The sequence below is a fragment of the Streptomyces sp. NPDC035033 genome (assembly GCF_040636735.1).
In the GTDB taxonomy this organism is placed as follows: Bacteria; Actinomycetota; Actinomycetes; order Streptomycetales; family Streptomycetaceae; genus Streptomyces.
Genome location: NZ_JBEZUZ010000009.1, coordinates 1 through 56,456, shown reverse-complemented (window position 1 = coordinate 56,456; position 56,456 = coordinate 1). Strand labels below are relative to the sequence as shown.

Below are 56,456 nucleotides of genomic sequence, written 5' to 3'. Positions count from 1 at the left end.
CCCGGCAGGACGGAGCCGGTCAGGTCGGGGTGGGTCGCGTCCACGCCGGTGTCGAGGACGGCGACGGTGACGCCCTCGCCCTTGGTGGTGCGCCACGCCTCGGCGGTCCGGAGGGTGTCGAGGCCCCACTGGCGGTCGCGGATGGCGTCGGCGTGGGCGGGCGCGGCGGCGGGCAGCACGGAGAAGGCGGCGGCGAGGAGCACGGCGGGCGCGGTGACCGCCGCGCGGACGCGGGCGCGGGCGGGGACGCGGGGGTGTGCGCGGGTACGGGGCCGGGTCACCGCTGTGCCTCTTCCTTCGCCGCGTTCCGGGCGGTGGTGCGGAGCTGCTTCTCCAGCCGCTCGGCGATGCCGAGGGCCTCGTGGCCCAGGCCGGACTGGGCGACGGCGTCGGTGCGGCCCTTCGTCATCGCCTGGTCGGCGCGGACCGGGCGGTCGACGGCGCGGCCGTCGGCGAAGCCGGAGACGGCGGTGACGACGACGGGCAGGTCGGCGGGGGCGGTCACCCACCAGCCGGCCCGCTGGGCCGGGCCGAACCCGGCGGCGACGGTGCCGGCCCCGGACAGCGCGGGCGGCACGTCCTGGCCGAGGCGGGCGGCGAGCTTCCGGCCGTCCAGGGCGCGCTGGGCGGGGACGTCGGCGCGGGTGAAGACGAGGCCGACGGTGAGGACGCTGCTGGCGGTGGCGTCGGTGTACGTGGCGCGCAGCACGCGCTCGCAGCCGAGGGGCCGCAGGGTGGTGAGGAGCCGGGGGGCGAGGGAGCCGGCGGCGCAGGGCGCGTCCGGGGCGACGACCACCCGGGTCCAGGTGCGGGCGGAGGGGCCGGGTCCCGCCTGGGGGGCGGTGAGGGTGCGGGGGAAGAGGGTGTCGACGGGCGCGTTGTGCCACAGCTCCTTGGCCGCGGCGTACCCGGCCGGCTCGGCGGGCTTCCCGCCCCCGGAGGCGGCGAGCCACACCCCGGCGAGGGCCCCGCCGATGAGTCCGAGCCCGAGCACGACGCAGGCGCCGACGGCGAGCGACCTCCCTCGCCGCCGCTCCCGTATCGGCCGCAGCCGCGTGGTCGTCTCCACCGGCGTCTCGGCTCCCCCGTACGCCGGCACCCGCACGGGCCGCAGCCGCGTGGTCGTCTCCACCGGAGCGGCCGCGGGCGGCACGCCGACCGGCCGGCGCGGCACGCCGGGCGCCCCCTGCGGGACCCGGGCGGGCGGCAGCGGGGCAGTGCCGGACGACGGGCGCGGGGCGGTGGGCGCCGACGGGGCGGCCGGAGCGGCAGCGGGGGGCTGCGGGGCGCGGGCCGGCGGGAGGGGAGCCGCACCGGAGGACGGGCGGGGGGCGGCGGACGCCGACGGCGCGGTGGCCGGGCGCCGCGGAGCGCGGACCGGCGAGGGCGGGGCCGTACCGGCAGGCGGGCGGGGGGCGGCGGACTCCGGCGGCACGGCGGGGGCGGCAGCGGGGGGCCGCGGGGCGTGGGCCGGCGGGAGCGGGGCCGTGGCGGACGACGGCGCGGCAGCGGGGGGCTGTGGGGCGCGGGCCGGCGGGAGGGGGGCCGTGCCGGAGGCCGGCGGTGCGGCGGTGGGGGGCTGTGAGGGGCGGGCCGGCGGGAGCGGGGGCGTACCGGACGGCGGGCGCGGGGCGGCGGGGGGCGGGGTGAGGTCGGTGGTGAGGGAGGAGAGGGCGCTCGTGGGAGGCGGGGGGCTTCCGGCGGCCGTCGGCTTCGCGGGCGCCGGGTGCGCGGTCCTCGGCTTCGCGGGGGCCTGGGCCGCGGGTGCCGGGTTCGCAGGGGCCTGGGGGGCGGGGGCCGGGTTCGGGGCCTCCGGGAGGCGCGGGGAGGAGGGAGGGGGGAGGGTCTCGGTGACGCGGGACGTGCGGGGGTTCTGCTCGCTGCTCATCCCGTCCCCTGCTCCTGCCGACAATGCCCGTCACTCTACGGGCTGTTCCCCGCCGGGCGGGAACCCAGGGGTACCCACCCCCCTGACGGTCTGGCAAGCTCGGGCCATGACTCCCCGTGCCGCCGACCGGGCCCGGTACGACCGGGCCACCGCCGCTCTGGACGCGCCGCTGGCGATCGTCGATCTGGAGGCGTTCGACGCCAACGCGGACGATCTGGTGCGGAGGGCCGCGGGGAAGCCGGTCCGGGTGGCGAGCAAGTCGGTGCGGTGCCGGGCGCTGCTCGAACGGGTGCTGGCCCGGGACGGCTTCGCCGGGGTCATGGCGTTCACGCTCGCCGAGTCGCTGTGGCTGGCGCGGGCCGGGTTCGAGGACGTCCTGCTCGCCTATCCGTCGGCCGACCGGGCCGGTTTCGCCGAGCTCGCCCGGGACCCGAAGCTCGCCGCCGCCGTGACCGTGACGGTCGACGACGTGGCGCAGCTCGATCTGGTGGACGCGGCCCGGGCCGGCGGCACCGAGGAGGTGCGGGTCTGCCTGGAGATGGACACGGCGCTGCGGCTGCTGGGCGGCCGGGTGCGGATCGGGGCCCTGCGCTCGCCGCTGCGGACCCCGGCGCAGCTGGCCGAGCTGGCCCGGTCGGTGGTCCGGCGGCCGGGGTTCCGGCTGGTCGGGCTGATGGCGTACGAGGGGCACGTGGCGGGGGTCGGGGACGCGGTGCGCGGCCGGCCGCTGCGGTCGCGGGCGGTCCGGGCGATGCAGGCGGTGGCGCGGCGGGAGCTGGCCGAGCGGCGGGCGGCGGTGGTCGCGGCCGTCCGGGCGGTGGCGCCGGACCTGGAGTTCGTCAACGGCGGCGGCACCGGGAGCGTGCAGCACACGGCGGCCGAGGCGGCGGTCACGGAGATCGCCGCCGGGTCGGGGCTCTACGTGCCGCGGCTCTTCGACGACTACGCGTCCTTCAGCGGCCGGCCGGCGGCGCTCTTCGCGCAGCCGGTGGTCCGCCGGCCCGGCGTCGGGGTCGTCACCGTGCTCGGCGGCGGCTATCCGGCGTCCGGCGCGGCCGGGCGGGACCGGCTGCCCGTCCCGTACCTGCCGGAGGGGCTGCGCTACGACCCGCGGGAGGGGCCCGGCGAGGTGCAGACCCCGCTGCTCGGCTCGCCGGCCGACGACCTGCGGATCGGCGACAAGGTGTGGTTCCGGCACGCGAAGGCCGGCGAGCTGTGCGAGCGGTTCGAGGCGCTGCACCTGGTGGCGGGCGACCGCGTGGTGGAGACGGTGCCCACCTACCGGGGCGAGGGCCGGACCTTCCTCTGACCGCTACAGCGGGGTGACGTAGGCGCCCGAGATGCCGCCGTCGACCAGGAAGTCGCTGGCGTTGACGAACGAGGAGTCGTCGCTGGCGAGGAAGGCGACGGCGGCGGCGATCTCGTCCGCCTCGGCGAAGCGGCCCACCGGGATGTGGACGAGCCGGCGGGCGGCCCGCTCGGGGTCCTTGGCGAACAGCTCCTGGAGGAGCGGGGTGTTGACGGGGCCGGGGCAGAGGGCGTTGACGCGGATGCCCTCGCGGGCGAACTGGACGCCGAGCTCGCGGGACATGGCGAGGACGCCGCCCTTGGAGGCGGTGTACGAGATCTGGCTGGTGGCCGCGCCCATGACCGCCACGAACGAGGCCGTGTTGATGATGGAGCCCTTGCCCTGGCGGCGCATGTACGGGAGGGCGGCCTTGCAGCAGAGGTAGACGGAGGTGAGGTTGACGTCCTGGACGCGCTTCCACGCCTCCAGGCCGGTCTCCAGGATGGAGTCGTCGTCGGGCGGGGAGATGCCCGCGTTGTTGAAGGCGACGTCGACGGAGCCGTAGGTCTCGAAGGCGGTGCGGAAGAGCGCCTCGACCTCCTCGGGGTCGGTGACGTCGACCTTGACGAAGGTGCCGCCGACGGCCTCGGCCGCCGCCTTCCCGGCCCGCTCGTCGATGTCGCCGCAGACGACGTTCGCCCCCTCGGAGGCGAGGCGGCGGGCGGTGGCGAGGCCGATGCCGCTGCCGGCGCCGGTGATGACGGCGGTGCGGCCGACGAGCCGGCGGCAGATGATCTCTTCGGTGCGCGTGGTCACAGTGCGGGGCCCTCCGTGCTGATGAAGACGTTCTTGGTCTCGGTGAAGGCGGTCAGGGCGTCGGGGCCGAGTTCGCGGCCGAGGCCGGACTGGCCGAAGCCGCCGAAGGGGGTCCAGTAGCGGACGCTGGAGTGGGAGTTGACGGAGAGGTTGCCGGCCCGGACGGCGCGCGCGGCGCGCAGGGCGCGGCCGACGTCGCGGGTCCAGATCGAGCCGGACAGGCCGTACTCGGTGGCGTTGGCGAGCCGGATCGCGTCGGCCTCGTCCTCGAAGGGGAGGACGACGGCGACGGGGCCGAAGACCTCCTCGACGGCGCAGGGCGCGTCCTCGGGGACGCCGGTGAGGACGGTCGGCGGGTACCAGAAGCCGGGGCCCTCGGGGGCCTTGCCGCGGATGGCCTCCGCGTCCTCGGGGACGTAGGAGCGGACCCGGTCGAGCTGGGCGCGGGAGATCAGCGGCCCCATCCGCGTGCGTTCGTCCATCGGGTCGCCGACGGTGATCTCCTCGATCGCGGGGGCGAGCAGCTCCAGGAAGCGGTCGTACGCGCTCCGCTGCACGAGGATCCGGGTGCGGGCGCAGCAGTCCTGGCCGCTGTTGTCGAGGAAGGCCAGGGGGGCGGCGGCCGCGGCGGCCTCCAGGTCGGCGTCGGCGAAGACGATGTTGGGGCTCTTGCCGCCGAGTTCGAGGGTGAGCCGCTTCACCCGGTCGGCGGCCCTGGCCATGATCCGCCTGCCGGTGCGGGTGGAGCCGGTGAAGACGATCTTGGCGATGCCGGGGTGGGTGACGAGGGCGTCGCCGGCGACGGGGCCCTCGCCGGGGAGGACCTGGAAGAGGTGCTCGGGGAGGCCGGCCTCCAGGGCGAGTTCGGCGAGGCGGAGCGCGGTGAGGGGGGTGGTCTCGGCCGGTTTGAGGACGACGGCGTTGCCCGCGGCGAGGGCGGGGGCGGTGGCCCAGGCGGCGATGGGCAGGGGGAAGTTCCAGGGGGCGATGACGCCGACGGTCCCGAGGGGTTCGAGGATCGTGAGGTCGAGGCCGCCGGGGACGGGGATCTGGCGCCCGTTGAGGCGCTCGACCCCGCCGGCCGCGTAGTCGAGGAGGTCACGGACGTTGCCCGCCTCCCAGCGGGCGTTGCCGATCGTGTGGCCGGCCTCGCGGACCTCCAGGAGGGCCAGTTCCTCGGTGTGGGCGTCGACGACGGAGGCGAAGCGGCGGAGCAGCCGGGCGCGGTCGGCGGGGGCCGCGGCGGCCCAGCCGCGCTGCGCGGCGGCGGCCCGGGTGACGGCCGCGTCCACGTCGGCGGCGGTGGCGGCGGGGACGGTGGCGACGAGTTCCTCGGTCGCCGGGTTCAGTACCTGGAGCAACTTCCGTTCCTCTCGGGGGGTTTCAGAGGCGTTCGAAGGAGCGGCGCAGTTCCCAGTCGGTGACGGCCGCGTCGAAGGCGGCCAGTTCGACGCGGGCCATGTTGTGGTAGTGGGCGACGACCTCGGCGCCGAAGGCCTCCTTGGCGATCTCGCTGGTCTCCCAGAGTTCGGCGGCCTCGCGCAGGGTGGTGGGGACGTGGGCGTGGTCGGCGGTGTAGGCGTTGCCGGTGCAGGGGGGCGGGAGTTCGAGGTCCCGCTCGATGCCGTGGAGGCCGGCGGCGATCATCGCGGCGACGGCGAGGTAGGGGTTGGCGTCGCCGCCGGGGACGCGGTTCTCGAAGCGGGTGGAGGGGCCGTGGCCGACGACGCGGAAGGCGCAGGTGCGGTTGTCGTGGCCCCAGGCGACGGCGGTGGGGGCGAAGGAGCCGGGCTGGAAGCGCTTGTAGGAGTTGACGGCGGGGGCGAGGAGGAGGGTGAGGTCGCGGAGGGCGGCGAGCTGTCCGGCGAGGAAGCGGCGCATGACCGGCGACATGCCGTGCGGGTCGTCGCCGGCCATCACGTTGGTCCCGGTCCCGTCCTGGAGGGAGAGGTGGATGTGGCAGGAGTTGCCCTCGCGCTCGTCGTACTTGGCCATGAAGGTGAGGGAGCAGCCCTCCTGGGAGGCGATCTCCTTGGCGCCGGTCTTGTAGACGGCGTGCTGGTCGCAGGTGACCAGGGCCTCGTCGTAGCGGAAGGCGATCTCGTGCTGGCCGGGGTTGCACTCGCCCTTGGCGGACTCGACGGTGAGGCCGGCGGCGGCCATCTCGTTGCGGATGCGGCGCAGCAGGGGTTCGACGCGGCCGCCGCCGAGGATCGAGTAGTCGACGTTGTACCGGTTGGCCGGGGTGAGGCCCCGGTAGCCGGCGTCCCAGGCCTGTTCGTAGGTGTCCTTGAAGACGATGAACTCCAGCTCGGTGCCGACGTGGGCGGTGAGGCCGTGGGCGGCGAGGCGGTCGAGCTGGTGGCGGAGGATCTGCCGGGGCGCGGCGACGACGGGGCCGCCGTCGGCCCAGGCCAGGTCGGCGAGGGCCAGGGCGGTGGCCTCGTTCCAGGGGGTGCGGCGCAGGGTGGCGAGGTCGGGGCGCATGGCGAAGTCGCCGTAGCCGCGCTCCCAGGAGGACATCGCGTAGCCGTCGACGGTGTTCATCTCGGTGTCGACGGCGAGGAGGTAGTTGCAGCCCTCGGTGCCGTGGGCGAGGACCTCGTCGAGGAAGAAGGGGGCGGCGAACCGCTTGCCCTGGAGCCGGCCCTGCATGTCCGGGAAGGCCAGGACGACGGTGTCGATCTCGCCGGCCGTGACGAGGGAGCGCAGTTCCTCGACGGTCAGCGGGGGTGTGCGGTCTGCCACGGGACGACTCTCCTCGTTCGGCCTGCCGGGAGTCATAAGGTATGGGGAAGAACCATTGCTTGGGAAGTGTGCGGGGAAGGGGCGGCGCGAAGGTGATCCGTACGAGTGAACCGGCCGGTCCGGCCGACCGGCTGGCGCCGGTGCTGCGGCCGGTGCGGGCCGGGAACGGCTTCGAGGAGGCCCTGGAGCAGGTCCTCCAGGTGGTCCGGCTCGGCCTGGTCCCGGCGGGCGAACGGCTGCCCGCCGAGCGGGAGCTGGCCGAGCGGATGGGGATCAGCCGGGTGACGCTGCGTGAGGTCCTGAAGGTGCTCCAGGAGCAGGGCCTGGTGGAGAGCCGGCGCGGCCGGTACGGCGGCACGTTCGTGCTGCCCCGCCCGCAGGGGGCCGACGAGGCGGAGCTGCGCCGCCGGATCGCCGCCGTCGACATGGAGGACACGCTGCGCTTCCGGGAGGTCCTGGAGGCGGGCGCCGCCGGGCTGTGCGCCGCGCACGGCCTGGACGCGGCGGGCGCGGAGCGGCTGCGGGCGGCGCTGGCGGCCACCCGTGACGCGCCGCTGTCCGACTACCGGCGCCAGGACACGCTGCTCCACCTCACGCTGGCCGAGCTCTCCGGCTCCCCCAGCCTGACGGGCCAGTACGCGGCGGTCCGCGCGACCGTCAACGACCTGCTGGACTGCATCCCCCTGCTGGTCCGCAACCTGGAGCACTCGCAGCGCCAGCACGCCGCGCTGGTGGAGGCGGTCCTGGAGGGGGACGCGGACGCGGCGCGCGAGGTGATGCGGGAGCACTGTGCGGGGACGGCGGCGCTGCTGCGCGGCTTCCTGGCCTGAAAGGTATGTCGCGGGTCCATTGGGCCCCGGCGGCGCTCCGCGCGTTCTACAGTCGGCGCACGTCCCGCGTACCCCAGGAGGCAGTCCCGTGACCCAGCCGGCCAAGCCGCTCATCGGCGTGACGACCTATCTCGACCGGGCGCGCTGGGGGGTGTGGGACCTGCCGGCGGCGCTGCTGCCCGAGCGGTACCCCCGGTACGTGCGGGAGGGCGGCGGGCTCGTGGCGATGCTGCCGCCGGACGAGCCGGCCGCGGCGGCCGCGGTGGTGGCCCGGCTGGACGGCCTGGTGGTGGCGGGCGGGGCGGACGTGGAGCCCGCGCGGTACGGGGCCGAGCCCGATCCGCGGACCGGTCCGCCGGCGCGGGAGCGGGACGCCTGGGAGCTGGCGCTGATCGAGGCGGCGCTCGCCTCCGGCACGCCGCTGCTCGGCGTCTGCCGGGGGATGCAGCTGCTCAACGTGGCGCTGGGCGGGACGCTGACGCAGCATCTGGAGGGGCACATGGGGGCGGTGGGGGTGATGGGGCGGCATCCGGTGAAGCCGGTGCCGGGGACGCTCTACGCCTCCCTGGTCCCCGAGCTCGCCGAGGTGCCGGCCTATCACCACCAGGCGGTGGACCGGCTCGGCGCGGGGCTCGTGGCGTCGGCGCACGCGGAGGACGGCACCGTGGAGGCGGTGGAGCTGGCGGGGCCGGCCTGGGTCCTCGGGGTGCAGTGGCACCCGGAGATGGGCGAGGACCCGCGGCTGGCGCGCGGCCTGGTGGCGGCGGCCGTACGGCGGTGAGCGGGGGGCGCGGGGCGGCCGGGGTGGGCGGTCCGGCCGCCCCGCGGTTCGGGGGCCGCGCTCAGGCGGCGGGGAGGGTGGCGGCGACCGTCCGGCGGCCGAGGACCGCGTAGAGGAGGGTGGCGACGGCCATGCCGACGGGCAGCGAGAGGTCCATGCCGACGGCGGTGGCGACCGGGCCGGTGTAGACGCTGTCGACGCACAGGGCGCCGGCGGCGACGCCGCCGAGCAGGGCGACCGCGCCGGCCGGGTTGACGCCGCCGGTGTACCAGAAGGGGCTGCCGGGGGTCTCGTCGGAGAGCGCGGCGACGTCGTAGCGGTTGCGGCGCAGCACGATGTCCGTGGCGTAGACGCACATCAGCGGGGCGGTGAGGACCGTGATCGCCTGGAGGGCGTTGCTGACGGTGTCCAGGAGGTTGGAGGCCAGCAGGCCGTAGAGGGTGAGGGCGACGGCGACGGCGCCGTCGAGGAGGACGCTGACCGTGCGGCGGACGCGCAGGCCGACGGCCTGGAGGGCGAGGCCGGCGCTGTAGGCGGTGAGGGCGTTGATGGCGATGGTGCCGAGGACCAGCGCGAGCAGGAAGACCGGCACGAACCAGCCCGGCAGGATCGCCTGGAGCGCGGTCTGGGGGTCCGTCATGTCGACGGCGGTGGCCGCGAGGGCGCCGAGCGAGCAGACCACCACGCTCGGGACGAAGGCGCCGAGCGCCGTCCACAGGGCGATGGCGCGCGGGGAGCTGGTGCGGGGCAGGTAGCGGGAGAAGTCGGCGCTCGTCGTGTACGAGAGCGGACCCGAGGCGATCATCGTGGTGCCCGCCAGGAGCACGGCCCACAGGGCGGCGCCGGAGAGCGGCTCGGCGGGGGTGTAGGAGAAGTCGGCGTGCCGGAACACGGCGAGGGCGACGACGGCGAACGCCCCGCTCAGGGCCAGCGTGATCGGCAGGTACAGCGCGACGATCAGGGCGTGTCCGTAGACGCTGATCGCCAGCGTGAGGGCGGCGATGACCACGACGACCGCGATCCGCACGGGGGTGTTCACCGGGACGCCGGTCTTCTCGACGAGCGCGAAGGCGGCGGTCGCGGCGGCGGCCAGGTTGAGGGCGAAGTAGCAGACGGAGACCAGCCAGCCGCCGACCGCGTTGTTCACGCGGTTGCCGAGGACGCCGTAGAGGGTGCGGGTGACGACCTCGCTGGGCGCGCCCGCGGCCGGGCCCGAGGTGGCGAGGACGCCGGTGAGGACCCAGAAGAGGTTGCCGACGACGATCACGCCGATCGCCTGCCCGAGCGTGAGGCCCATGAGCACCAGGGCGCCGCCGATGACCAGGCTGAGGTAGTTGACGTTCGCCGCCGCCCAGACGGAGAAGAGCTCGCGGGGGCGGCCGTGGCGCTCGCTGTCGGGGATGTGGTCGATGCCGTGGGCCTCGATGCGGCCGGGCCGGTCGCCGGCCGGCAGGGGTGCCCGCTCGCGCTCTGTCCCGGGGCGCGGGTCGGGGATCGTGGAAGCCATGCGGCCCTCCGGTGCGTGATTGCCCACCTGGTTGCTTATTGGTCGCACACTCAATAGCATCCCCGGTATGTCGTCAAGCGTCCAGCGCAAGCGAATCCGTAAATCACCCGAGGCCCGGCGGGCGGAGATCGTGGCGACCGCCGCCCGGGTCGCCCTCACCGAGGGACTGGAGTGCGTCACCCTGCGGCGGGTGGCCGAGGAACTGGCGGTCCGGCCGGGGCTGATCAGCCACTACTTCCCCTCGGCGGAGGACCTGGTGGCCGAGGCGTTCTCGGCCGCGGCCCTCGGCGAGCTCGACGCCCTGCTGCCCGCCGAACGCCCGGACGGCACCCCGGCGCAGTACCTGGCCCGCTACTTCGCGCTCTCCTCCGGCGAGGCCTACGACGACATCAGCCGGCTGTGGATCAACGCCCGGCACCTGAGCCGCTACCGGCCCGTCCTCGGGGCCGTCGTCCGGCGGATGGAGCTCGCCTCCGACGACCGGCTGGAGGAGCTGATCCGGGACGGCGTCGCCCGCGGCGAGTTCCGCACCGACGACCCCCGGGCCGCCGCCATCCAGGTGCTGGTCGTCCTCGACGGCCTCGGCTCCCACGCCAACACCGACCGCTCCGACCGCCCCGCGGCCGTCACCCGGATGGCCCTCACCACGGCGGAGCGCGTCCTCGACCTCCCGTACGGCGCCCTCGACGCCCCCGGCGCCACCGGCACCCTGCCCCTCGCCTTCTCCCCGACGGAGGCGGCGGAGGCGGCGGTCCCCCGCGCGGCGGCCGCGGCCGTCGCGACCGCCCCGGCCGCCGACGCCTGACGGATCCCCGCCGCCGACGCCTGACGACCGCCCCGCCACCGGCGCCTGACGAACGCCCGCCGCCGGCGCCCGACGGACGTCCCGGCGCCGGCGCCCGACGGACGTCCCGCGGGTCACCGGCGTCCGACGGACCCCCGGCCACCGGCGCCCGGCGGGCCACCCCGCCGCCGGCGCCCGGCGGGCCCCCGCGGGTCGCGGGTGCCGGGGAGGCGCCCCCGCCCGTGACCGCCCCGCCCCGCCCGTACCACCACCGCAAGGAGCCCCATCGTGTCCACCCGACTCGTCCTCCACTCCGCCCGCCTGCTCGACCCCGGGACCGGGGCCTTCCTCCCGGCGAGCGCGCTCGCCGTGGGCGGGGACGGGCGGATCGCCGCGCTCGGCGACGACCGCGAGGTGCGGGAGCTCGCCGGGGCCGGCACCACCGTCGTCGACCTGAAGGGCGCCGTCGTCACCCCCGGTCTCGTCGACGGGCACGTCCACCCCGTCACCGGCGCCGAGCTGACCGGCGGCCTCGACCTCTCCGGCTGCACCGACCTCGCGGACGTCCGCGAGGCGCTCGGGCGCGAGGTCCGCGGCCTGCGCCGGGGCGAGTGGCTCTTCGCCTGGGGGCTCGACCCGAACGTCTTCGGCGACCGGCCGGTCGGCATCGCGCCCTTCGACACCGTCCTCCACGGCGTCCCCGCCTTCCTGCTCCTCTTCGACGCGCACTCCGCGCTCGCCTCCCGCCGCGCCCTCGAACTCGCCGGCGTCGACGGCCCGCGCACCTTCGCCCAGGCCTCCGCCGAGGTCGTCTGCGACGCCGACGGCCGCCCGACCGGCCTCCTCCAGGAGGACGCCGCCTGCGAGCTGGTCGAGCGGGTCGCGCCCCGGCCGACCCGTGCCGAGCGCCTGGAGCGGCTGGCCTCCGCCCTGGACGCGATGGCGGCCGCCGGGCTCACCGGCGGGCACGTGATGGACGCCAACGGCGACAGCCTCGACCTGTACGCCGAGCTGGACGCCGCCGGACGGCTGCCGCTGCGGCTCCGCGTGGCCCCCTGGTGCCAGCCCGGCACCGACGAGGACGGCGTCCGGGAGCTGATCGCGCTCCAGGGCCGGGGCGGCGCCCTGTGGCAGGTCGCCGGCGTGAAGCTCTTCATGGACGGCACCATCGACAACGGCACCGCCTGGCTGGAGAAGCCCGACTGCCACGGCGAGTCCACGCACGCCTTCTGGCCGGACCCGGCGGCGTACACGGAGATCATCGGCGCGCTCCACCGCGCCGGGGTGCCGACCGCGACCCACGCCATCGGCGACGCGGCCGTCCGCCACGTCCTCGACGCCGTCGAGAAGGCGCGCGCGACCGGCGGCGGTACGGCGGTGCGGCACCGGGTCGAGCACATCGAGACCGTGCCGGACGACACCCTGGGCCGCTTCGCCGAGCTGGGCGTGATCGCCTCCATGCAGCCCACCCACTGCTGCGACTTCACCCGCGCCGACCACACCGACAACTGGTCGCGCCGGCTCGGCGAGGAGCGCGCCGGGCGCGCCTGGCGCTGCCGCGACCTGGTGGACTCCGGGGCGACCGTCGTCCTGGGCTCGGACTGGCCGATCGCGCCGTTCCCGCCGCTCGGCGTGCTCGCCGGCGCCGTGCACCGCCGCCCCACCCGCGACCTGACGCAGCCGCCGCACGGCCCCGGGCAGGCGCTGACCGCCCTGGAGGCGCTGCGCGGCCTGACGGCCGGCGCGGCGTACGCGGCGGGCGAGGAGCGGATCGCCGGCCGGCTCGCGCCCGGGTACCGCGCCGACCTCACGGTCCTGGCCGCCGACCCCCTCACCACGCCGGCCGCGGAGCTCCCGGACGTCCCGGTGCTCCTCACCGCCGTCGACGGCCGCGTCACCCACCGGGCGCCGCGGCTGTAGCCCCGGCGGAAGCCCGGCCGGTCCTCAGCCCGTCGGCCGGGCCCGCGTCAGGGAGAGCAGGTCGCGGGCCGGGCCCGTGGGGCGGTGGCCCGTCGGCCAGACGGCGCGCAGGTCGCGGCTGAGCCGCACCCCCTCGACCGGCACGGCGACCAGCCGGCGGGACGACAGCTCCTCGGCGATCGCCAGCTCGCTGAGGACCGCCGGGCCCGCGCCGCTGACCGCCGCCGCCTTCACGGCGGTGGTGGAGGCCAGTTCGAGCAGCGGACGGGCGAGGCCGCCGTGGGCGGCGAGGGCCGCGTCGAGGACCTGCCGGGTGCCCGAGCCGTGCTCCCGCAGCACCAGCGGGGTCGCCGCCAGCTCGCCCGGCTCGACCGGGGCGCGCCGGCGGGCCCACGGGTGGGAGGGCGCGGTGACCACCGCGAGCCGGTCGTGGGCCACGACCGTGCCGTCGAGCCCGTCCGGCACGGCCAGGCCCTCGACGAACCCGAGGTCCGCCTCCCCCGCGAGCAGCCGCTCCGCGACCACCGCCGAGTTCCCCGCCTGGAGCGACACCGCGGTGTCCGGGCGCTCGGCGCGCAGCGCGATCAGCCACCCCGGCAGCAGGTACTCGGCGATCGTCATCGAGGCGACCACCCGCAGCCGCGAGTCCCGCCGCCCGCGCAGCGCCTGCACCCCCGCGTCGAAGGCCTCGGCGGACTCCACGATCCGGCGCGCCCAGTCGGTGACCAGCGCGCCCGCGTCGGTGAGCCGGGAGCCGCGCGGGGAGCGGTCCACGAGCGCCACGCCGAGCTGCCGCTCCATGGAGCGGATCCGGCTGCTCGCGGCCGGCTGGGTGATGCCGACGTCGCGGGCGGCGGCGCCGAGGCTGCCGTGCCGGGCGACGGCGAGGAGGAGTTCGAGGGCGCCGAGGTCGGGGACGCGGTGGGAGAGGTGGGCCGCCCCGGGCTCCCGCGCCGGAGCCGTGCCGCCGCCCCCGGCGGCCGCGATCGCGGCCGCGGCCGTCCGGCCCCCGCCCGGGCCGCCGCCCGCGCCCCGCCCCGTACCCGCGTCGCCGCCATGCTCCCTGCTCATAAGGCCAGCTTATGACGTCATAGCCGCATGATCCCTGGTGGGGGCGGGCCGGAACGACGACGGTGGGGCCATGGCAAGCCTCGCACCCTCCCGCCCCCGCCTCGGCGCCACCACCCCGCGCGCCCGCGTCCCCCGGTCGGTCCGTCACCTCGGACCGAACTGGTACGCCTCCGTGATGGGCACCTCCGTCGTCGGCACCGCGGGCGCCGCGCTCCCCGTCACCGTGCCCGGTCTCCGTACCGCCTGCACCGCCGTCTGGGCGCTCTCCCTCGCGATGCTGCTGACCCTGCTCACGGCCCGGGCCGCGCACTGGCACCGCCACCGCGACCAGGCCCGCGCCCATCTCCTCGACCCGGCCGTGGCCCCCTTCTACGGCTGCCTGGCGATGGCGCTGCTCGCCGTCGGCGGCGGCACGCTGACCCTCGGCGGGGAGTGGCTCGGCGCCCCCGCGTCCGTCGCCCTCGGCGCCGTCCTGCTCACCGCCGGCACGGCGGTGGGGCTGGCCGCCGCCGTGGCCGTGCCGTACCTGATGGTGGTCCGGCACCGGATCGAACGGGCCTCCCCGGTCTGGCTGCTGCCCGTCGTCGCCCCCATGGTCTCCGCCGCGCTCGGCCCGCTGCTCCTCCCCCACCTGCCCGGGGGTCAGGCCCGGCAGACCCTCCTCCTCGGCTGCCACGCGATGTTCGGCGTCAGCCTGCTCGCCACCCTGGTGATGCTGCCGCTGGTCTTCGGCCGGCTGGTCCTGGACGGGCCGCTGCCGCTCGCCCTCACCCCCACGCTCTTCCTCGTCCTCGGCCCGCTCGGCCAGTCCACCACCGCCGCGAACGCCTTCGCCGACTCCGCCGCCGGGGTGCTCCCCGACGCCTACGCGCACGGCTTCGCCGCCTTCGCCGTCCTCTACGGCGTGCCGGTCATGGGCTTCGCGCTGCTGTGGCTGGCGCTCGCGGGGGCGATGGTGGTGCGGGCCCGGCGCGCGGGCATGGGCTTCGCCATGACCTGGTGGGCCTTCACCTTCCCCGTCGGCACCTGCGTCACCGGCGCCGAGGGGCTCGCCCGCCACACCGGCCTGGCCGCCTTCCGCTGGCTCGCGATCGTCCTGTACGCGTTCCTCGCCGCGGCCTGGCTGGTGGCCGCCGTCCGCACCGTGCGCGGCCTGGTCAGCGGAGCGCTGCTCGCAGGGCCCGTCCGAGCAGCCGGGGTGCCCGCGCCAGCGACGGCCCGTACCAGGTGAGCATCCGCCCGTCGACGAGCGCGGCCGCGGCCCCGGGGAACGCCTCGGGGCCGTCGTCGGCGGTGAAGCGGTACGGCTCGTCCGGGAGGACCACCAGGCGCGGCCGGGCCGCGGTCAGCTCGTCGAGCGGGACCTTCGGATAGCGCTCGGGGTGGTCCGCGTAGAGGTTGCGGACGCCGAGGCGGGCGAGGAGGTCGCCGGCGAAGGTGTCCCGGCCGAGCACCATCCAGGGCCGCCGCCAGATCGGTACGACGGCGGTGATCCCCTCCCCCACCGGCTCCGCGCCGGCCCACGCCTCCTCCGCCTCCGCCAGCCAGCGGGGGCGGCGGGGCGCGCCGCAGGCGGCGAGGACGTCGCCGAGGGCGGTCAGCCCCTGGTCGAGGGTGCGGACCTCGGTGACGAGGACCTCGGCGCCGCCGTCCCGCAGGGCGGCGAGGTCGGGGGCGCGGTTCTCCTCCTCGTTGGCGAGGACCAGGTCGGGGCGGAGCGCCAGGACCGCGGGCACGTCGGGGTTCTTGGTGCCGCCGATCCGGGCGACGCCGAGCCCGGCGGGGTGGGCGCACCAGTCGGTGGCGCCGACGAGCGCTCCGGGCGCGGTGACGGCGACCGCCTCGGTGAGCGAGGGGACGAGGGAGACGACCCGCGGGGCCCGGCCCCTGACGTGGATCACTCCTCCTCGACCTCGACGTGGTCGGCGACGGCGACGACGAGGAGGCGGGTGCCGGGTTCGGTGGCGCGCCAGCGGTGCCGGACGCCGCCGGAGAGGTAGAGGGTGTCGCCGCGGCCGAGCCGGTGGGCGCGGCCCTCCGCCTCGACCTCGGCGGCGCCGTCGGCGACGTACAGCAACTCGTCGTTGCGGTGCTGGAATTCGCGGCCGGCGTCCTGTTCGCCGGTGAACTCCAGGGCGTGCAGCTGGTGCCGGCCGCGGACCAGGCGCCGGACGCCCTCCGGCATGGCCTCGGTGCCCTCGCCGTCCCGGACGACGTCGACGGTGCGGGCGGCCTCGGCGATGGCGAGCAGCTCCGCGGCGGTGGTCTGGAGGGCTTCGGCGACCAGTTCGAGGGAGCGGCGGCTGGGGCGGGCCCGTTCGTTCTCGATCTGGCTGAGGAAGGGCACGGAGAGGCCGCTGCGGGAGGCGACGACGGCCAGGGTGAGCTTCAGGGCCCGGCGGCGCCTCTTGACGGCCGCGCCCACGCGGGGTGCTTCCTTCTCGTCCATGGCGGCTCCCTCCCTCTGCTGGCTGCCTCGTCGCGTACCGGCCGGTTACCTGAACCTTACGCAGCTTTGGGCCGGGGTTTCGCGTCGTGGCGGAAAGGAGGCCGGGAAGGGGCGGCCGCCGGTCACGGCCGGCGACCGCCCCTTCCCGGTGGGTGAGGATTCCGCGTCACGGCGGAGCGCGCGTCACGGGGGATTCCGCGTCACCGCGGGGTCCGCGCCACGGCGGGTCCCGCGTCACCGCGGATTCCGCGTCACCGCGGATTCCGCGCCACCGCGGAGCGCACGTCACCGCGGAGCGCGCGCGTCACTGCGGGGCGAGGCGCTCCGCGAGTCCGGGCTGTCCGTCGAGCCAGGCGCGGACGGCCTGCTGCTCCTTGCCCTTGCCGGACTCCTGGATCTCCTTCTCCAGGCCGGTGAGCTGCTCCTCGGTGAGCTCGAACTCCTTCAGCCAGGCGCCCACCTCGGGGTTCTCCTCGGTGAAGCCCTTGCGGGCGAGGGTGTGGACGCCGTCGCCCTTCCCCCAGACGCCCTTGGGGTCGGCGAGCTTGGTCAGCTCGTGGGCGGAGTAGGCCCAGTGCGGCGACCAGAGGGTGACGACGACCGGTTCCCGGCGGTCGTGGGCGCGCTTCAGCTCGGCGAGCATGCCGGGCGTGGAGCCGTCGACGACCTCGTACTCGCCCTCCAGACCGTACTCCTTCAGCACCTTGTCCTTGAGGATGCCCATCATCCCGGCGCTGGGCTCGATGCCGACGATGCGGCCCTTGAAGCGGTCGCCCTTGCCCTTGAGGTCGGCGAGGGACTTCACGTCCTTCACGTACGAGGGGACGGACAGCTCCAGGGAGGTCGGGCCGTACCAGGAGCCGAGGTCCTCCAGCTTGTTCCCGTACTTCTCCAGGTACGAGGCGTGGGTGACGGGCAGCCAGGCGTCGGTCTGGAAGTCGAGCTGCCCGCCGGCCAGGCCGGTGTAGAGCGCGCCGGCCTCCAGCTGCTTGGTCTCGACCTCGTAGCCCCGGCGCTCCAGGAGCTCCTTCCACAGGTAGGTGGAGGCGATGCCCTCGTCCCACGGGATGTAGCCGATGCTGATCTTCTTGCCGTGGCCGGCGCCCTGCCCGGCGGCGGTGGTGGAGGTGGCGCCGGAGCCGCCGAGGAAGCCGGAGCCGCCCGCGACGAGCGCGAGGACGACGATGCCGACGAGGGCGGTGACGGGCTGCGGGCGGTGCGCCCACAGCTGCGCGGTGCGGCGGCGGGCGGTGGCGGCGCGGGCCTTGGCGAGGGCGCGGCGGCCCAGCGGGGAGACCTGGCGGCCGAGCGCGCCGGTCATCCGGTCGAGGTACATGGCGAGGACGACGATGGAGACGCCGGCCTCGAAGCCGAGCCCGATGTCGACGTTGCCGATGGCCCGGTAGACGGCGCCGCCGAGTCCGCCGCCGCCGACCATGCCGGCGATGACGACCATGGACAGGCCGAGCATGATGACCTGGTTGACGCCGGCCATGATCGTCGGGACGGCGAGCGGCAGCTGCACGCGCAGCAGGGTGTCGCGCGGGGTGGTGCCGAACGCCTCGGCGGCCTCGACGAGTTCGGCGTCGACCTGGCGGATGCCGAGCTCGGTCATGCGGACGCCGGGCGGCAGCGCGAAGACGATGGTGGCGATGATGCCGGGGACGACGCCGACGCCGAAGAAGATGATGCCGGGGATGAGGTAGACCATCGCCGGCATGGTCTGCATGAAGTCGAGGACGGGCCGCAGCACGGCGCTGACCGTCTTCGACCGGGCCGCCCAGATGCCGAGCGGAACGGCGATCACCAGGGTGACGAGGGTGGCGACGAGGACCAGCGAGAGCGTCGCCATCGCCTCGTCCCACAGCTGCACCGAGTCGACGAGCACGAGGCCGGCGAAGGAGAGCAGCCCGGCGGCGAGGCCGCGCAGCCACCAGGCGACGACGGCGAGGATGCCGGCGAGCAGCAGCGGATGCGGGGCGGACAGGACGGCGTCGATGCCGTCGTACAGGCCGGTGATGCCGGAGCTGACGGCGTCGAACAGCCAGGAGAGCCGCGCCTGGAGCCAGTCGACGGAGCTGTCGACCCAGGAGCCGAGGGGAAGCCTAGGCACCGGCGGTCACCTCCTCGGCCGCGAGCCCGCCCATCACGGCGAGCAGTTCTTCCTTCCGTACGACTCCGAGGGCGGAGCCGCCGGCGTCCTGGACGGTCACCGGGTGCGGGCCCGCCGCGGCGAGGGCGCACAGGTCGGCGAGGAGCGTGTCGGGGCCGGCGACCGGGGCGTCCGGGTCGACGGGGCCGTCGGCCGCGGTCATGACGGCGGAGGCGGTGAGCACCCGGGAGCGGTCGACGTCCTGGATGAAGGAGGCGACGTAGTCGTCGGCGGGCCGGACGAGGATGTCCTCGGCGGTGCCGAGCTGCACGATCCGGCCGCCGCGCATGACGGCGATGCGGTCGCCGAGGCGCATGGCCTCGTTGAGGTCGTGGGTGATGAAGACGATGGTCTTCTTCAGCTTCTTCTGGAGCACCAGGAGCTGGTCCTGCATGTCGCGGCGGATCAGCGGGTCGAGGGCGCTGAAGGACTCGTCCATGAGCAGCAGGTCGGCGTCGGTGGCGAGCGCCCGGGCGAGGCCCACGCGCTGCTGCATGCCGCCGGAGAGCTCGTCCGGCCAGGACGTCTCCCAGCCGGCCAGGCCGCACAGCTCCAGTGCCTCGGCGGCGCGCTTCTCGCGCTCGGCGCGCGGGACGCCCTGGACCTCCAGGCCGTAGCCGGCGTTCTCCAGGACGGTGCGGTGCGGGAAGAGCGCGAAGTGCTGGAAGACCATGCTGATCCGGCGGGAGCGGACCTCGCGCAGGGCGCGGGGGGAGAGCGCGGTGAGGTCGTCGCCGTCGAAGAGGACGCGGCCCGCGGTCGGTTCGAGCAGGCCGTTGAGCATGCGCAGGAGGGTCGACTTCCCGGATCCGGAGAGGCCCATGACCACGAAGATCTGGCCCGGCTCGACCACGAACGACGCGTCGACGACGGCGGCGGTGACGCCGTCCTCGCGCAGCGCGTCGCGGTCGGCGCCGTCCACGAGGGCACGGACGGCGGCGGATTCCTCGGCGGGTCGTCTGCCGAACACCTTGAACAGGTGGTCGGCCTGGAGCCTGGACACATTCACCTCACGGGTAGCAGGGAAAACGGCCCGCCACCCCCGCGCGCGGGCCGTGGAGCGGGGCGGGATCTGCCCGCGACACCCGCCATGTACGGGGCCCACTGCTCAGGGCCCCTTACCGGGTCCGCTCCGGGCACGCGCCTGCCCCCCGCCCCCGGGGGCAAACGCAAAGGTGACAGGGGTCACGACGACCCCCGGAGCGGACGGCTGCGCCCCGCTGTCGGTGGGGTGCGGCATGATCGGGGGGTGACGCGACGCCTGATGCTCCTGGACACCGCCAGCCTCTACTTCCGCGCGTACTTCGGCGTGCCGGACTCCGTCCGCGCCCCGGACGGGACGCCGATGAACGCCGTGCGGGGGCTGCTCGACTTCATCGGCCGGCTGGTGCAGGACCACCGGCCGGACGAGCTGGTCGCCTGCTGGGACGACGACTGGCGGCCGCGGTGGCGGGTGGACCTCATCCCCTCGTACAAGGCGCACCGGGTGGCCGAGGAGACGGAGACCGGGCCGGACAGGGAGGAGATCCCGGGGTTCCTGGCCCCGCAGGTACCGGTGATCGAGTCCGTCCTCGCGGCGCTCGGCATCGCCCGGATCGGGGCGGCCGGGTACGAGGCGGACGACGTCATCGGCACCCTGGCGGAGCGGGCGAAGGGCCCGGTGGACATCGTCACCGGCGACCGGGACCTCTTCCAGCTGGTCGACGACGAGCGGGCGGTCCGGGTGCTGTACCCGCGCAAGGGCGTCGGCGACTGCGACCTGGTGGACGCGGAGCTGATCCGTACGAAGTACGGGGTGCGCCCCGACCAGTACGCGGACTTCGCCGCCCTGCGCGGCGACGCCAGCGACGGCCTGCCCGGCGTCAAGGGCATCGGCGAGAAGACGGCCGCGCAGCTGATCACCGAGTACGGCGACCTGGCGGGCGTGCGGGCGGCGGCCAAAGACCCCGCCTCGAAGCTCACCCCGGCCAAGCGGCGCGGGATCGTGGAGGCGGCGGCCTATCTGGACGTGGCGCCGGCGGTGGTCCGGGTGGCGCGGGACGTGGCGCTGCCGGAGTTCGACCCGGCCCTCCCGGCGGCCCCGCGCGACCCCGCGGCGCTGGAGGCGCTGGTGGCCCGCTGGGGTCTCGGCGGGGCGGTCGGCCGGCTGCTGCCGGTGCTCGCGGGCGCGCACGCCGGGACATGACCGCCCCGGGGGTGTTAACTTAGGCATGCCTAAGTCCTGGCCGCGGCCGGGGCTCGGGCGCCTCACCGCATCGCCCCCTCAGGCAGTCAGGAGAGTCCGCCGTGGCAGAGCAGCCGGCCCGCAAGGCCCCCAGGGCCACCGAAGCGCGCGTGGTGCGCACGGAGCGGATCACCCCGCACATGGTGCGGGTCGTCCTCGGCGGCCCGGGGCTGGACGGCTTCGACGCCGGCGAGTTCACCGACCACTACGTGAAGCTGCTCTTCGCCCCCGAGGGCGTGACCTACCCGGAGCCCTTCGACATGGAGCGGATCCGGGCCGCGTACCCGCGCGAGCAGTGGCCGACCACCCGCACCTACACCGTGCGCGCCTGGGACCCGGCCCTGCGCGAGCTCACCGTGGACTTCGTGGTCCACGGCGACGAGGGCCTGGCGGGCCCGTGGGCGGCCCGCGCCCAGATCGGCGAGACCGTCCGGTTCCTCGGCCCCGGCGGCGGCTACGCCCCGGACCCGGCGGCGGACTGGCACCTCCTCGTCGGCGACGAGAGCGCGCTGCCGGCGATCGCGGTGGCCCTGGAGCGGCTGCCGGCCGGCGCGCGGGTGCACGCCTTCGTCGAGGTCGAGGACGCGGCCGACGAGCAGAAGTTCGCGACCGCGGCGGGCGTCGAGGTGACCTGGCTGCACCGGTCCGGCCGCCCGGTCGGCGAGGCCCTGGTCGAGGCCGTGCGCGCCCTGGACTTCCCGGCGGGCGACGTGCACGCCTTCGTCCACGGCGAGGCCGGCTTCGTGAAGGAGCTCCGCCGCCACCTGCGCATGGAGCGCCAGGTGCCGCGCGAGCGGCTGTCCATCTCGGGCTACTGGCGCCTGGGCAAGACGGACGAGGGGTGGCGCGCGATCAAGCGCGAGTGGAACGAGCAGGTGGAGCGGGAGCAGGAGGCCCCGCAGGCCGCCTGACCGGTCCGTGGACATGAGGGAGGGGTGGGGGGGGGGGGCGGGGGCCCCCCCCCACCCCGCGCCGGCCCCGCGTCCGGGGCGCGCGGGGCGCGGGCGACCGCCGCCCCCGGCCCTCCACCCCTCCCCGTCTCACCCCCTTCCGCCCTTCTCGCCCTCCTCGTCCTTCTCGCCCCGGCCGAAGAGGCGGTACGAGGCGTCGGTGTGGGCGAGGCGGCGGAGCGCGGCGAAGACGGCGTCGCCGAGGGCGGTGCCGACGGCGACGCTCTCGACGAGTTCCTCGCGGGCCACGTGGTGCGCGACGTACTCCAGGTCGACCCGGGCGATCCGCTCGGCCGCGTCCGCGTAGACGTCGAGCACCTCGGCGAACCGCCCGTGACCGACGGAGTCGAGGGCGGTGAGAGCGACCGCCAGGGACCGCCCCGCCGGGCTGTCCGGACGGGAGCTCCAGCCCCTGGCGTCGATCAGCGCCTCGACCCGCTCGCGCGCCTCGGCCGATCCGGGCCCCTCGCTCCCGTCCTCGCACTCCTCGTCGCCGACGGGCTCGTCGCCGTAGCGGGGCACCATGCGGTGGGCGGCCTCGCCGAGCAGCTCGTGGACGGGCCGGTCGGGGTCGTCGACGGCCGCGATCACCTCGCGGACGGCCGCCACGGACATCCCGCCGACGTCGATCAGGGCGCGGATCAGGCGGAGCCGCCGCACGTGCGTCTCTTCGTACGCGGCCTGGTTCGGGCTCGTCAGCCGCCCGGCCGGGAGCAGTCCCTCCCGTACGTAGAACTTGATCGTGGGCACCGAGACCCCGGTTCTGCGGCTCAACTCACCGATGCGCACCGCGCGTTCACCTTTCCCCTGCACTTCCGGCCTTGCCGGGCTCCCCTCCATCATAGATAGTGGCACTATCAGATAGTGGCGAGTGCCACTATCCATGCTGACTACGGGGGGATCCGTATGTCCACGCGCACACCCATGCCCGCCTCCGCCCCGACGCTCCCCGCACCCCCGCCCCCGCCCCCGTCCCCCTCCCCGGACGGCCGCCTGCACCGGCCCCTCCTCTGGTTCGCCGCGGCGATGGCCGTCTTCGCGGTGATCAGCGCCGGCGGGATCGTCTTCGACGACCGGACCCTCGTCGGCGTCCCGATCTGGTCGAAGCCCTTCAAGTTCGCCGTCTCGTTCGTCGCCTACGCGCTGTCGCTCGCCTGGATGCTGAGCCTCCTGCCGCGCGGCCGGCGAGTGGGCTGGTGGGCCGGCACGGTCGTCACGGCGACCAGCGCCCTGGAGATGGCGCTGATCACCCTCCAGGTGATCCGCGGCCGGCAGAGCCACTTCAACCTGGAGACGCCCTTCGACGCCGCCGTCTTCCAGGCCATGGGCCTCACCGTGGTGATCCTCTGGCTGAGCGCCCTGACCATCGCCGTCCTCCTGCTGCGCGCCCGCTTCCTCGACCGCGCCACCGCCTGGGCCGTCCGCCTCTCCTCCCTGATCGCCCTCGCGGGCGCCGCCGTCGGCTTCCTGATGACCCGGCCCACCCCCGCTCAGCGCGCCGCCGGCGACCCGCCGATCGTCGGCGCCCACAGCGTCGGCGTCCCCGACGGCGGCCCCGCGCTCCCGGTCACCGGCTGGGCCGCCACCGGCGGCGACCTGCGCGTCGCCCACTTCTTCGGCATGCACGCCCTCCAGCTCGTACCGCTCCTCCTCCTCGTCCTGACCGCCCTGGCCCCCCGCCTCCCCCGCCTCGCCGACCCCCGGGTCCGGCTCCGCCTGGTCCTCACCGCCTCCGCCGCCTACGCGGCGACCTTCGCCCTCCTCACCTGGCAGGCCCTCCGCGGCCTGCCCCTCCTCCACCCCGACGCCACCGTCCTCACGGCAGCGGCCGTCCTCGCCTGCCTCACCGTGACAGCCGCCCTCCTCTCCCTCCGGGCCCCCCCACCCCTCCCTCTCCCTCTCCCCACGCCCCCGCCCCCGCCCCCGCCCCCGAGGCGCCTACGCTGGCGCCATGACCTCCCCCGACCGCGCCGCGGGCGCCGTCCTCGGCTCCGCCGTCGGCGACGCCCTGGGCGCCCCCTTCGAGTTCGGCCTCCCCGGCGCCTTCCGTGCCCGATTCCCGGACGGCTCCGGGGAGTTGTGCGGAGGCGGCGGCTGGGATCCGGGGGAGGCCACGGACGACACCCAGATGGCCGTGCTCGTCGGGGAGTCGCTGCTCGACCGGGGCGGACTCGACCTCCCCGACGTGTTCGACCGCTTCCGCCGCTGGGCGGCGGCCGACCCCAAGGACATCGGCCTCCTGACGGAGCGGGTGCTGCTGGGCGGCGAGCCGTGGGACCTGGCCGCCGCCCTGGACTTCCAGGTGGAAGGCCGCGGGGCGGGCAACGGCTGCCTCATGCGGGCCTCCACCTCCGCCGTCCACTTCGCCTCCCGGGGGCGGAGGGCCACCATGGACGCCGGACGCCGGCTCGCCGCCCTCACCCACGGGGACCGGGCCGCGTGGGAGGGCACGGCCCTCCTGCACGAGCTGGTCCGCGTCGCCCTGCTCGGCGAGGACCCGCTGACCGCGCTTCCGGACGCCCTGGCGGAGGTGGATCCGCCCCACCGGGAACGCTGGGCCACCGTCCTGGATCCCGGTTGGCGGCCGAAGGACGCGACGGAGTTCAACGGGGCGGTGTGGCCCTGCCTCGGGTCGGCGGTGTGGGCGCTGCGCACCACCGCCTCCTTCGAGGAAGCGGTGGCCGCCGCCGTCGACCTCGGCGGGGACACCGACACGGTGGCGGCCGTCACCGGCATGCTGGCCGGCGCCGCCCACGGCGCCGGGGCGATCCCGGGCCGCTGGACGGCCGCCCTGCATGTCCCCCTCCCCGGCTTCGGCGGCCGTGTCCTGCGCGCGGACGAGCTGCGGGCGCTGGCGGTCGCCCTGGTGTGAGCCCTCCGCCTGTCACCGCGCCCGGACCCGGGCCGTCACCTCGCGGTCCGGCTGGAGGGTGAGGCTCGGGGCCGGGCGTATCTCGTCGGCCTCCACGTCCAGGTCGTAACGGCGGGCCAGGGTGGCGAGGACGAGGACCGCTTCGACGAGGGCGAAGCGGGTGCCGAGGCAGACGCGGGGGCCGCCGCCGAAGGGGTACCAGGCGTATTCGGGGATCTCCTCCGCCGGGCGGCCCTCGGCGTCGGTGAGCCAGCGCTCGGGGCGGAAGGCCTCCGGGTCGCCGTACCAGCGGGGGTCGCGGTGGGTGGACCACTGGCTGGACCAGACGCGGGTGCCGGGCGGGATCGGGGTGCCGCCGAGGGTGGCGCCCTCCTTGGCGATGCCGGTGAGGAGCCAGATGGTGGGGTAGAGCCGCAGGGTCTCCTTGACCACGGCCTGGGTGTAGGCGAGCGAGGTGTAGTCGTCGTGGCCGGGCTCGTGGTCGGCGAGGACCCGGTCCAGTTCCTCGGTCAGCGTCCGCCGGACCTTCTCGTGGCGGGAGAGCAGGTACCAGGCCCAGACGAGGGTGGAGCTGGTGGTCTCGTGGCCGCCGACGTAGAGCGTGACCGTCTCGTCGCGGATCTCCCGGTCGGAGAGCGGGGCGCCGGTCTCGTCGCGGGCGGTGAGGAGCCGGCTGAGGAGGTCGGGCCGGTCCTCGCCGCCGTCGCGGTGGCGGGAGACCAGCCGGGAGACCTCGGCGTCGATGACGGCGGTGGCCTTCCTGATGCGGGCGCGGCCCGGGGTGGGGACCCAGTCGGGCAGGAGGGCCCCGATGCCGCTGAGTTCCGCCCCGATCTCCCGCTGCGCGACATCCATGGCCCGGCCGATCGCCTCGGCGTCGGCCGCGGTGTCCGTCCCGAAGATGGTGCGGACGGCGATGAGCTGGGTGAGGGCGGCCATCTCCTTCTTGATGTCGACCCGCTGTCCGTCGCTCCAGCGGTCGGCCAGGGCGACGGCGCACTCCGCCATGGTGGCCGCGTAGGAGCGGACCTGCTTGGGGCGGACGGACGGCTGGACCAGGGAGCGCTTGCGGCGCCAGTCGCGGCCCTTGGCGACGACGACGCCGTGACCGAGGAGGGTGCGGATGGCGATGCCCAGGTCGGGCTGGTCGAAGGTGTGCTCGATCCCGGTGAGCAGTTCGCCGATGTCGTCCGGGTGGGCGATGAAGAGGGCGGGGCGGGGGCCGAACCGCCAGCGGACGAAGTCGCCGCGCTCCCGCAGCCGTTCGAAGAAGGCGAGGGGGTCCTTGCCGAAGGCCGGCAGGTTGCCGAGCAGCGGCACCCCGCGCGGTCCTTCGACGACGGCGGTGCCGGCCCCGGCCCCCTCCGGCCGCGTGCCGCTGTCGGATCCGGTCCCGGTGCCGGCGCGTGTGGTCACGTACGTCCCCTCCCCCAACTCGCTCTCCCTGTGTGCGAGTCCATGCAAGCGGAAGGCTCCGGTGCCGCGCCACCCCTGTGGACAACCCCCTGTGGACAACCGGTCCCGATCATGCGGAGGGGCCCGTGATGTCCTCCATCACGGGCCCCTCGCAAGGGATATGACGAGGCGTCAGCCGACCGAGCTGTACGCCACCACGCCGCGCAGCAGCGCGTCCACGGCCTTGCGCGCGTTCTTCGCGACCGTGCTGTTCTCCTTCGGCGCCGCGGCGGCGATCTGTCCGAGGACGTCGATGACCTGCTTGCACCAGCGGACGAAGTCGCCCGCGGGCATCTCGGCCTCGCGCAGCACCTCGTCGAGGCTCTTGTCGGAGGCCCACTGGTGGACGGCCCAGGCGAAGCCGAGGTCCGGCTCGCGCTGGCCCACGCCCTCCGCCTGGTTGATCTTGAACTCCTCCTCCAGGGCGTCGAGCCGGCCCCAGATGCGGACCATCTCGCCGAGCGCCGCCTTGGCCCGGCCGCCGGGCACCTTGGGCGCCACGGCGTCGTCGGCCTGCCGGGCCTCGTAGACGAGGGCGGAGACGCAGGCGGCGAGCTCGGCGGGGTCGAGCCCCTCCCAGACGCCTTCGCGCAGGCACTCGCTGGCGAGCAGGTCGAGCTCGCCGTAGAGCCGGGCGAGCCGCTTGCCGTTGCCGGTGACCTCGTCGTCGCGGAGGTAGTCGAGTTCGGTGAGGAGCGCGACGATCCGGTCGAAGGTGCGGGCGATGGTGTTCGTCCGGCCCTCGATGCGCCGCTCCAGCTGCTTGGTGTCGCGCTGGAGGCGGTAGTAGCGCTCGGCCCAGCGGGCGTGGTCCTCGCGCTCGTCGCAGCCGTGGCAGGGGTGGGCGCGGATGGCCGTGCGCAGCCGGGCGATCTCGCGGTCGTCGGCGGCGCCGGAGCGCTGCTTGCGGTGCCGCTCGGGGTTGATGTGCCCGGCCTTGGAGCGCAGCGCGGAGGCGAGGTCCCGGCGGGACTGCGGGGAGCGCGGGTTGAAGGTCCTGGGGATGCGCATCCGCTCCAGGGCCTCCACCGGCACGGGGAAGTCGATGGAGGCGAGCCGCTTGACCTGCCGCTCGGCGGTGAGGACGAGGGGCCGGGGACCGTCGTGGTACTCGAAGCCGCGGTGGCCGTCGGTCCGGCCGGCGGGGAGGCCGGGGTCGAGGACGAGGGCGAGGCCGGCGAACTTGCCCGTCGGCACGTGGATGACGTCGCCGGGCTTCAGCCGCTCCAGGGAGGCGGCGGCCTGGGCGCGCCGCTGGGCGGCGCCCTGCTTGGCCAGTTCCGTCTCGCGGTCCTTGAGGTCGCGGCGGAGCCGCGCGTACTCCTCGAAGTCGCCGAGGTGGCAGGTCATGCCCTCGCGGTAGCCCGCGAGGCCCTCCTCGTTGCGCTGGACCTGGCGGGAGATGCCGACGACGGAGCGGTCCGCCTGGAACTGGGCGAAGGAGGTCTCCAGGAGTTCCCGGGAGCGGTGCCGGCCGAACTGCTCGACCAGGTTGACGGCCATGTTGTAGGAGGGCCGGAAGCTGGAGCGCAGCGGGTAGGTGCGGGTGCCGGCGAGACCGGCGAGGTGGTCCGGGTCGAGGCCGCGCTGCCAGAGCACGACGGCGTGGCCCTCGATGTCGATGCCGCGGCGGCCGGCGCGTCCGGTGAGCTGGGTGTACTCGCCCGGGGTGATGTCGGCGTGCTGTTCGCCGTTCCACTTGACCAGCTTCTCCAGGACGACCGTCCGGGCCGGCATGTTGATGCCGAGGGCGAGCGTCTCGGTGGCGAAGACGGCCTTGACGAGGCCGCGGACGAAGAGCTCCTCGACGACCTCCTTGAAGGTGGGCAGCATGCCGGCGTGGTGGGCGGCGATGCCGCGCTCCAGCGCCTCCAGCCACTCGTAGTAGCCGAGGACGTGCAGGTCCTCGGTGGGGATGGCGGCGGTGCGGGCCTCGACGATCTCGCGGACGCGCAGGCGGGCGTCGTCGTCGTTGAGCCTCAGGCCGGCGTAGAGGCACTGCTGGACGGCGGCCTCGCAGCCGGCCCGGCTGAAGATGAAGGTGATGGCGGGGAGGAGGCCCTCGCTGTCGAGGCGGTCGATGACCTCGGGGCGGCCGGGGGTCCAGATGCGGGAGCGCTGGCGCCGCTCGCGCTCGCGGTCGGCCTCGCGGACCATCTTGCCCCGGCGCCGGTCGCGGGGGTTGTACGTGCGCGTGTTCTCGGTGCGGGCGAGGCGGAGCAGGTCGGGGTTGACCTCGCGGCGGGAGGCGCCGCGGCCGCCGTGGTCGGTCTCCTCCTCGAAGAGGTCGTACATCCGGCGGCCGGCGAGGACGTGCTGCCAGAGCGGCACGGGGCGGCTCTCGGAGACGATGACCTCGGTGTCGCCGCGGACCGTGTCGAGCCAGTCGCCGAACTCCTCGGCGTTGGACACGGTCGCGGAGAGGGAGACGAGGGTGACCGACTCGGGGAGGTGGATGATCACTTCCTCCCAGACGGCGCCGCGGAAGCGGTCGGAGAGGTAGTGGACCTCGTCCATGACCACGTAGCCCAGGCCGGAGAGGGCCTGGGACCCCGCGTAGAGCATGTTGCGGAGAACCTCGGTGGTCATGACGACGATCGGCGCGTCGCCGTTGACGCTGTTGTCGCCGGTGAGGAGGCCGACCTTGTCGGTGCCGTACCGCTTGACGAGGTCGGCGTACTTCTGGTTCGACAGCGCCTTGATGGGCGTCGTGTAGAAGCACTTGCGGCCCTGGGTGAGGGCGAGGTGGACGGCGAACTCGCCGACGATGGTCTTGCCGGAGCCCGTGGGGGCGGCGACGAGCACGCCCTTGCCCGCTTCGAGAGCCTGGCACGCCTCGATCTGGAAGGGGTCCAGACCGAACTCGTACATCTCTCGGAAGGGGGCCAGTGCGGTGGCCTGCTCTGCGTTGCGCGCGCGTGCGGCCGCGTACGCCTCGGCTGGGGTGAGGTCCTCTGTCATCTTGTCTTCGAGACTACCCGCCCCCTCCGACAGTGACGCGATCTTTATCGAGGGGATCCCGCGGCCTTCACCGGAGGGCTTCCCCGGCGGGCGGTGCCAGGACCGTGAGGGCCCTGGGGACGCACTCGGCGGTCAGCGGCAGCGGGCCGAGCGGCTCGCCGTCGGCGTAGCCGGTGGTGGCGGGGGCGTCCACGGTGACCGAGCGGACGCGGTGCGTGGTGACGGCGGGGTGGCCGAGGTGGGTGCCCCGGTAGACCCGGGGGAAGACCCTGAGGAGGGTGGTGCGGCCGACGTCGCCGACGACGGTGACGTCGAGGAGGCCGTCGTCGAGCCGCGCGCCGGCGCAGATCCGCATGCCGCCGCCGTAGGAGGTGCCGTTGCCGACGGCGACGAGGGTGGCGTCGGTCTCGACGGTGCGGTCGCCGTCGAGGACGAGTCGGAAGGGGACGGCGCGGAAGGCGGCGAGTTCGGCGAGGATCGCGAGGTCGTACTTGAAGCGGCCGGCGGGGAGCCGCATCCGGTTGCCCCGGTCGTTGACCCGCGAGTCGAAGCCGGACGCGAGGACGGTGCCGTACCAGCGGGGTCCGGCCGGGGTCGTGATCCGGCCGAGGTCGACGGTGCGGGCCGCGCCGTCGCGGAGGAGTCCGGAGACGAGGCGGGCGGCGTCGGCGGGGGCGCGGACGGGGAGGCCGAGGGAGCGGGCGAAGTCGTTGCCGGTGCCGACGGCGATCACGCCGAGCGGGGTGCCGGTGCCGGCGACGGCCTGGAGGGCGAGGGCGACCATGCCGTCGCCGCCGACGGCGACGAGGGCGCCGGTGCCGCCGGCGACGGCCTCGCGGGCGCGGCGCAGGGCGTCGGCGGCGTCGAGCCCGAGGACGGTGCGGACCGCGTGGCCGGCGGCGCGGAGGGCGTCGGCGGCGGGCCGGACCGCGTGGGCGCCGCGGCCGCGGCCCGCGGTGGGATTGACGAAGAGCGTGATGTCGCTGGACATGGCGGGGTCCCCCCGGACGGAGTCTGGGGGGACCCTACAAGACCGGCCCGCCGCCGTGGCCGCCGGTGCGGCGGCCGGCGGGCTCAGGTGATGTCGTCGTAGCCGCCCGCGCGGTGGGCGCGGGCGCCGTCGGACTCTCCCGCCGCCTGCTCGGGCAGGGCGCGGGCGGCGGGGACGGCGTCCAGGGCGCCGACGGGCTCGGGGGTGAGGTCGAGCACCGAGGCCTCGTCGTCGGAGAGCTGGGCGTCGGGGTCGCGGCGGGCCCGTCGCCGGTCGTTGAGGAGCGAGAAGCCGACCGCGAGGAAGTACAGGACGATGATCGGTCCGGAGAGGGCGATCATGCCGACCGGGTCGGTGGACGGCGTGGCGACGGCACCGAAGACGAAGGTGCCCATGACCATGGCGCGCCACCAGCCGGCCATCCGCTTGCCGGTGACCACGCCGGTGAGGTTGAGCATGATCAGCAGCAGCGGCAGCTCGAAGGCGAGGCCGAAGACGAGGACCATCCTGGTGGTGAAGTCCAGGAGGTCGTCGAGGGAGAGGAAGTTCGACGCGACCTCGGGCGTGATGCTGATGAGCACCCGCACGCTGACCGGCATGATGAGGAACGCGGTGTAGGCGCCGGCCGCGAAGAGAGGGACGGCGATGGCGGCGAACCAGTACGTGTACTTCTTCTCGCTCTTGTGCAGGCCGGGTGCGACGAAGGCCCAGAGCTGGTAGAGCCAGACCGGGGTGGCGGCGATGAGGCCGGCCAGCATGATCACCTTCACCGTGGAGGTGAACGGGGAGAGCATGGTCTGGTAGGCGAGGACGACGCAGCGTCCACCCGTGTTGTCGGAGAGGGGGCTGTCCGGGGGGCACTTCGGTACGGGGGAGGCCAGAAGGTCCATCAGCTGCTGGCTGAAGAACGCGGCCACCACGGAGGCGGCGACGATCGCGAGCATCGCCTTCGCGACACGGTTGCGCAGCTCACGGAGATGATCGGCGAGTGGCATCCGCCCCTCGGGATCCTTCTCCTTCTTCATGCGGGCAGACTTGGGCAACCCACGTCCTCATCTCGTGCGGGCAGGCCGCTGTGCGGCGTACGTGCGGGGCGAACGGATCAGCGCTGGGGTACGGGTCAGCGCTGGGTGGAGTCCGACGCCTCGGTCACGGGGCGGGCGCCGGTGACGTCGCCGGGGGCGGCCTTGATGGTGCGCGGGGCGGGGGCGGCCTGCTCGGCCGGGGCCTCGGCGGGGGCGGACTCCTGGCCCTCCGCCTTCATGGCCTTCGCCTCGCTCTTCAGGATGCGGGCCGACTTGCCCAGGGAGCGCGCCATCTCCGGGAGCTTCTTGGCGCCGAAGAGGAGCACGACGACCAGCAGGATGAGGCTGATCTCAAGGGGACCGATCTGACGGAACATGGCTGTGGTCTCTCTTCTCACCGAGGCGGCATGAGTGCGTGCCCGGCCGGTCGGACATGCGTCCGGCCACCGCGCTGCCTGCGATCGTAACCCGCAGGAGTAAACGTCGGGCAATGCCCGTGCGTACTCGCGATTGCGTCCGAGGGGGCCTGATCAGGCCACCTCGACGGTCCGTACGGCCCCCGACTCAGGGGAGGGAGCGGCCGGTTCGGGCCAGTCCGCCGGCGGCGGTCTCCAGCTCCTCGGCGGCGCGCTGGATCCGCTGTGTGGTGACGGCCACTTGGCGGCCGAGGCGCCGGACCTCCAGGAAGACCTTGACGGCGAGGACGCCGAGGACGGCGAGGCCGAGGAAGCCGAGGGCGATCGCGAGCATGGGCCAGAACATGTGCCGAGCCTAGCCCTTGGGGGGTGGGGGCCCGGTCAGGCGGTGGTGTGCAGGCGGAGGGTGCGGACGCCGCCGCCGGTGAGGAGTTCGACGATGCGTTCGCCGGCGGGTTTGCGGACGGCGCTGCCGCACTCGGGGCAGGTGAAGGAGTAGAAGGTGGTGCGGCGGCTGGCCCCGATGGCCAGGCGCAGGGCGCCGGCGGCGAGTTCGAAGCGGCAGCGGCAGTCGGGGCAGGCGGCCTTGAAGAGGACCGGGGCCACCGATGCCGACAGACCGGGCATCACGGACATTTCCCTCAACTCTCTCTGCCTCGAACTCCCTGGACCTTCATGGAACCCGCCGCCCCCGGCCGGGGGCGGGACGGGGCCGGCTCACGCGTCCTGGTACGCGGCGAGCGCCGCGGCCGCCGCCTCCCGCGCGCTGTCCGCGAGGCCGGCCGGCGAGACGATCCGCCCGTCGCTGCCGAGCCGCAGCGCGAGCCGCTTCAGCGAGGCCGGGTCGGGGGTGCGCAGGGTGATCCGCAGCCCGCCGTCCGGCAGCTCGTCGGCCCGGTCGTGCGGGTAGTACTCGGCGACCCAGCGGCCGCCGGGGCCGACCTCGACCACCACCTCCGGGTCGTCGGCCGAGGGCTGGACCAGTCCCTCGGACAGGTCCCGCAGCTCCAGCTCCGGCGGCGCGGCGGCCTCCTCCAGGATCCGGACCTCGGCGACCCGGTCGAGCCGGAAGGTGCGGCGCGCCTCGGAGAGCCGGCACCACGCCTCCATGTAGGTGTGGCCGACGGCGAACAGGCGGATGGGGTCGACCTCGCGCTCGGTGAGCTCGTCGCGGGCCGGCGAGTAGTAGCGCAGCCAGAGCCGCCTGCGCTCGGAGATGGCCCGGTCGACCTCGGCGAAGACGCCGCCCTCGGACTCGAAGGTGACCGAGAGGCGGGAGCTGGCGCCGGCGGCCTCGCCGGCCGCGGCCTCCAGCTTGGCGGTGGCGCGGACCAGCGCGTCCCGGTCGCCCTCGCGCAGCCCGGGCAGGGTGGCGACGGCGCGGGCGGCGACGAGCAGCGCGGTGGCCTCGTCGGCGGCGAGCCTCAGCGGCTCGGCGACATCGTCCGGATTGTGCCACCAGATCCGGTCGCCGTCGGTGTCGATGTCGAGGAGGTCGCCGCCCCGGAAGCTGGTGCCGCACATCGGCAGCACGTCGAGGTCGGAGATCAGCTCGTCCTCGGTGATGCCGAAGGCGCGGGCCACGTCGGCGACGTGGGCGCCGGGGCGCTCGCGGAGGTAGGTGACGAGGGAGAGCATCCGCCTCGTCTGGTCGATCGCGTTGGCAGCCATGCGGTACGTCTTCCCCTCAGCCCTTGGCGACGGCGCGCAGCCGCTCCACCACGTCGGCCCGCAGGTCGGCCGGTTCCAGTACGACGACGTCGGGGCCGAACTCGACGAGCCAGGCGTCGAGGCCGTGCCCGTACGGGATCTCCAGCTCGTCCCAGCCGTCGGCGCCCTCGCGGGTCTCGGTGGCGCGGGCCCGCAGCGGGTAGCCGCAGCCGGCCCGCAGCCGGATGCGGGCGGAGCGGGTGGCGGTCTCCCCCGCCCAGCTCTCCACGGTCTCGCGGACGGTGACCACGTCCGGCACGGGCGCGGTGAAGGCGCCGGCCCGGGAGCGGACCCTGCCGGTGATGCGGGAGAGGCGGAAGACGCGCTCGGCGCCGCGGTCGCGGTCCCAGCCGGCCAGGTACCAGTGGCCGCGCCAGCACTCCAGCGTCCAGGGCTCGACCTGGCGGGGCTCGGGGCGGGCGGCGTTGGCCTTGCGGTAGTCGAAGGCGACGGGGCGCCGGTCGCGGCAGGCCAGCATCAGCGGCTCGAAGGCGGCCTCGTGGACCGGGATGCGGGGTTCCAGGGCGCTGGAGTGGAGGTCGTACGCCTCCTCGGCCTCGGGCATGCCGGCCGCGCGCAGCTTCTGGAGGGCGCCGCTGGCGGCGCCGGCGAGGCGGGCCTGCTGCCAGACCTTGGCGGCGAGGCCGAGCGCGGCGGCCTCCTCGGCGTCCAGGGTGATGGGCGGGAGGCGGTTGGAGTCGCGGCGGGCGAGGTAGCCGGTCTCGCCGTCGAGGTTCTCGACGGTCTCGATGACGAGGCCGAGCTCGCGGAGGTCGTCCTTGTCCCGCTCGAACATGCGGTTGAAGGCTTCGTCTCCGCTGGCCTCCATGTACGCCTCGATGGAACCGCGCAGCTCGCGCTTGCTGAGCGCGCGGCGCGTCCCGAGCAGGCACAGCGCGAGATTCATGAGCCGCTCGGCCTTGGCAATCGCCATGGACGCCCTGCACCCTCTTCCCGGTTCCGTTCTCGGACGTCCGACCGTACCGCCCCGGGGTGTCCGGACAAAAGCCGAGGGCCCCCGCCGCGGAGGCGGGGGCCCTCGGTACGGGGCGTGCGGGGCGGATCAGCCCTTCTTCACGGCCACCAGGTCGCAGACGAAGATCAGCGTCTCGCCGGGGGCGATCTTGTCGCCGGCGCCGCGGTCGCCGTAGGCGAGGTGGGCGGGGATGATCAGCTGGCGGCGGCCGCCGACCTTCATGCCCTGGACGCCCTGGTCCCAGCCCGGGATGACCTGGCCGACACCGAGCTGGAAGGGCAGCGGGGCGCCGCGGTTCCAGGAGGCGTCGAACTCCTCGCCGGTGCTGAAGGAGACACCGACGTAGTGGACCTGGACGTGGTCGCGGGCGGCGGCGGTCTCGCCGTCGCCCTCCCAGATGTCCTTGATCTCCAGGTCGGCCGGCGGCTCGCCGCCCGGGAAGTCGACCTCGGGCTTCTCGATGCTCACTGCAGTGTGCTCCTCATACGGTGAAACCACGCGGACGATGGCCCGCGCGACCCGGACAACCTACCTCGGGGCGGTCCGGGACGCGCGGCGGACGCCTACTGCTTGGCCAGGATGTCCACGGTGAAGACGAGGGTCGACTTCGCCGGGATCGGGCCCTGGGCCTGGTCGCCGTAGCCGTCGGCCGGCGGGACGACGAGCAGCACGCGGCTGCCGACCTTCTTGCCCTCCAGGCCCTTGCTCCAGCCCGGGATGACGCCGGCGAGCTGGAAGGTGGCCGGGGCGCCGCGGTCGTAGGAGCTGTCGAACTTCTTGCCGTCCTTCCAGAGCACGCCCTGGTACTGGACGGTCAGGGTGTCGGTGCTCTTGACGGCCTCGCCCTTGCCCTCGATGACGTAGTTCGAGACGAGCTTCGTCGGGGCGTCGGCCTTCGGCACGGTCAGCGAGGGGGCCTTGCCGTCGGTGTTGGTGCCGACCTTGGGCAGGTCCTTGTTCTCCTGGGCGACGACGGTGCCCGTGGCGGACTTCGGGACGGTGGTCGCCTTCAGGATGTCGACGACGAAGACCAGGGTGGCGCCCCCCTTGATGCTCGGCGGCGAGCCCTTGTCGCCGTAGCCGAGCTCCGGCGGGATGCCGATCTCGACGCGGCTGCCGACCTTCTGGCCCTTCAGGCCCTGGTCCCAGCCCTTGATGACCTGGCCGGCGCCGAGGGTGAGGGTGAAGGGCTCGCCGCGGTCGAAGCTGTTGTCGAAGGGGGTCGTCGAGTCCCAGGTCTGGCCGAGGTAGTTGACCTGGAGGGCGTCGCCGTCCTTGGTCACCGGGCCGTCGCCCTCGCTGACGACGTTGACCTTGAGCTCCTTCGGCGGGTCGCCCTCGCCCTTCGAGAGGGTCGGTTTCTCGCCGAACTTCTCGCCGGCGGTGATGGCGGGGAGCCCGTTGGTCATCGAGGCGTTATCGGAGCCCTTGGTGTCGCTGCCGCAGGCCGCTGTGGTGAGCAGCAGCAGCGGGACGACGAGAAGGCCGGCAAGTCGGCGCACGTGTTCCTCAGATCTCAGACGGCACGGTAGTTGTCCCGACACTCTAGGGGACCCGCCCGTGACGTCCAGGGCCCCGCGCGTCGCACGCGCGGGGCCCCGATCCGCTCTTCCGATCGTCCTACATACCGGCGATCAGCTTCTCCACCCGGTCGTCGACCGAACGGAACGGGTCCTTGCACAGGACCGTCCGCTGCGCCTGGTCGTTGAGCTTGAGGTGGACCCAGTCGACGGTGAAGTCCCGGCGCTGCTCCTGGGCGCGGCGGATGAAGTCGCCGCGGAGCCGGGCCCGGGTGGTCTGCGGGGGCACGGACTTGCCCTCGAAGATCTTCACGTCGTTGCAGACCCGCGCCGCCTGCCCGTTCTTCTGGAGCAGGTAGTACAGCCCGCGGCGGCGGTGGATGTCGTGGTACGCGAGGTCTATCTGGGCGACCCGCGGGTTCGACATGGTCATGTTGTGCTTGGCGCGGTACCGCTCGATGAGCTTGTACTTCATCACCCAGTCGATCTCGGTCTGGATGCGGTCCAGCTCCTCCTGCTCGATCGCGTCGAGCGTGCGGCCCCACAGTTCGAGCACCTGGGCGACGGTGCCGGAGCGGATGCCGCGCCGGTCGACGAAGTCGGACGCCTTCTCGAAGTACTCGCGCTGCACCTCCAGCGCGGACGCCTCGCGGCCGCTGGCCAGCCGGACCTTGCGCTGGCCGGTGATGTCGTGGCTGACCTCGCGGATGGCCCGGATCGGGTTCTCCAGGGTCAGGTCGCGCATCACCGTGCCGGCCTCGATCATGCGCAGCACGAGGTCGGTGGCGCCGACCTTGAGCAGCATGGTCGTCTCCGACATGTTGGAGTCGCCGACGATGACGTGGAGCCTGCGGTAGCGCTCGGCGTCGGCGTGCGGCTCGTCCCGGGTGTTGATGATGGGCCGGGAGCGGGTGGTGGCGGAGCTGACGCCCTCCCAGATGTGCTCGGCGCGCTGGGAGACGCAGTAGACGGCCCCGCGCGGGGTCTGGAGGACCTTGCCCGCCCCGCAGATCAGCTGACGGGTGACCAGGAACGGGATGAGGATGTCCGCGAGCCGGGAGAACTCGCCGTGGCGGGCGACGAGATAGTTCTCGTGACAGCCGTAGGAGTTTCCGGCGGAGTCGGTGTTGTTCTTGAAGAGATAGACGTCGCCCGCGATTCCCTCCTCGTGCAGGCGGCGTTCGGCGTCCACGAGAAGACCTTCGAGAATGCGCTCGCCGGCCTTGTCGTGGGTGACGAGTTCGATCACGTCGTCGCATTCCGGTGTGGCGTATTCCGGATGCGAACCCACGTCGAGGTACAGACGGGCACCGTTCCGCAGGAAGACATTGCTGCTGCGGCCCCATGACACGACTCGGCGGAAGAGGTACCGCGCCACTTCGTCAGGAGACAGTCGGCGCTGTCCCCTGAACGTGCACGTGACGCCGTACTCGTTCTCCAGCCCGAAAATGCGGCGGTCCATGTCTGAACATTACGCCTGACGGCCTGTGCTGAAACCGGGTTGGACGTTCCCGTTGCGATCGTTTTCCGGTCAGAGGGCGTTCTTTTCGGTGTGCACGGGGTCCGCGGCGCCCCCGCTCACGGCGTGTCGCGTCCGGCGGCCGGGCGCGTCGGGGTCGTCCAGGACCCGGCCGGTGGCGAGCAGCACCAGCAGGGCGACGAGGCCGCCCCCGCCGGCCACGGCGAATCCGGCCACGGTCCCGGCGAGTTCGACGGCGGGGCCGGCGGCGGCCGAGCCCAGGGCGGCGCCGACGCCGAAGGTGGTGACCAGCCAGGAGAAGGCCTCGGTGACCGTGCCGGCCGGGGCGTGCCGGTCCACCACGATGAAGGCGCAGGCCAGGACCGGGGCGAGGAAGAAGCCCGAGAGGGCCGCGAGGCCGCTCATGGCGACCGGCCCCGGCGTGAGCGTCAGGGGCAGGTAGCAGAGCGCGAGCAGGGCCACCAGGACCCGCAGCCGGCGCTCGGGCGCGCCCGCCCACCGCCGGGCGCCGTAGAGGACGCCGCCGAGGAGGGCGCCGAGGCCGAGGGCGGCCATCAGCCAGCCGTAGACGGACGGGGTGCCGCGGTCGTCGGCGTAGGCGACGGCGGCCACCGTGATGGAGCCGAGGGCGAGGCCGACGAAGAAGAACGAGCCGAGCAGGGCGAGCAGGCCGGGCGAGCGCAGCGCGCCGAGCCAGTGGGCCTCGCGGGGCGCGGAGCGCCAGGCCCGGGAGGGCTCGGAGAGGACGACGGAGAGGGCGCCGAGCACACCGAGGAGGTTGATGACGAGGAGGGCGGCGGCGGGCGACCACAGGGCGACGAGGAGGGTCACCAGGAGCGGGCCGACGGTGAACATGACCTCCTGGGCGACCGCGTCGAGGGCGTACGCGCGGTGGACCCGGTCCTCACGGCCCAGGACGCTCGGCCACAGGGCGCGCAGGCCGCCCTCCAGGGGCGGGGTGAAGAACCCGGCGAGCACGACGGCCGCGTAGGCGAGGGGGAGGTTCCCGAGGCCGACGAGGGCGAAGAGGGCCATGCCGAGGGCGGAGAGGACGGCGGCGGGGAGCTGGACGCGGGGCTGGCCCTTGAGGTCGACGGCCCGGCCGAGGAGCGGCTGCCCGACGGCGTTGGCGAGGCCGTACGCGGCGACGAGGCCGCCCGCGAGCGCGTAACCGCCGCCCTGGTCGCGGACGAAGAGCGTCATGGCCACGGGGCCGGTGCCGTTGGGCAGCCGGCCGACCAGGGTGCCGGTGAGCAGGCGGAGCGCGTGCGGCGCCCGCAGGATGTCGCGGTAGCCGCCGTCTGCCGTGGCCTCGGTGGCCATGCGGGTCTCCCCTCCGTCGGCTCACGCCGAGGTTTTACGTATAACTTCCGCGTTCATACGTACCATGGCGCCGGGACGCGGGTCCACCCCGCGCCCCGGAACCGAACCGAGCGCGCCCGACGCGGAGGCCCCGTGCACACCCCCGAGCCCACCCCCGCCGGCCGCCCCACCAGCCGGGACGTGGCCCGCGCGGCCGGGGTGTCGCAGGCCACCGTCTCCCTGGTCCTGGGCGACAAGTGGCGGGGCCGGGTCTCGGAGCGCACCGCCGGCGCCGTCCGGACCGCCGCCCGCGAGCTCGGCTACCGGCCCAACCTCGCCGCCCGCAACCTGCGCCTCGGCCGCACCCGCACGGCCCTGCTCGTCGTCCCCGCCCTCACCAACGAGTTCTTCGCCCACGTGTACACCGGCGCGGCGGCGGTCGCCGCCGACCACGGCTTCGGCGTCGTGCTCTACCCCTCCCCCGGCGGTGTCGGCCCCGCCCGCGACCCCTTCGCCTCGGCCCAGGCGGCCCTGGACGGCGTGCTGGCCTCCTCGATGGCCACCGACGCCCTGGAGGCCTTCCGCGGCGGGGACCTGCCCCTCGTCATGCTCGACAGCGATCCGGCGGGCCCCGGCGCGGCCGCCCACGTCAACCTCGACGTCGCCGAGGGCATGCGGCTGGTCACCGCCCACCTGCTGGCCCTCGGCCACCGCCGCTTCCTGCACCTGGCCTCGGCGGAGCCCTCCTGGACCTTCGACGTCCGGGCCGCCGCCCTCGCCCACGCCCTGCGGGGCGCGGAGGTGCGCACCGTCCACTCACCGCTCGCCGTGGCGGCCGCCCGGGAGACCGCCGGGACGGCGCTCGCCGCGCCCGGACCCCGGCCCACGGCCGTGCTCTGCGACGACGACCTCCTCGCCGCCGGCGTCTGCAAGGCCGCGCGGCGGCTGGGGCTGCGGGTCCCGGAGGACCTGTCGGTCACCGGTTTCGACGACCTGGCCCTGGCCACGGCGGTCGAACCGGAGCTCACCACGGTCCGGCTGCCCGCCGAGCGGTTCGGCCGCCGCGGCATGGAGGCCCTCCTCGCCGTCCTCGCGGGCGAACGGGCCCGCTCGGACGTCCTGCCCGTCGAGCTGGTCGTCCGCGGCTCCACGGGCCCGGCACCGGCCGTCTGAGCCCCCGCCCCCGCGCCGGGCGGCCCCCGACCGACACGCCGGAGGGGCCCGGTCCACCAGGACCGGGCCCCTCCGGGCGATGCCCGCGCTACTCCTCCTCGGCCACCTCGTCCGAGGGGTCGTCCGTCTTCGCGGCGGCGGCGTTGTCCGCCTCCAGGAGCCGGGAGAGCTGGCGCCCGACGATCCGCTTGAACTTCCGCTGCTGCGGACGCGTCCGGTCCAGGACCGCCACCTCCAGGCGCTCCGCGGGGATCTCCCGCTCGGTGCCGTTGGTGTCCCGGGAGAGCGCCTGCACGGCCAGCTTCAGCGCCTCGGCGAGGGACATCCCGTCCCGGTGCCGCTGGTCCAGGAAGGAGCTGATCTGCTCCGCGTTGCCGCCGACCGCGACCGAGCCGTGCTCGTCCACGATGGAGCCGTCGTGCGGCAGCCGGTAGATCTGGTCGCCGGCCGGCTCGGTGCCGACCTCGGCGACCACCAGCTCCACCTCGTACGGCTTCTCGCCGGCGCTGGAGAAGATGGTGCCCAGCGTCTGCGCGTAGACGTTCGCCAGGCCGCGCGCGGTGACGTCGTCCCGGTCGTAGGTGTAGCCGCGCAGGTCGGCGTAGCGGACGCCGCCGATGCGCAGGTTCTCGTACTCGTTGTACTTGCCGGCGGCGGCGAAGCCGATCCGGTCGTAGATCTCGCTGAACTTGTGCAGGGCACGGGACGGGTTCTCGCCGACGAAGACGATGCCGTCGGCGTACTGGAGGACCACGAGGCTGCGGCCGCGCGCGATGCCCTTGCGGGCGTACTCCGCGCGGTCGGCCATGGCCTGCTGGGGTGAGACGTAGAACGGTGTCGACACCGGCGCTCGTCCCTTTCTTCTGGGCTGGGAGGGGGCGACGTACGGGTCAGAGCAGGGCGGCGCGCGGTCCGTCCGGCTGCTCCAGACGCCGCTCGGTGACCGAACGGGCCAGCTCGGAGGATTCCGCCTCGGAGAGCCTGCGGAAGCCCTCGTCGGTGATGACGGTGACGATCGGGAAGATCCGGCGGGCCAGGTCCGGACCGCCGGTCGCCGAGTCGTCGTCCGCCGCGTCGTACAGCGCCTGCACGACCAGCGTGGTCGCCTGCTGCTCGGTGAGGTCCTCGCGGTACAGCTTCTTCATGGAGCCGCGGGCGAAGATCGAGCCCGAGCCGGTGGCGGCGTACCCGTGCTCCTCGGAGCGGCCGCCGGTCACGTCGTACGAGAAGATCCGGCCCTTCTCCCGGCCCTCGTCCCAGCCGGCGAAGAGCGGCACCACGGCGAGGCCCTGCATGGCCATGCCGAGGTTGCTGCGGATCATGGTGGAGAGACGGTTCGCCTTGCCCTCCAGGGAGAGGGTGGCGCCCTCGACCTTCTCGAAGTGCTCCAGCTCCAGCTGGAAGAGCTTGACCATCTCGACGGCGAGGCCGGCGGTGCCGGCGATGCCGACGGCGGAGTACTCGTCCGCCGGGAACACCTTCTCGATGTCCCGCTGCGCGATCATGTTGCCCATGGTGGCCCGCCGGTCACCCGCGAGCACGACGCCCCCCGGGAACGTCGCGGCCACGATGGTGGTGCCGTGCGGAGCCTCGACGATCCCCTCCGGCAGCTTCCGGTTCCCCGGGAGCAGCTCCGGCGAGTGGTCGGCGAGGAAGTCGATGAAGGACGAAGACCCCGGCGTCAGGAAGGCGGCCGGCAGACGCCCTGTGCCACGAGTGTTGGGTTCCACAGGTTTCCTTCCACGTAAGCGGCCGCGCGCCTGATGACGTCCGGCCGATCCTTGAACTGCCCCAGCGCCGCGTTGCCACTGAAGCACAGCACGCCTCGGACCTTACCCCTCCGATGATCGTGGTCCACATGCTCCGCCGGACCCTTCTGGCAGATCACGCGGACACCGCCCTGGGCGGCGATCATCCGGTCGCGCTCGACCTCGGTGGTGCCGTGCTCGCGCTTGAAGCAGCTGGCCCGATCGCGCTGCGCGCGGCACTCCCGGCAGTAGCTGGACCAGCCGTCCGAGCTGGTCTTGTCCGGTCCCCGGTCGGAGCGGGGTTCGACCTCTTCGCACTGGGGGCCTCGCTTGCGGCCGGACGGCACGGGCACCTTGACCCGCACCGTCCGCCCCGCCGCCTCCTGACGCGCTTTGCAGGGGGCGGCCCGGCACTCTCGGCAGTACGCCTGGAGCCCGTCCCGCCTCGCACGGTCACGAGCGAACGCCTCGCACGATCGGACTCGCCGGCACCGCGAGCACCGCTTCACGCCGTGCGGCACCGAATCGCCCCCCACCTTCGATCCGAAGGTCGAATGACCTTACTGGCCACCCTTCTGAACGAATGACCTGACGAAGTCCTCGGCGTTCTCCTCGAGCACGTCGTCGATCTCGTCCAGGACGGAGTCCACGTCGTCGCTCAGCTTCTCCTGGCGTTCCTTGAGGTCGGAGCTCGCCTCCGTGGTGGTCTCCTCGACCTCCTCCGTGGAACGCGTCGCCTTCTGCTGTCCGCCGCCGGTGTCCTTGGTCGCCATTTCCTCACCCCGCTCGAATCGGATCGCTCGGACTGGTGCTGCGTGGTCCCTCAAGATCAGACCTTACAAGCCGGGGCCGACATCGGCCCCCGCGTTTCCCAACGTCCGGGCACTGCTTTCATGATTCCCAGGGGCCGGTCGTTTCAGCCCCTGTTCAGGTCTCGAATCAGTTGCCGGAGAGGACCCTGACGAGTTCCTCCGCCGTGCGGCAGCGGTCCAGGAGGGCCGCCACGTGGGCCTTGGTGCCGCGCAGCGGCTCCAGGGTCGGGACGCGCTGGAGCGAGTCGCGGCCCGGCAGGTCGAAGATCACCGAGTCCCAGGAGGCGGCGGCCACGTCGTCGGCGTACTGCTCCAGGCAGCGGCCCCGGAAATAGGCCCTGGTGTCCTCCGGGGGCGCCGTCTCGGCCCGCTCCACCTCGGACTCGTCCAGCAGCCGCTTCATCCGGCCGCGGGCCACCAGGCGGTTGTACAGGCCCTTGTCGGGCCGTACGTCCGCGTACTGGAGGTCGACCAGGTGCAGCCGGGCCGCGTCCCAGTCCAGGGCGTCGCGGCGCCGGTAGCCCTCCATGAGCTCCCGCTTGGCGACCCAGTCCAGCTCGCCGGCGAGGCTCATCGGGTCGTTCTCCAGCCGGCCCAGGGTGTCCTCCCAGCGGGCCAGGACGTCCTTGGTCTGCTCGTCGGCGTCCGTCCCGTACCGCTCGTCCACGTACTTCCTGGCCAGCTCGAAGTACTCCATCTGGAGCTGCACCGCGGTGAGCGTCCGGCCGCTGCGCAGCGTGACGAGGTACTGGAGCGAGGGGTCGTGCGAGACGTGGTGGAGGGTGCGGACGGGCTGGTCGACGGCGAGGTCGACGGTGATGAAGCCGTCCTCGATCATGGAGAGGACGAGGGCGGTGGTGCCCAGCTTGAGGTAGGTGGAGATCTCGGAGAGGTTGGCGTCCCCGATGATCACGTGCAGCCGGCGGTACTTCTCGGCGTCGGCGTGGGGCTCGTCGCGGGTGTTGATGATGGGCCGCTTGAGCGTGGTCTCCAGGCCGACCTCGACCTCGAAGTAGTCGGCGCGCTGGCTGATCTGGAAGCCGTTCTCCCGGCCGTCCTGGCCGATGCCGACCCGGCCGGCGCCGGTGACGACCTGGCGGGAGACGAAGAAGGGCGTGAGGTGGCGCACGATGTCCGAGAAGGGGGTCTCCCGCTTCATCAGGTAGTTCTCGTGCGTGCCGTAGGAGGCGCCCTTGTTGTCGGTGTTGTTCTTGTAGAGGTGGATGGGCTGGGCGCCGGGGAGCTGGGCGGCGCGCTCGGCGGCCTCGGCCATGATCCGCTCGCCGGCCTTGTCCCAGAGGACGGCGTCGCGCGGGTTGGTGACCTCGGGGGCGCTGTACTCGGGGTGGGCGTGGTCCACGTAGAGCCGGGCGCCGTTGGTGAGGATCACGTTGGCCAGGCCGATGTCCTCGTCGGTGAGCTGGCTGGAGTCGGCGGCCTCGCGGGCGAGGTCGAAGCCGCGGGCGTCCCGCAGCGGGTTCTCCTCCTCGAAGTCCCAGCGGGCGCGGCGCGCCCGGTGCATCGCCGCCGCGTAGGCGTTGACGATCTGGGACGAGGTGAGCATGGCATTGGCGTTCGGGTGTCCGGGAACGGAGATCCCGTACTCCGTCTCGATGCCCATCACTCGCCGTACGGTCATGCGGCCCTCCTTGCCCGGCGGCGCTCAGTGCGCGACTCGGCGGTACCGAAGAGCCTAGAGCGGCTCCGCGCTGGTGGGGAGATCACTTGCGGTATTTCCCGGCGTCGCCGGAAGGTTTTTCGGAGCGAATGCGACGGCTGCGGACGCCCGGTTTCCGGACATCCGCAGCCGGTGTGCGCTTTTACAGGTACTGACCGGTGTTGGCCACCGTGTCGATGGAGCGTCCGGTGTCCGCGCCCTGCTTTCCGGTGACGAGGGTGCGGATGAAGACGATCCGCTCGCCCTTCTTTCCGGAGATCCGGGCCCAGTCGTCCGGGTTGGTGGTGTTGGGCAGGTCCTCGTTCTCCTTGAACTCGTCCACGCAGGCCTGGAGGAGGTGGGAGACGCGGATGCCCTTCTGGTTGTGGTCGAGGAATGCCTTGATGGCCATCTTCTTCGCCCGGTCGACGATGTTCTGGATCATCGCGCCGGAGTTGAAGTCCTTGAAGTACAGGACTTCCTTGTCACCGTTGGCGTACGTGACTTCGAGGAAGCGGTTCTCCTCGGACTCGGCGTACATCTGCTCGACGACGGACTGGATCATTCCGTGGGCGGCGGCGGCCTTGGAGCCGCTGTGCTCGGCGATGTCGTCCGGGTGGAGCGGAAGGTTGGCGGTGAGGTACTTCGCGAAGATGTCCTTCGCGGCCTCGGCGTCCGGGCGCTCGATCTTGATCTTGACGTCGAGCCGGCCGGGCCTCAGGATCGCGGGGTCGATCATGTCCTCGCGGTTGGAGGCGCCGATCACGATCACGTTCTCCAGGCCCTCGACGCCGTCGATCTCGGCGAGGAGCTGGGGGACGATGGTGTTCTCCACGTCCGAGCTGACGCCGGATCCGCGGGTGCGGAAGAGCGACTCCATCTCGTCGAAGAAGACGATGACGGGGGTGCCCTCGCTCGCCTTCTCACGGGCCCGCTGAAAGACCAGGCGGATGTGCCGCTCGGTCTCGCCGACGTACTTGTTGAGGAGTTCGGGGCCCTTGATGTTGAGGAAGTAGGACTTCCCCGCGGGCTGGCCGGTGACCTCGGCGACCTTCTTGGCCAGGGAGTTGGCGACGGCCTTGGCGATGAGCGTCTTGCCGCAGCCGGGCGGGCCGTAGAGCAGGATGCCCTTGGGCGGCCGCAGTTCGTGCTCCTTGAACAGGTCGGGGTAGAGGTACGGGAGCTCGACCGCGTCGCGGATCAGCTCGATCTGGTTGCCCAGACCGCCGATCTTGTCGTAGTCGACGTCCGGGACCTCTTCGAGGACGAGTTCCTCGACCTCGCTCTTCGGGACGACCTCGTAGACGTAGCCGGACCTGGAGTCGAAGAGCAGGGCGTCGCCGGGGCGGATGGTGACGTCCAGCAGAGGCTCGGCGAGCCTCACCACCCGCTCCTCGTCGGTGTGCCCGGTCACCAGGGCGCGCTCGCCGTCCTCCAGGATCTCCTTGAGGGTGACGATGTCCCCGGCGCGCTCGAACTCCATGGCCTCGACCACGTTGAGCGCCTCGTTGAGCATGACTTCCTGGCCGCGCCGGACCTCTTCGAGTTCGACGCTGGGGCTCACGTTCACCCGGAGCTTGCGGCCCCCGGTGATGATGTCGCACGTGCCGTCCTCGTTCGCCTGCAGGAAGACACCGAAGCCGGCCGGCGGCTGCGCGAGCCGGTCGACCTCCTCCTTGAGGGCCACGATCTGGTCGCGTGCCTCACGGAGCGTGTTCGCGAGCCTTTCGTTCTGCGCGGACACGCCGGCCAGGTTGGTCTGCAGCTCGACGATCCGCTCTTCGAGAATCCTCGTGTGTCGCGGAGAGTCGGCGAGCTTGCGGCGCAGGACGGCGATTTCCTGCTCGAGATAGGCAACCTGGCCGGCAGGGTCTTCAGACCCCCGCCCCGGCCGGATGCCGCGGTTGATGTCGTCGTCGTGGGCTGCCACGGTCCTCACCTCCTCCAAGGGGAGCTGGACGCATCCTGACCCTACCTGCGTGGGTGATGATTGAAACCCCTAGATCAAAAAGACTCCGGGGCGTGTCCGATCTTCACCCTTGCGCTTCCCCTCTCGCCAGGGGAATACCCACCCTTCACGCTCTGAAAGCGGGCAGTTGTATCGTCGTGACCGGTCAACACCCGCGGGTCGCGGCATCAATTGTCCGCGCGGAGCAGAAACGGCAGAAGAGATGAGCGTGCAGCACGAGGCGCCGGCCGAAGGGGCCGAGGAGGCCCTGGAGGTCTGGATCGACCAGGACCTGTGCACCGGGGACGGGATCTGCGCTCAGTACGCTCCCGAGGTCTTCGAACTGGACATCGACGGGCTCGCGTATGTGAAGAGCGCGGACGACGAGCTGCTCCAGGACCCGGGGGCGACGACCCCGGTGCCGCTGCCGCTGCTCCAGGACGTGGTGGACTCGGCGAAGGAGTGCCCGGGCGACTGCATCCACGTGCGGCGGGTCCGGGACCGCGTCGAGGTGTACGGCCCCGACGCGGAGTGAGGGCGGCCGGCCGTCAGACGCCGCGGGCGTCCGCGCCCGCGGAGCGGACGAAGGCGCCCCCGGTCCACTCCCAGGTGACCTGCTCCTTCTCGTCGGGGCAGCAGCTGGGGACGTCGGGGGACGAGTAGCCGAGCAGGGTGGCGCGGACGGCTCCGTCGCGGATCGCGAGGCCGGTGACGCTGCGCTGCTCGCGCGGGTCGACGAGGGTGGCCACCACGCGCGCGGGGGCGGCGTCGCCGCGGCCGCGGGTGAGGACGTACAGACCGGCGGGCGGGGTTCCGGATCCGGCTTCGCAGTGTACGACCGCAATCGTCTCGGGGTTCTCGTCGCCGTCCAGGTCGCCGGTGGCGCGCTGGGCGATCCGGTGGCCCGCTCCCCCGCACGGGATCGGGTAGGAGGCCGTGGCGGCGTCGGGCGCGGCGGCGGGGCCGGGGGCCGCCGGGGCGGAAGCGGAGGCGGTCGTGGGGCCGGCTTCGGCGGCGCGGGGCGTCAGGGCTCCGGCGAGGGCGACGACCGCGGCGGTCGCGGTGGCGGTGGCCAGCCAGTGCAGCGGCCGGGCGTGGGTGTGTGCGAGGTCCACGGGGTCCGGGGCGGCGGAGGGCTGCACGCGAGACGTCTCCTGTGAGGGTCGTGCCGAGGGGTTGCGGGCATCGTGCCACACGTCACAGGGCGGCGGAACAGCCGGGGGTGGTCGAACAGGGGTGCCGAACAGGGCGACGCCGCCGCCCGGTTCCCCGCGGGGCGGGGCGGAGGGGCGGCGGCGTCGCCGGGGTGCTGTCGGTGTGTCAGCCCTTGTTGGGGCCGTCGTAGTCCTCGCCGTACGCGCCCTTGGCGGGGCGGCGGCGGCGCATCGGGGGCTCGACGCCGTCCGCGAGGCGGCGGGCGGTGACGAGGAAGCCGGTGTGGCCGATCATGCGGTGATCGGGGCGGACGGCCAGGCCCTCGACGTGCCAGTTGCGGATCATGGACTCCCAGGGCTGCGGCTCGGCGTAGCAGCCGATCTCGCGGATGGACTCCACGGTGCGGGCGAGCTGGGTGGTGGTGGCCACGTAGCAGCAGAGGATGCCGCCGGGGACGAGGGCCTTGGAGACGGCCTCCAGGCATTCCCACGGGGCGAGCATGTCGAGGATGACCCGGTCGACGTCGGTGTCGGACAGGTTGTCCTGGAGGTCGCCGACGGTCAGCTGCCAGGCCGGGTGGGGGCCGCCGAAGTAGCGCTCGACGTTGCCCTTCGCGATCTCGGCGAAGTCCTCGCGGCGCTCGTAGGAGTGCAGCATGCCGCTGTCGCCGATGGCGCGGAGCAGGAAGCTGCTGAGCGAGCCGGAGCCCACGCCGGCCTCCACGACGCGCGCGCCGGGGAAGATGTCGGCGAAGGCGAGGATCTGTCCCGCGTCCTTCGGGTAGACCACGGCGGCGCCGCGGGGCATGGACAGGACGTAGTCGGGGAGCAGGGGGCGCAGCGCGAGGTAGGCGACGTTTCCGGTGGTGCGGACAACGCTGCCCTCGGGAGCGCCGATCAGCTCGTCGTGCGGGAAGGAACCCTTGTGGGTGTGGAAGTTCTTTCCCTCTTCGAGCGTGAACGTGTAGTGGCGGCCCTTGGGGTCGGTCAGCTGAACCTGGTCCCCGACCTTGAAGGGCCCGCGTCGGCGGGCGGCACCGGTCGGTTCGGACATGTGACCAGAGTACCGGTGTTACGAGGAGGGTCGTGCCATGGCCTTCACGAAGGCGCGCTCGACGTCCGTCGTCGACAGGACGCCGTAGATCTCGCCGGTCTCCTCGACGACGAGGTACTCGGTGGCGGGGGTGGCGCGGAGGTGGTCGAGGAGGGGCTGGCCGGTGAGTTCGGCGGGGACGCGCATGCCGGGGGCGAGGTCCTGGGTGAGGGTGGAGACGGCGACCCAGGGGCGGCGGTGCTGGGGGACGGCGGCGATGGCGGCCTCGCGGACGATGCCGGTGGGGCTGCCGGTGCCGTCGACGACGACGAGGGCGCGGGCGCCGGCCTCGTTGGCGCGGCGGAGGGCCTCGGAGAGGGGGGTGACGGGTTCGACGGGGATGGCGCGGCGGGTGAGGGCGCGGGCGCGGAGCTCGGGGAGGTGTTCGCGCAGGCGGGCCATGCGGAGGCTGTTGCCGGCGCCGGTCCAGATGATGGCGGCCAGGATGGCGGCGAGGAGGGCGTCGGTGACGGTGGTGAAGCCGTCGATGTCGGCGGTGGAGTTGCCGAGCCAGCCGGTGCGGGTGAGGAGGGGGAGGCCGATGAGGACGGTGACGGCGAGCGCGCGGCCGACCCAGGCGGCGGCGACGGTGCCGGTCATGGGCTTGCCGGTGATCTTCCAGACGACGGCGCGGAGCATCCGGCCGCCGTCGAGGGGGAGGCCGGGGAGGAGGTTGAAGATCGCGACGATGAGGTTGGAGATCATCAGGCCGGCGAGGAGGACGCCGGGGACGGTGCCGGGCTCGACGGCGTGCATGGCGGCGTAGAAGAGGCCGGCGAGGACGAGGGAGAGGAGCGGGCCGACGAAGGCGAGGACGAACTCGCGGCCGGGGGTCTCGGACTCCTTCTCGATCTCGGAGACGCCGCCGAAGAACTGGAGCTGGATGCGGCGCACGGGGAGCTTGAAGCGGAGGGCGGCGAGGGTGTGGGCGAGCTCGTGGACGAGGACGGAGGCGTAGAAGGCGACGGCGAAGAAGAGGGAGACGAGGTAGCGGGCGGCGCCGAGGTCGGGCAGGACCCGTTCGATCTGGCCGCCGAAGACCCAGGTGATGAGGGCGGCGACGAGGAACCAGCTGGGGGCGACGTAGACGGGCACGCCGAAGGGCCGTCCCATGAGGATCCCGCCGCCGGGTTCCTCGGTCCGCTGCGGCTTGGGCTCGTCCTGGTTCACGGGTTCCTCTCGTCGCCGGGGGTGACCGCGCCGGTGCGTCACGGGTCGATCATGCAGCGCGACGGGTCATGCGTCGATGGTATGCGGCGCGGTGTCGGTGGGGGGTCGTAGGGTCGGTGTCATGAGTACGAGCGAGCGGCTCCCGGAGGGGCCCCGGGCGCCCATGTCGTTGTCGCCGTCCCGGGCGAGCGACTTCATGCAGTGTCCCCTGTTGTACCGGTTCCGGGTGATCGACCGGCTGCCGGAGAAGCCGAGCGCGGCGGCCACGCGGGGGACGCTGGTGCACGCGGTCCTGGAGCGGCTCTTCGACGATCCGGCGGCGGAGCGGACGGTGCCGCGGGCGAAGGCGATGGTCCCGGGGCAGTGGGACCGGCTGCTCGCGTCGCGGCCGGAGCTGGGCGAACTGTTCGCGGACGATCCCGGGGGCGAGCGGCTGGGGCGGTGGCTGGCGGAGGCCGAGGCGCTGGTGGAGCGCTGGTTCACGCTGGAGGATCCGGCGCGGCTCGAACCGGCCGAGCGCGAGCTGTTCGTGGAGACGGAGCTGGAGTCGGGGCTGCGGCTGCGCGGGGTGATCGACCGGGTGGACGTGGCGCCGACGGGCGAGGTGCGGATCGTCGACTACAAGACGGGGAAGGCGCCGCGGCCGGAGTACAGCGAGGGCGCGCTGTTCCAGATGACGTTCTACGCGCTGGTGGTGTGGCGGCTGAAGGGCGTGATCCCGCGCCGGCTGCAGCTGGTCTACCTGGGCAGCGGGGACGTGCTGACGTACGACCCGGTGGAGGCGGACCTGCGGCGGGTGGAGCGGAAGCTGCTCGCGCTGTGGGACGCGATCCGGGTGGCGACGGAGACGGGCGACTGGCGGCCGCGGCCGACGAAGCTGTGCGGCTGGTGCGATCACCAGGCGGTCTGCCCGGAGTTCGGGGGGACTCCCCCGGCGTATCCGCTGGAGATCGTTTCCGCGCGCCCGCCGGAGTCGGACGAATCGGGGCAGGGCAGAATGGGCGGCGACCGGCCCGCCTCGTGAAGGAGCCCCTGTGACGATTCGCGTCCTCCTGGTCGACGACCAGCCGCTGCTGCGCACCGGCTTCCGGATGATTCTGGAGGCGGAGCAGGACATCGCGGTGGTGGGTGAGGCCGGTGACGGTCTGCAGGCGCTGGACCAGGTGCGGGCGCTCCAGCCGGACGTGGTGCTGATGGACATCCGGATGCCGCGGATGGACGGGGTGGAGGCGACCCGGCAGATCACCGGGCCGGGTCGGGACGGTCCGGCGAAGGTGCTGGTGCTGACCACCTTCGACCTGGACGAGTACGTGGTGGAGGCGCTGCGGGCGGGGGCGAGCGGCTTCCTGCTGAAGGACGCCCCGGCGAACGAGCTGGTGCAGGCGATCCGGGTGGTGGCGGCGGGCGAGGCGATGCTGGCCCCGTCGATCACGCGGCGGTTGCTCGACAAGTACTCGGCGCACCTGCCGACGGGCGAGGAGCAGGTGCCGGACGCGCTGAGCACGCTGACGGACCGTGAGGTGGAGGTGCTGAAGCTGGTGGCCCGCGGGTTGTCGAACGCGGAGATCGCGGCGGACCTGTTCGTCAGCGAGACGACGGTGAAGACGCACGTGGGTCACGTGCTGACCAAGCTGGGCCTGCGCGACCGGGTGCAGGCGGCGGTGTACGCGTACGAGAGCGGTCTGGTGCGTCCGGGCGGCAACGGCCAGTAGGCCGGGGCGGGACGCGTAAGGGCCCGGCGCACGAGGAGTGCGCCGGGCCCTTCGCCGTACCCGGGGAGGGCCGGGTCAGCTCTTGCGGATCTCCCAGAAGCGGAAGACGGTCGAGGCGTCGAGGGTCCATTCGAGGCCGGTGACGCCGTCGCGGGAGACGGCGTACTGCTTGCCCTGCCAGAGCGGGAGGAGGGGGAGTTCCTCGGCGACGGCGTCCTGGATCGCGCCGTACTCCTTGTCGGTGGCGGAGCGGTCGGCGGTGGCGGCGGTCTTCGGCAGGAGGGTGCCGGTGATCGCGTCGTTCTCGTAGTGGTTGGCGAGGACGTTGCCCTTGCCGAAGAACGGGGCGGTGAAGTTGTCGGCGTCGGGGTAGTCGGGGACCCAGCCCTTGACGTAGACGCCGTACTTGCCGGCGGCGATGTCCTTCTCGTACTGCTCGTAGGGGACGGACTTGACGTCGGCGGCGAAGAGGCCGCTGGCGTTGAGCTGGGCGGCGATGGCCTTCATCTCGGCGTCGGTGGAGGGGCCGTAGCGGCTGGGGGTGGACCAGAGGGTGAGGGTGACCTTGTCCGTGATGCCGGCGTCGCGCAGGGCCTTCTTCGCCTTGGCCCGGTCGGGGGCGCCGTAGGTGTCGAAGAAGGCGGTGTTGTGGCCGTTGATGCCGGCCGGGACGATCGAGTAGAGCGGGGTGGCGGTCGACTTGTAGACGTCCTCGACGAGGGCGTCGCGGTCGACGAGGTGGGCTATCGCCTTGCGGACGCCGAGCTTGCCGGCGACCGGGTCCTTCATGTTGAAGACGAGGTGCTGGACCTCGGCGCTGCTGCCCTGGACGACCTGGACGTCGTGGTCGCCGGTGGAGGTCTCCAGGGCGGCGATGTCGGCGGCGGACAGGCCGCGGTAGGCGACGTCGAGGTCGCCGTCGGTGAAGGCCTTGGCGAGGGCGGTGCGGTCGCCCCGGTAGAGCTTGAGGGTGATCTTGTCGTTGCGGCGCTCCGCGGTGCCCCGGTAGCCGGGGTTGGCGGAGAAGACGGCCTCGGTGTCGCCGAAGGAGTCCAGCTTGTACGGGCCGGAGCCGACGGCCTTGCCGTCGGTGCGGAGGGTGTCGGCGGGGTACTCGCGGTGGTCGACGATGGAGCCGGCGCCGGAGGCGATCTTGCTGGGGAAGGTGGCGTCCGGGACCTTGAGGCGGAAGACGACGGTCCGCTCGTCGGGGGTCTCGATGGTGTCGATGGTGGAGAGCAGCGGCGCCGGGCCGGAGGGGTCGGCGATCTTCAGGGCGCGCTCGAAGGAGAACTTGACGTCCTCGGAGGTGAGCGGGTTGCCGTTCGAGAACTTCAGGCCGGGGCGCAGCGTGCAGGTGTAGACGGTGCTGCCCTCGTCGAAGCCGCACGTGTCGGCGGCCTCGGGCTCGGGCAGGGAGCCGCCCTTCGGGAAGGCGAGGAGAGACTGGAAGACGTTGTTGAACAGCAGCCAGGAGCCGGGGTCGTAGCCGGCGGCGGGGTCGGTCGCCAGGATCTCGTCGGACATGCCGACCCGTACGGATTCGGCGGAGCCGGAGCCCGGTCCCTGCTCGGTGCCGCAGCCGCCGAGGAGGGCGGCGGAGAGGCCCGCGGCGAGCGGGGCCGTCAGCCACTTGTGGTGCGTCTTCACTGAACTTGCCTCTTGATCTCTTGCCAGGCCGGCCGCGCGTGGCTGCGCGGCCGGTACAACGAAGGGGTCAGGCGGTGGTGCCGCGGCTCAGCTCCCAGAGCAGCAGGTCCGAGGAGGTGTTGAGGGCGTACTCGACACCGTTGATGTCGTCGCGGGCGGCGACGTACTGCTTGCCCTGCCAGAGCGGCAGGACGGGCACGTCCTGGGCGACGATCTTCTGGATCTGCCGGTAGACCGGGGAGGCGGCGGAGCGGTCGGCCTCGCGGCGGGAGCGCGGGATGAGCTGCTCGCGGACCTTCTTGTTGACGTAGGGGGTGCCGAGGAAGTTGTCGCTGTCGAGGAAGGGCGCGACGTAGTTGTCCGGGTCCGGGTAGTCGGGGAACCAGCCGAGGCCGTAGACGGCGTAGTCGCCGCGCCGCTGGGCGGGCCGGAACTCGGACCAGGCGGAGCCCTTGACGGTGACGTCGAAGAGTTCGCTCGCGATGAGCTGGTTCTTCAGCGTCTCGAACTCCTGGGCGGTCTCGGCACCGTAGTGGTCGGTGGTGTAGTGCAGGGTGAGCTTGACCGGCGTCCGCACGCCGGCCTCCTTGAGGATGGCGGCGCCGCGGTCGGGGTCGCCCTCGCCGTACTCCTCGTAGAAGGGGGTGGCGTGGCCGGAGATGCTGGAGGGGATCAGCGAGTAGAGCGGCTCGGCGGTGGGGCCGTACACCCGGTTGACGAGGGCGCCGCGGTCGATGACGGCGGCCATGGCCTGCCGGACGGCCTTCTCCTCGACGGCGGGGGCCTTGGTGTTGAAGCCGAGGTAGCGGATCTCCAGGCCGGGGACCTCGGAGACGCGGATGCCGGCGGCGGGGTTCTCGGTGAGGTCGCGGACCTGCTCCTGGGAGAGCGAGCGGGCCATCATGTCGATGTCCTTGCTCTCCAGGGCCTTGCCCATGGCGCCGGCGTCGGAGAAGGCGCGGAGCTCGACCCGCTCGTTGCGGGGGGTGACGTCGCCCTTGTAGCGGGGGTTGCGGGAGAAGACGAAGCGGGTGGCCCGGTCGCCCTCCTGCTCGGCCTTCAGGGTGTACGGGCCGGAGCCGTCGACCTGGAAGCCCTCGCGGAGCTCGTCGGCGGCGTACTTGTCCTTGCTGAGGATGCCGGCGACGGGGGTGGAGAGCTTGTACGGGAAGGTGGCGTCGGGGGCGTTGAGGTGGAAGACGATCTCGCGGTCGCCCTTGGTCTCGACGGTGTCGACGGTCGACAGGAGGGCGGCGGCGCCGTTGTCGGACTTGATCTTCCGGACCCGGTCGATGGAGAACTTGACGTCCTCGGCGGTGACGGGGGTGCCGTCGGCGAAGGTGAGGCCGGGGCGCAGCACGCAGCGGTAGCTCTCGCTGGCGGTGTCGGAGAAGCCGCAGGACTCGGCGGCCTCGGGGACGGGCCGGCCGCCGCCGCGGGGGACGTGGACCAGGGTCTGCACGGTCTGGCGGAGGATGTTCCAGGCGCCGGTGTCGTAGGCGTAGGCCGGGTCGAGGGGGGCGGGGGCCTCCTCGGTGGCGACGAACTGGTCGGTGGTTCCGACGACGATGGCTCTGTCGCCCTCTCCCGTGCCGCAGGCGGCGAGCAGCGGGGCGAGCAGTCCGGCCACGGCCGGCAGCACCAAGGTCTTGCGGTTCATCAAGGGACGTTCTCCTCAGCCGGCCTGGGGTACAGCGGTCATGACGACACTCCGCCGCCGGCCGCCCGGTCGGGGCGGGAGCGATCGGGCCGGGAAGTTGCGATCGGTCCTGTGTTCTCGGCGACTTGGGTGTGCGCCGGCGCACGCGGTGATAGCGGCGAAGTACTCGCGAAAGATTAGTGGGCGGCGCCGCTATTGCCGTACGGGGTGGCCGGTGGGGGGTAATCGCAGGGTGATCATGAATGCGCTCGCTTCGATAGTCATGCGGTGCGCGAGAGGGGCGTCAGCGGCCGAAACGGGACACAAAGGGGCGGCGGACGTTCGCATTCCGGGCGGGGGACGCGGTCAGGCCACCCCTCGGCGCGCACGCTGGGTGACCAAGGTCACGCGGTGGTAATGCGAGGGGTGGCCTGAACCCATTGCACGGCGGAAGGCCCGGGAGTACGCGCGGGAGCGTGCGCGGAAGGCCCTCCGGTGAATGCCCGGGGAAAGCTCAGAGAAAGCTCAAATGAAGATCGAATGGGGCGTGAATGGGGCCGGAATGGGCTCAGGCCCCGGAGACGAGGGTCCGCAGGAACGGCACGTCGACCTCTTCGAGCGAGCGGACCACGACCCGGCCGGGCAGCGCCGGGATCGGCGCGACGGAGGGCACGGCGACGACCCGGCAGCCGGCCGCCTCTGCGGCGGCGACGCCGGTCGCGGTGTCCTCGACGACCGCGCACAGGGCCGGGTCGGCGCCGACGCCGCGCGCGGCGGTCAGGTAGGGCTCCGGGTGGGGCTTGGTGCGGGTGACCTCGTCGCCGGCGACGGTGAGGTGGAAGCGGTCGCGGCCGACGGACTCCAGGACGCGGTCGATGATCCGGCGGTGGGAGGCGGAGACGAGCGCGGTGGGGATGGAGTGGCGGGCGAGTTCGGCGAGGAGCCGCTCGGCGCCCGGCATGAGCGGGACGCCGCGCTCGATGCGCTGCTCGAACTTCTCGTTGAGCAGCACGGTCAGCTCTTCGAGGGTGATGTCGGCGCCGGTGGCCTCGATGAGGTACCCGGCGCTGCGGGTCATGGGGCCGCCGACCACGATGTCCCGCCACGCCTCGTCGAGGCGGTGGCCGAGGTCGGCGAAGACCTCCACCTCGGCGTCCCACCAGAAGCCCTCCGTGTCGACGAGGGTCCCGTCCATGTCGAGGAAGACCGCCTGGAGGACGGGGCTTCCATGGGCACGGAACAGGGACGCGGGGACCGTACTGGTCATCCGGCACACCTCCTGGAGGGACGGAAAGGCCGGCCCCCACTCCCGGTACGGGGAGGAGGACCGGCCTGCACTGGACCGACAAGTGTACGTCGCGATCACCGCGGGCGCGGACATTTGCGCCCGGGCGTCAGCGCGCGGTCACCGGGCGTTGAAGTACTTCGCCTCCGGGTGGTGGATGACGATGGCGTCGGTGGACTGCTCGGGGTGGAGCTGGAACTCCTCCGAGAGGTGCACGCCGATCCGCTCCGGGCGGAGGAGTTCGGCGATCTTCGCCCGGTCCTCCAGGTCGGGGCAGGCGCCGTAGCCGAGCGAGAAGCGGGCGCCGCGGTACTTGAGGGCGAACATGTCCTCGACGCTGTCCGGGTCCTCGCCGCCGAAGCCCAGCTCGGCGCGCACGCGCGCGTGCCAGTACTCGGCGAGGGCCTCGGCGAGCTGCACGGACAGGCCGTGGAGCTCCAGGTAGTCGCGGTAGGCGTCGGCGGCGAAGAGCTCGGCGGTGGCCTCGCCGATCCTCGAGCCGACGGTGACGACCTGGAGGCCGACGACGTCGGTCTCCCCGGACTCCTCCGGGCGGAAGAAGTCCGCGAGGCACAGGCGGCGGCCGCGGCGCTGGCGCGGGAAGGTGAAGCGGGTCCGCTCGTGGCCGGCCTCGTCGAGGATGATCAGGTCGTCGCCCTTGGAGACGCACGGGAAGTAGCCGTGGACGACGGCCGCCTCCAGCAGGTTCTCGGTGTGCAGGCGCTCCAGCCAGCCGCGCAGCCGCGGCCGGCCCTCGGTCTCCACCAGCTCCTCGTACGTCGGTCCGTCGCCGGCCCGGTTCTGCTTCAGGCCCCACTGGCCCTTGAAGAGGGCGCCCTCGTCGAGCCAGGAGGCGTAGTCCTTGAGCGGGATGCCCTTGACGACGCGGGTGCCCCAGAACGGCGGGGTGGGGACGGGGTTGTCGGTGGCGACGTCGGAGCGGCCGCCGGGCTCGGGCTCGTCGACCTGGAGGGCGGCGGTGCCCTTGGCGACCCGGCGCTGCTTCAGCTCGGGGAGGGCCGCGCCGGGGACGCCGCGCTTGACGGCGATGAGCGCGTCCATGAGGCGCAGGCCCTCGAAGGCGTCGCGGGCGTAGCGGACCTCGCCCTGGTAGATCTCGTGGAGGTCCTGTTCGACGTAGGCCCGGGTGAGGGCGGCTCCGCCGAGGATGACGGGATACTTGGCGGCCAGCTCGCGCTGGTTGAGCTCCTCCAGGTTCTCCTTCATGATCACGGTGGACTTCACCAGGAGGCCGGACATGCCGATGACGTCGGCCTTGTGCTCCTCGGCGGCTTCGAG

51 protein-coding genes and 1 pseudogene (1 of these 52 running past the window's edge) are annotated in these 56,456 nt (G+C 73.6%); 14 read left to right on the top strand and 38 right to left on the bottom strand.

Features of this window, described 5'->3' with window-relative positions; translation table 11 throughout:
• Together mycP and AB0E83_RS06355 are read right to left on the bottom strand one after the other, a co-directional pair.
• Positions 1-203, bottom strand: partial view of a type VII secretion-associated serine protease mycosin gene (gene mycP, locus AB0E83_RS06360; RefSeq protein ID WP_362106886.1) — the start only. The gene continues 934 nt to the left of window position 1, outside the view; 203 of the gene's 1,137 nt are visible here — the first part of the coding sequence; it begins with the start codon at positions 201-203; its stop codon lies off the left edge, out of view.
• Positions 204-277: 74 nt separating this feature from the next.
• On the bottom strand, positions 278-1,174 hold the full coding sequence (locus tag AB0E83_RS06355) for a hypothetical protein (RefSeq protein WP_362106726.1): 897 nt from the start codon (positions 1,172-1,174) through the stop codon (positions 278-280).
• A gap of 820 nt (positions 1,175-1,994) precedes the next feature.
• Here AB0E83_RS06355 and AB0E83_RS06350 point away from each other — a divergent pair.
• Positions 1,995-3,197 (top strand): amino acid deaminase/aldolase, encoded by a 1,203-nt coding sequence (locus AB0E83_RS06350; RefSeq protein ID WP_362106723.1) that lies wholly within the window; start codon positions 1,995-1,997, stop codon positions 3,195-3,197.
• 3 nt (positions 3,198-3,200) lie between these two features.
• Here AB0E83_RS06350 and AB0E83_RS06345 read toward each other — a convergent pair whose 3' ends face one another.
• The 3 genes from AB0E83_RS06345 to AB0E83_RS06335 are packed head-to-tail and all read right to left on the bottom strand — an operon-like array spanning position 3,201 to position 6,740.
• Complete coding sequence (locus AB0E83_RS06345) at positions 3,201-3,992, bottom strand: 3-oxoacyl-ACP reductase (protein WP_362106720.1); 792 nt, start codon at positions 3,990-3,992, stop codon at positions 3,201-3,203.
• A complete protein-coding gene (locus AB0E83_RS06340; protein WP_362106717.1) occupies positions 3,989-5,353 on the bottom strand; it encodes an aldehyde dehydrogenase family protein in 1,365 nt (454 codons plus the stop codon). The genes AB0E83_RS06345 and AB0E83_RS06340 overlap by 4 nt, the downstream gene beginning before the upstream one ends.
• A gap of 22 nt (positions 5,354-5,375) precedes the next feature.
• Entirely contained in the window at positions 5,376-6,740 is a 1,365-nt protein-coding gene (locus AB0E83_RS06335) for a glutamine synthetase family protein (protein ID WP_362106714.1), read from the bottom strand.
• A gap of 95 nt (positions 6,741-6,835) precedes the next feature.
• On the opposite strand from AB0E83_RS06335, the gene AB0E83_RS06330 reads away from it, so the two are divergent.
• Both AB0E83_RS06330 and AB0E83_RS06325 read left to right on the top strand, forming a co-directional pair.
• The gene (locus AB0E83_RS06330) at positions 6,836-7,570 is read left to right on the top strand and encodes an FCD domain-containing protein (protein WP_362106883.1); all 735 of its coding nucleotides are present in this window, start codon (positions 6,836-6,838) and stop codon (positions 7,568-7,570) included.
• Positions 7,571-7,658: 88 nt separating this feature from the next.
• Positions 7,659-8,351: a gamma-glutamyl-gamma-aminobutyrate hydrolase family protein gene (locus AB0E83_RS06325; protein WP_362106711.1), complete on the top strand. Its 693-nt coding sequence runs from the start codon at positions 7,659-7,661 to the stop codon at positions 8,349-8,351.
• 61 nt (positions 8,352-8,412) lie between these two features.
• Here the strand turns inward: AB0E83_RS06325 and AB0E83_RS06320 are convergent, their stop codons facing one another.
• A complete protein-coding gene (locus tag AB0E83_RS06320) occupies positions 8,413-9,858 on the bottom strand; it encodes a cytosine permease (protein WP_362106708.1) in 1,446 nt (481 codons plus the stop codon).
• 67 nt (positions 9,859-9,925) lie between these two features.
• Between AB0E83_RS06320 and AB0E83_RS06315 the strand changes: the two genes are divergently transcribed.
• Both AB0E83_RS06315 and AB0E83_RS06310 read left to right on the top strand, forming a co-directional pair.
• Positions 9,926-10,663 carry a TetR family transcriptional regulator gene (locus AB0E83_RS06315; protein WP_362106705.1) on the top strand — a complete coding sequence of 246 codons (738 nt, stop codon included), beginning with the start codon at positions 9,926-9,928 and terminating at the stop codon, positions 10,661-10,663.
• Positions 10,664-10,930: 267 nt separating this feature from the next.
• Positions 10,931-12,562 carry an amidohydrolase gene (locus AB0E83_RS06310; RefSeq protein ID WP_362106702.1) on the top strand — a complete coding sequence of 544 codons (1,632 nt, stop codon included), beginning with the start codon at positions 10,931-10,933 and terminating at the stop codon, positions 12,560-12,562.
• Between the two features lie 24 nt (positions 12,563-12,586).
• On the opposite strand, the gene AB0E83_RS06305 is transcribed toward AB0E83_RS06310, so the two are convergent.
• Entirely contained in the window at positions 12,587-13,633 is a 1,047-nt protein-coding gene (locus AB0E83_RS06305) for a LysR family transcriptional regulator (protein WP_362106699.1), read from the bottom strand.
• A 70-nt stretch (positions 13,634-13,703) separates the two neighbouring features.
• Between AB0E83_RS06305 and AB0E83_RS06300 the strand changes: the two genes are divergently transcribed.
• Positions 13,704-14,864, top strand: a complete 1,161-nt coding sequence (locus tag AB0E83_RS06300) for a TDT family transporter (protein WP_362106696.1) — start codon at positions 13,704-13,706, stop codon at positions 14,862-14,864.
• On the opposite strand, the gene AB0E83_RS06295 is transcribed toward AB0E83_RS06300, so the two are convergent.
• From AB0E83_RS06295 to AB0E83_RS06280, 4 genes are all read right to left on the bottom strand, one after another.
• Positions 14,791-15,534: a helical backbone metal receptor gene (locus AB0E83_RS06295; protein ID WP_362106693.1), complete on the bottom strand. Its 744-nt coding sequence runs from the start codon at positions 15,532-15,534 to the stop codon at positions 14,791-14,793. The genes AB0E83_RS06300 and AB0E83_RS06295 overlap by 74 nt on opposite strands.
• Complete coding sequence (locus tag AB0E83_RS06290) at positions 15,531-16,082, bottom strand: cupin domain-containing protein (protein WP_362106690.1); 552 nt, start codon at positions 16,080-16,082, stop codon at positions 15,531-15,533. Before AB0E83_RS06290 ends, AB0E83_RS06295 begins: the two co-directional genes overlap by 4 nt.
• A gap of 304 nt (positions 16,083-16,386) precedes the next feature.
• Positions 16,387-18,195 carry an ABC transporter permease/substrate binding protein gene (locus AB0E83_RS06285; RefSeq protein WP_362106687.1) on the bottom strand — a complete coding sequence of 603 codons (1,809 nt, stop codon included), beginning with the start codon at positions 18,193-18,195 and terminating at the stop codon, positions 16,387-16,389.
• Positions 18,188-19,237, bottom strand: coding sequence for a glycine betaine/L-proline ABC transporter ATP-binding protein (locus AB0E83_RS06280; RefSeq protein WP_362106684.1), 1,050 nt, complete (start codon positions 19,235-19,237; stop codon positions 18,188-18,190). The genes AB0E83_RS06285 and AB0E83_RS06280 overlap by 8 nt, the downstream gene beginning before the upstream one ends.
• A gap of 261 nt (positions 19,238-19,498) precedes the next feature.
• On the opposite strand from AB0E83_RS06280, the gene AB0E83_RS06275 reads away from it, so the two are divergent.
• A complete protein-coding gene (locus tag AB0E83_RS06275) occupies positions 19,499-20,419 on the top strand; it encodes a 5'-3' exonuclease (protein WP_362106880.1) in 921 nt (306 codons plus the stop codon).
• 101 nt (positions 20,420-20,520) lie between these two features.
• The gene (locus AB0E83_RS06270; RefSeq protein WP_362106681.1) at positions 20,521-21,369 is read left to right on the top strand and encodes a siderophore-interacting protein; all 849 of its coding nucleotides are present in this window, start codon (positions 20,521-20,523) and stop codon (positions 21,367-21,369) included.
• Between the two features lie 129 nt (positions 21,370-21,498).
• Here AB0E83_RS06270 and AB0E83_RS06265 read toward each other — a convergent pair whose 3' ends face one another.
• Entirely contained in the window at positions 21,499-22,197 is a 699-nt protein-coding gene (locus AB0E83_RS06265; RefSeq protein WP_362106678.1) for a MerR family transcriptional regulator, read from the bottom strand.
• 237 nt (positions 22,198-22,434) lie between these two features.
• Here AB0E83_RS06265 and AB0E83_RS06260 point away from each other — a divergent pair.
• Together AB0E83_RS06260 and AB0E83_RS06255 are read left to right on the top strand one after the other, a co-directional pair.
• Positions 22,435-23,244, top strand: a pseudogene (locus tag AB0E83_RS06260) (hypothetical protein); the annotation flags it as partial.
• A 115-nt stretch (positions 23,245-23,359) separates the two neighbouring features.
• Positions 23,360-24,280, top strand: a complete 921-nt coding sequence (locus AB0E83_RS06255) for an ADP-ribosylglycohydrolase family protein (RefSeq protein WP_362106675.1) — start codon at positions 23,360-23,362, stop codon at positions 24,278-24,280.
• Between the two features lie 12 nt (positions 24,281-24,292).
• Here the strand turns inward: AB0E83_RS06255 and AB0E83_RS06250 are convergent, their stop codons facing one another.
• The 13 genes from AB0E83_RS06250 to AB0E83_RS06190 form a co-directional block, all read right to left on the bottom strand.
• Positions 24,293-25,600, bottom strand: a complete 1,308-nt coding sequence (locus AB0E83_RS06250) for a cytochrome P450 (protein ID WP_362106877.1) — start codon at positions 25,598-25,600, stop codon at positions 24,293-24,295.
• Positions 25,601-25,867: 267 nt separating this feature from the next.
• Positions 25,868-28,696: a DEAD/DEAH box helicase gene (locus AB0E83_RS06245; protein WP_362106672.1), complete on the bottom strand. Its 2,829-nt coding sequence runs from the start codon at positions 28,694-28,696 to the stop codon at positions 25,868-25,870.
• Positions 28,697-28,763: 67 nt separating this feature from the next.
• The gene (locus AB0E83_RS06240; RefSeq protein ID WP_362106669.1) at positions 28,764-29,687 is read right to left on the bottom strand and encodes a diacylglycerol kinase; all 924 of its coding nucleotides are present in this window, start codon (positions 29,685-29,687) and stop codon (positions 28,764-28,766) included.
• A gap of 83 nt (positions 29,688-29,770) precedes the next feature.
• On the bottom strand, positions 29,771-30,682 hold the full coding sequence (gene tatC / locus AB0E83_RS06235) for a twin-arginine translocase subunit TatC (protein ID WP_362106874.1): 912 nt from the start codon (positions 30,680-30,682) through the stop codon (positions 29,771-29,773).
• A gap of 125 nt (positions 30,683-30,807) precedes the next feature.
• Positions 30,808-31,089, bottom strand: a complete 282-nt coding sequence (gene tatA / locus AB0E83_RS06230; RefSeq protein WP_362106666.1) for a Sec-independent protein translocase subunit TatA — start codon at positions 31,087-31,089, stop codon at positions 30,808-30,810.
• Positions 31,090-31,276: 187 nt separating this feature from the next.
• Entirely contained in the window at positions 31,277-31,474 is a 198-nt protein-coding gene (locus AB0E83_RS06225; RefSeq protein WP_362106663.1) for a hypothetical protein, read from the bottom strand.
• Positions 31,475-31,509: 35 nt separating this feature from the next.
• Positions 31,510-31,764 carry a hypothetical protein gene (locus AB0E83_RS06220; RefSeq protein ID WP_362106660.1) on the bottom strand — a complete coding sequence of 85 codons (255 nt, stop codon included), beginning with the start codon at positions 31,762-31,764 and terminating at the stop codon, positions 31,510-31,512.
• Between the two features lie 81 nt (positions 31,765-31,845).
• Entirely contained in the window at positions 31,846-32,799 is a 954-nt protein-coding gene (locus AB0E83_RS06215; protein ID WP_362106657.1) for a WYL domain-containing protein, read from the bottom strand.
• 16 nt (positions 32,800-32,815) lie between these two features.
• The gene (locus AB0E83_RS06210; RefSeq protein ID WP_362106654.1) at positions 32,816-33,772 is read right to left on the bottom strand and encodes a WYL domain-containing protein; all 957 of its coding nucleotides are present in this window, start codon (positions 33,770-33,772) and stop codon (positions 32,816-32,818) included.
• 129 nt (positions 33,773-33,901) lie between these two features.
• Positions 33,902-34,282, bottom strand: coding sequence for an FKBP-type peptidyl-prolyl cis-trans isomerase (locus tag AB0E83_RS06205; protein ID WP_362106651.1), 381 nt, complete (start codon positions 34,280-34,282; stop codon positions 33,902-33,904).
• A 95-nt stretch (positions 34,283-34,377) separates the two neighbouring features.
• A complete protein-coding gene (locus tag AB0E83_RS06200) occupies positions 34,378-35,316 on the bottom strand; it encodes an FKBP-type peptidyl-prolyl cis-trans isomerase (protein ID WP_362106648.1) in 939 nt (312 codons plus the stop codon).
• Positions 35,317-35,434: 118 nt separating this feature from the next.
• A complete protein-coding gene (gene pafA / locus AB0E83_RS06195; RefSeq protein WP_362106645.1) occupies positions 35,435-36,796 on the bottom strand; it encodes a Pup--protein ligase in 1,362 nt (453 codons plus the stop codon).
• A gap of 69 nt (positions 36,797-36,865) precedes the next feature.
• Positions 36,866-38,137, bottom strand: coding sequence for an MFS transporter (locus tag AB0E83_RS06190; RefSeq protein ID WP_362106642.1), 1,272 nt, complete (start codon positions 38,135-38,137; stop codon positions 36,866-36,868).
• A 132-nt stretch (positions 38,138-38,269) separates the two neighbouring features.
• On the opposite strand from AB0E83_RS06190, the gene AB0E83_RS06185 reads away from it, so the two are divergent.
• Positions 38,270-39,289 carry a LacI family DNA-binding transcriptional regulator gene (locus AB0E83_RS06185; RefSeq protein WP_362106639.1) on the top strand — a complete coding sequence of 340 codons (1,020 nt, stop codon included), beginning with the start codon at positions 38,270-38,272 and terminating at the stop codon, positions 39,287-39,289.
• Between the two features lie 88 nt (positions 39,290-39,377).
• On the opposite strand, the gene prcA is transcribed toward AB0E83_RS06185, so the two are convergent.
• From prcA to arc, 6 genes are all read right to left on the bottom strand, one after another.
• Complete coding sequence (gene prcA, locus AB0E83_RS06180) at positions 39,378-40,133, bottom strand: proteasome subunit alpha (protein ID WP_362106636.1); 756 nt, start codon at positions 40,131-40,133, stop codon at positions 39,378-39,380.
• 46 nt (positions 40,134-40,179) lie between these two features.
• Entirely contained in the window at positions 40,180-41,019 is an 840-nt protein-coding gene (gene prcB, locus AB0E83_RS06175) for a proteasome subunit beta (RefSeq protein ID WP_362106633.1), read from the bottom strand.
• On the bottom strand, positions 40,971-41,402 hold the full coding sequence (locus AB0E83_RS06170) for an endonuclease VII domain-containing protein (RefSeq protein ID WP_362106630.1): 432 nt from the start codon (positions 41,400-41,402) through the stop codon (positions 40,971-40,973). The genes prcB and AB0E83_RS06170 overlap by 49 nt, the downstream gene beginning before the upstream one ends.
• Positions 41,403-41,597: 195 nt before the next feature.
• Entirely contained in the window at positions 41,598-41,810 is a 213-nt protein-coding gene (locus AB0E83_RS06165; RefSeq protein ID WP_030494396.1) for a ubiquitin-like protein Pup, read from the bottom strand.
• A gap of 166 nt (positions 41,811-41,976) precedes the next feature.
• Positions 41,977-43,488, bottom strand: a complete 1,512-nt coding sequence (gene dop, locus AB0E83_RS06160) for a depupylase/deamidase Dop (protein WP_362106627.1) — start codon at positions 43,486-43,488, stop codon at positions 41,977-41,979.
• A 181-nt stretch (positions 43,489-43,669) separates the two neighbouring features.
• Complete coding sequence (gene arc / locus AB0E83_RS06155; protein ID WP_362106624.1) at positions 43,670-45,436, bottom strand: proteasome ATPase; 1,767 nt, start codon at positions 45,434-45,436, stop codon at positions 43,670-43,672.
• A 241-nt stretch (positions 45,437-45,677) separates the two neighbouring features.
• On the opposite strand from arc, the gene AB0E83_RS06150 reads away from it, so the two are divergent.
• Positions 45,678-45,989 (top strand): ferredoxin, encoded by a 312-nt coding sequence (locus tag AB0E83_RS06150; RefSeq protein WP_362106621.1) that lies wholly within the window; start codon positions 45,678-45,680, stop codon positions 45,987-45,989.
• A 13-nt stretch (positions 45,990-46,002) separates the two neighbouring features.
• Here the strand turns inward: AB0E83_RS06150 and AB0E83_RS06145 are convergent, their stop codons facing one another.
• From AB0E83_RS06145 to AB0E83_RS06135, 3 genes are all read right to left on the bottom strand, one after another.
• Positions 46,003-46,596, bottom strand: coding sequence for a hypothetical protein (locus AB0E83_RS06145; protein ID WP_362106618.1), 594 nt, complete (start codon positions 46,594-46,596; stop codon positions 46,003-46,005).
• A gap of 178 nt (positions 46,597-46,774) precedes the next feature.
• Positions 46,775-47,662: a tRNA (adenine-N1)-methyltransferase gene (locus AB0E83_RS06140; protein ID WP_030759602.1), complete on the bottom strand. Its 888-nt coding sequence runs from the start codon at positions 47,660-47,662 to the stop codon at positions 46,775-46,777.
• Between the two features lie 18 nt (positions 47,663-47,680).
• The gene (locus AB0E83_RS06135) at positions 47,681-48,814 is read right to left on the bottom strand and encodes a site-2 protease family protein (protein ID WP_362106871.1); all 1,134 of its coding nucleotides are present in this window, start codon (positions 48,812-48,814) and stop codon (positions 47,681-47,683) included.
• 178 nt (positions 48,815-48,992) lie between these two features.
• Here AB0E83_RS06135 and AB0E83_RS06130 point away from each other — a divergent pair, with 178 nt between their 5' ends.
• Both AB0E83_RS06130 and AB0E83_RS06125 read left to right on the top strand, forming a co-directional pair.
• Positions 48,993-49,895, top strand: coding sequence for a RecB family exonuclease (locus AB0E83_RS06130; protein ID WP_362106615.1), 903 nt, complete (start codon positions 48,993-48,995; stop codon positions 49,893-49,895).
• Positions 49,896-49,905: 10 nt separating this feature from the next.
• A complete protein-coding gene (locus AB0E83_RS06125) occupies positions 49,906-50,583 on the top strand; it encodes a response regulator transcription factor (protein WP_362106612.1) in 678 nt (225 codons plus the stop codon).
• Positions 50,584-50,658: 75 nt separating this feature from the next.
• Here the strand turns inward: AB0E83_RS06125 and AB0E83_RS06120 are convergent, their stop codons facing one another.
• The 4 genes from AB0E83_RS06120 to AB0E83_RS06105 form a co-directional block, all read right to left on the bottom strand.
• Positions 50,659-52,233, bottom strand: a complete 1,575-nt coding sequence (locus AB0E83_RS06120) for an ABC transporter substrate-binding protein (protein WP_362106609.1) — start codon at positions 52,231-52,233, stop codon at positions 50,659-50,661.
• A gap of 67 nt (positions 52,234-52,300) precedes the next feature.
• Positions 52,301-53,893 carry an ABC transporter substrate-binding protein gene (locus AB0E83_RS06115; RefSeq protein WP_362106606.1) on the bottom strand — a complete coding sequence of 531 codons (1,593 nt, stop codon included), beginning with the start codon at positions 53,891-53,893 and terminating at the stop codon, positions 52,301-52,303.
• Between the two features lie 547 nt (positions 53,894-54,440).
• A complete protein-coding gene (locus tag AB0E83_RS06110; protein WP_362106603.1) occupies positions 54,441-55,139 on the bottom strand; it encodes an HAD family phosphatase in 699 nt (232 codons plus the stop codon).
• A 138-nt stretch (positions 55,140-55,277) separates the two neighbouring features.
• On the bottom strand, positions 55,278-56,456 hold a 1,179-nt coding region (locus AB0E83_RS06105), incomplete at its 5' end, for a vitamin B12 dependent-methionine synthase activation domain-containing protein (RefSeq protein WP_362106600.1).

Bases quoted from the DNA above. Each gene is read 5' to 3' on its own strand.
- AB0E83_RS06220 (WP_362106660.1), bottom strand. From the start codon at position 31,764: ATGTCCGTGATGCCCGGTCTGTCGGCATCGGTGGCCCCGGTCCTCTTC.
- AB0E83_RS06245 (WP_362106672.1), bottom strand. From the start codon at position 28,696: ATGACAGAGGACCTCACCCCAGCCGAGGCGTACGCGGCCGCACGCGCG.
- AB0E83_RS06130 (WP_362106615.1), top strand. From the start codon at position 48,993: ATGAGTACGAGCGAGCGGCTCCCGGAGGGGCCCCGGGCGCCCATGTCG.
- AB0E83_RS06225 (WP_362106663.1), bottom strand. From the start codon at position 31,474: ATGTTCTGGCCCATGCTCGCGATCGCCCTCGGCTTCCTCGGCCTCGCC.
- AB0E83_RS06115 (WP_362106606.1), bottom strand. From the start codon at position 53,893: ATGAACCGCAAGACCTTGGTGCTGCCGGCCGTGGCCGGACTGCTCGCC.
- dop (WP_362106627.1), bottom strand. From the start codon at position 43,488: ATGACCGTACGGCGAGTGATGGGCATCGAGACGGAGTACGGGATCTCC.
- AB0E83_RS06305 (WP_362106699.1), bottom strand. From the start codon at position 13,633: ATGAGCAGGGAGCATGGCGGCGACGCGGGTACGGGGCGGGGCGCGGGC.
- AB0E83_RS06350 (WP_362106723.1), top strand. From the start codon at position 1,995: ATGACTCCCCGTGCCGCCGACCGGGCCCGGTACGACCGGGCCACCGCC.
- pafA (WP_362106645.1), bottom strand. From the start codon at position 36,796: ATGGACCGCCGCATTTTCGGGCTGGAGAACGAGTACGGCGTCACGTGC.
- AB0E83_RS06210 (WP_362106654.1), bottom strand. From the start codon at position 33,772: ATGGCGATTGCCAAGGCCGAGCGGCTCATGAATCTCGCGCTGTGCCTG.
- AB0E83_RS06110 (WP_362106603.1), bottom strand. From the start codon at position 55,139: ATGACCAGTACGGTCCCCGCGTCCCTGTTCCGTGCCCATGGAAGCCCC.
- AB0E83_RS06300 (WP_362106696.1), top strand. From the start codon at position 13,704: ATGGCAAGCCTCGCACCCTCCCGCCCCCGCCTCGGCGCCACCACCCCG.
- AB0E83_RS06135 (WP_362106871.1), bottom strand. From the start codon at position 48,814: ATGGGACGGCCCTTCGGCGTGCCCGTCTACGTCGCCCCCAGCTGGTTC.
- AB0E83_RS06215 (WP_362106657.1), bottom strand. From the start codon at position 32,799: ATGGCTGCCAACGCGATCGACCAGACGAGGCGGATGCTCTCCCTCGTC.
- AB0E83_RS06150 (WP_362106621.1), top strand. From the start codon at position 45,678: ATGAGCGTGCAGCACGAGGCGCCGGCCGAAGGGGCCGAGGAGGCCCTG.
- AB0E83_RS06240 (WP_362106669.1), bottom strand. From the start codon at position 29,687: ATGTCCAGCGACATCACGCTCTTCGTCAATCCCACCGCGGGCCGCGGC.
- AB0E83_RS06140 (WP_030759602.1), bottom strand. From the start codon at position 47,662: ATGTCCGAACCGACCGGTGCCGCCCGCCGACGCGGGCCCTTCAAGGTC.
- AB0E83_RS06165 (WP_030494396.1), bottom strand. From the start codon at position 41,810: ATGGCGACCAAGGACACCGGCGGCGGACAGCAGAAGGCGACGCGTTCC.
- AB0E83_RS06315 (WP_362106705.1), top strand. From the start codon at position 9,926: ATGTCGTCAAGCGTCCAGCGCAAGCGAATCCGTAAATCACCCGAGGCC.
- AB0E83_RS06190 (WP_362106642.1), bottom strand. From the start codon at position 38,137: ATGGCCACCGAGGCCACGGCAGACGGCGGCTACCGCGACATCCTGCGG.
- AB0E83_RS06255 (WP_362106675.1), top strand. From the start codon at position 23,360: ATGACCTCCCCCGACCGCGCCGCGGGCGCCGTCCTCGGCTCCGCCGTC.
- AB0E83_RS06320 (WP_362106708.1), bottom strand. From the start codon at position 9,858: ATGGCTTCCACGATCCCCGACCCGCGCCCCGGGACAGAGCGCGAGCGG.
- AB0E83_RS06290 (WP_362106690.1), bottom strand. From the start codon at position 16,082: ATGGACGAGAAGGAAGCACCCCGCGTGGGCGCGGCCGTCAAGAGGCGC.
- AB0E83_RS06275 (WP_362106880.1), top strand. From the start codon at position 19,499: ATGCTCCTGGACACCGCCAGCCTCTACTTCCGCGCGTACTTCGGCGTG.
- tatC (WP_362106874.1), bottom strand. From the start codon at position 30,682: ATGCCACTCGCCGATCATCTCCGTGAGCTGCGCAACCGTGTCGCGAAG.
- tatA (WP_362106666.1), bottom strand. From the start codon at position 31,089: ATGTTCCGTCAGATCGGTCCCCTTGAGATCAGCCTCATCCTGCTGGTC.